The organism is Enterococcus rotai (assembly GCF_001465345.1).
GTDB lineage: Bacteria > Bacillota > Bacilli > Lactobacillales > Enterococcaceae > Enterococcus_L > Enterococcus_L rotai.
Genome location: NZ_CP013655.1, coordinates 2521287 through 2578957, shown reverse-complemented (window position 1 = coordinate 2578957; position 57671 = coordinate 2521287). Strand labels below are relative to the sequence as shown.

General features: G+C 37.0%; 47 protein-coding genes, 3 pseudogenes and 1 riboswitch (1 of these 51 only partly in view). Of the genes and pseudogenes, 4 read left to right on the top strand and 46 right to left on the bottom strand.

Annotation, left to right across the window (positions count from 1 at the left end; translation table 11 throughout):
• The 11 genes from ATZ35_RS11805 to ATZ35_RS11755 form a co-directional block, all read right to left on the bottom strand.
• On the bottom strand, window positions 1-251 hold the 5' portion of the coding sequence (locus ATZ35_RS11805) for an aldose epimerase family protein (protein ID WP_208927409.1). Its footprint begins 790 nt before the window's first position; only the first 251 of its 1041 coding nucleotides appear in the window; it begins with the start codon at window positions 249-251; the stop codon falls past the left edge of the window.
• A gap of 282 nt (window positions 252-533) precedes the next feature.
• Window positions 534-3164, bottom strand: coding sequence for an HAD-IC family P-type ATPase (locus ATZ35_RS11800; RefSeq protein ID WP_208927408.1), 2631 nt, complete (start codon window positions 3162-3164; stop codon window positions 534-536).
• A gap of 187 nt (window positions 3165-3351) precedes the next feature.
• Window positions 3352-3621, bottom strand: coding sequence for a type B 50S ribosomal protein L31 (locus ATZ35_RS11795; RefSeq protein WP_069654216.1), 270 nt, complete (start codon window positions 3619-3621; stop codon window positions 3352-3354).
• A gap of 98 nt (window positions 3622-3719) precedes the next feature.
• On the bottom strand, window positions 3720-5012 hold the full coding sequence (gene rho / locus ATZ35_RS11790; protein WP_208927407.1) for a transcription termination factor Rho: 1293 nt from the start codon (window positions 5010-5012) through the stop codon (window positions 3720-3722).
• Window positions 5009-6289, bottom strand: coding sequence for a UDP-N-acetylglucosamine 1-carboxyvinyltransferase (gene murA, locus ATZ35_RS11785; protein ID WP_208927406.1), 1281 nt, complete (start codon window positions 6287-6289; stop codon window positions 5009-5011). The genes rho and murA overlap by 4 nt, the downstream gene beginning before the upstream one ends.
• A 347-nt stretch (window positions 6290-6636) precedes the next feature.
• Window positions 6637-7503 (bottom strand): class II fructose-bisphosphate aldolase, encoded by an 867-nt coding sequence (locus ATZ35_RS11780; protein WP_086281648.1) that lies wholly within the window; start codon window positions 7501-7503, stop codon window positions 6637-6639.
• 214 nt (window positions 7504-7717) lie between these two features.
• Window positions 7718-8167: a hypothetical protein gene (locus ATZ35_RS11775; protein WP_208927405.1), complete on the bottom strand. Its 450-nt coding sequence runs from the start codon at window positions 8165-8167 to the stop codon at window positions 7718-7720.
• Window positions 8167-8940: a MurR/RpiR family transcriptional regulator gene (locus tag ATZ35_RS11770; protein ID WP_208927404.1), complete on the bottom strand. Its 774-nt coding sequence runs from the start codon at window positions 8938-8940 to the stop codon at window positions 8167-8169. The genes ATZ35_RS11775 and ATZ35_RS11770 overlap by 1 nt, the downstream gene beginning before the upstream one ends.
• A gap of 102 nt (window positions 8941-9042) precedes the next feature.
• A complete protein-coding gene (locus ATZ35_RS11765; RefSeq protein ID WP_208927403.1) occupies window positions 9043-10374 on the bottom strand; it encodes a 6-phospho-alpha-glucosidase in 1332 nt (443 codons plus the stop codon).
• A 21-nt stretch (window positions 10375-10395) separates the two neighbouring features.
• Complete coding sequence (locus ATZ35_RS11760; RefSeq protein ID WP_208927402.1) at window positions 10396-12012, bottom strand: alpha-glucoside-specific PTS transporter subunit IIBC; 1617 nt, start codon at window positions 12010-12012, stop codon at window positions 10396-10398.
• Between the two features lie 211 nt (window positions 12013-12223).
• Window positions 12224-13159 carry a YitT family protein gene (locus ATZ35_RS11755; RefSeq protein WP_086281653.1) on the bottom strand — a complete coding sequence of 312 codons (936 nt, stop codon included), beginning with the start codon at window positions 13157-13159 and terminating at the stop codon, window positions 12224-12226.
• 272 nt (window positions 13160-13431) lie between these two features.
• Here ATZ35_RS11755 and ATZ35_RS11750 point away from each other — a divergent pair, with 272 nt between their 5' ends.
• Window positions 13432-13926 carry a YajQ family cyclic di-GMP-binding protein gene (locus ATZ35_RS11750; protein ID WP_025871011.1) on the top strand — a complete coding sequence of 165 codons (495 nt, stop codon included), beginning with the start codon at window positions 13432-13434 and terminating at the stop codon, window positions 13924-13926.
• A 63-nt stretch (window positions 13927-13989) separates the two neighbouring features.
• Here ATZ35_RS11750 and ATZ35_RS11745 read toward each other — a convergent pair whose 3' ends face one another.
• The 33 genes and pseudogenes from ATZ35_RS11745 to ATZ35_RS11585 form a co-directional block, all read right to left on the bottom strand.
• Window positions 13990-14955 carry an asparaginase gene (locus tag ATZ35_RS11745; RefSeq protein ID WP_208927401.1) on the bottom strand — a complete coding sequence of 322 codons (966 nt, stop codon included), beginning with the start codon at window positions 14953-14955 and terminating at the stop codon, window positions 13990-13992.
• A gap of 144 nt (window positions 14956-15099) precedes the next feature.
• Window positions 15100-17457, bottom strand: coding sequence for an ATP-dependent DNA helicase (locus ATZ35_RS11740; protein ID WP_208927400.1), 2358 nt, complete (start codon window positions 17455-17457; stop codon window positions 15100-15102).
• A 119-nt stretch (window positions 17458-17576) separates the two neighbouring features.
• Window positions 17577-18734, bottom strand: coding sequence for a bifunctional glutamate N-acetyltransferase/amino-acid acetyltransferase ArgJ (argJ, locus tag ATZ35_RS11735; RefSeq protein ID WP_244148158.1), 1158 nt, complete (start codon window positions 18732-18734; stop codon window positions 17577-17579).
• Between the two features lie 235 nt (window positions 18735-18969).
• Complete coding sequence (locus tag ATZ35_RS11730) at window positions 18970-19653, bottom strand: Bax inhibitor-1/YccA family protein (RefSeq protein ID WP_208927398.1); 684 nt, start codon at window positions 19651-19653, stop codon at window positions 18970-18972.
• On the bottom strand, window positions 19646-20128 hold the full coding sequence (locus tag ATZ35_RS11725; RefSeq protein WP_208927397.1) for a MaoC family dehydratase: 483 nt from the start codon (window positions 20126-20128) through the stop codon (window positions 19646-19648). Before ATZ35_RS11725 ends, ATZ35_RS11730 begins: the two co-directional genes overlap by 8 nt.
• Before the next feature lie 135 nt (window positions 20129-20263).
• Window positions 20264-21601: a UDP-N-acetylmuramate--L-alanine ligase gene (murC, locus tag ATZ35_RS11720; RefSeq protein ID WP_208927396.1), complete on the bottom strand. Its 1338-nt coding sequence runs from the start codon at window positions 21599-21601 to the stop codon at window positions 20264-20266.
• Window positions 21602-21857: 256 nt separating this feature from the next.
• Entirely contained in the window at window positions 21858-22766 is a 909-nt protein-coding gene (locus ATZ35_RS11715) for a hypothetical protein (protein ID WP_425250076.1), read from the bottom strand.
• A gap of 173 nt (window positions 22767-22939) precedes the next feature.
• Window positions 22940-24238: an asparagine--tRNA ligase gene (gene asnS, locus ATZ35_RS11710; protein WP_208927394.1), complete on the bottom strand. Its 1299-nt coding sequence runs from the start codon at window positions 24236-24238 to the stop codon at window positions 22940-22942.
• A gap of 51 nt (window positions 24239-24289) precedes the next feature.
• The gene (locus ATZ35_RS11705) at window positions 24290-25480 is read right to left on the bottom strand and encodes a pyridoxal phosphate-dependent aminotransferase (RefSeq protein ID WP_208927393.1); all 1191 of its coding nucleotides are present in this window, start codon (window positions 25478-25480) and stop codon (window positions 24290-24292) included.
• A 99-nt stretch (window positions 25481-25579) separates the two neighbouring features.
• On the bottom strand, window positions 25580-26086 hold the full coding sequence (locus ATZ35_RS11700; RefSeq protein ID WP_208927392.1) for a cell wall elongation regulator TseB-like domain-containing protein: 507 nt from the start codon (window positions 26084-26086) through the stop codon (window positions 25580-25582).
• A gap of 80 nt (window positions 26087-26166) precedes the next feature.
• The gene (locus ATZ35_RS11695; RefSeq protein ID WP_208927391.1) at window positions 26167-28932 is read right to left on the bottom strand and encodes a helicase C-terminal domain-containing protein; all 2766 of its coding nucleotides are present in this window, start codon (window positions 28930-28932) and stop codon (window positions 26167-26169) included.
• 242 nt (window positions 28933-29174) lie between these two features.
• A complete protein-coding gene (locus ATZ35_RS11690; protein ID WP_208927390.1) occupies window positions 29175-30140 on the bottom strand; it encodes a DUF6287 domain-containing protein in 966 nt (321 codons plus the stop codon).
• Window positions 30094-30264, bottom strand: coding sequence for a glycine zipper domain-containing protein (locus ATZ35_RS11685; protein WP_208927389.1), 171 nt, complete (start codon window positions 30262-30264; stop codon window positions 30094-30096). Before ATZ35_RS11685 ends, ATZ35_RS11690 begins: the two co-directional genes overlap by 47 nt.
• Before the next feature lie 38 nt (window positions 30265-30302).
• Window positions 30303-30722, bottom strand: coding sequence for a VOC family protein (locus tag ATZ35_RS11680; protein ID WP_208927388.1), 420 nt, complete (start codon window positions 30720-30722; stop codon window positions 30303-30305).
• Between the two features lie 120 nt (window positions 30723-30842).
• On the bottom strand, window positions 30843-31553 hold the full coding sequence (locus ATZ35_RS11675; RefSeq protein ID WP_208927387.1) for an SDR family NAD(P)-dependent oxidoreductase: 711 nt from the start codon (window positions 31551-31553) through the stop codon (window positions 30843-30845).
• 143 nt (window positions 31554-31696) lie between these two features.
• The gene (locus tag ATZ35_RS11670) at window positions 31697-32413 is read right to left on the bottom strand and encodes a YcjF family protein (RefSeq protein WP_208927386.1); all 717 of its coding nucleotides are present in this window, start codon (window positions 32411-32413) and stop codon (window positions 31697-31699) included.
• A gap of 206 nt (window positions 32414-32619) precedes the next feature.
• A complete protein-coding gene (locus ATZ35_RS11665) occupies window positions 32620-34149 on the bottom strand; it encodes a hypothetical protein (RefSeq protein ID WP_208927385.1) in 1530 nt (509 codons plus the stop codon).
• Window positions 34150-34413: 264 nt separating this feature from the next.
• Entirely contained in the window at window positions 34414-35856 is a 1443-nt protein-coding gene (locus tag ATZ35_RS11660) for an amino acid permease (protein ID WP_208927384.1), read from the bottom strand.
• A gap of 334 nt (window positions 35857-36190) precedes the next feature.
• The gene (gene thiE, locus ATZ35_RS11655; RefSeq protein WP_208927383.1) at window positions 36191-36820 is read right to left on the bottom strand and encodes a thiamine phosphate synthase; all 630 of its coding nucleotides are present in this window, start codon (window positions 36818-36820) and stop codon (window positions 36191-36193) included.
• Window positions 36810-37628 (bottom strand): bifunctional hydroxymethylpyrimidine kinase/phosphomethylpyrimidine kinase, encoded by an 819-nt coding sequence (gene thiD / locus ATZ35_RS11650; protein ID WP_208927382.1) that lies wholly within the window; start codon window positions 37626-37628, stop codon window positions 36810-36812. Before thiD ends, thiE begins: the two co-directional genes overlap by 11 nt.
• A complete protein-coding gene (gene thiM / locus ATZ35_RS11645; protein ID WP_208927381.1) occupies window positions 37625-38434 on the bottom strand; it encodes a hydroxyethylthiazole kinase in 810 nt (269 codons plus the stop codon). Before thiM ends, thiD begins: the two co-directional genes overlap by 4 nt.
• Entirely contained in the window at window positions 38431-39099 is a 669-nt protein-coding gene (gene tenA, locus ATZ35_RS11640) for a thiaminase II (RefSeq protein WP_208927380.1), read from the bottom strand. Before tenA ends, thiM begins: the two co-directional genes overlap by 4 nt.
• A 97-nt stretch (window positions 39100-39196) precedes the next feature.
• A riboswitch (TPP riboswitch) is annotated at window positions 39197-39296 on the bottom strand.
• An 80-nt stretch (window positions 39297-39376) separates the two neighbouring features.
• Entirely contained in the window at window positions 39377-40423 is a 1047-nt protein-coding gene (locus tag ATZ35_RS11635; RefSeq protein ID WP_208927379.1) for a lysylphosphatidylglycerol synthase transmembrane domain-containing protein, read from the bottom strand.
• Window positions 40424-40452: 29 nt separating this feature from the next.
• A complete protein-coding gene (locus ATZ35_RS11630) occupies window positions 40453-40731 on the bottom strand; it encodes a DUF1294 domain-containing protein (RefSeq protein ID WP_208927378.1) in 279 nt (92 codons plus the stop codon).
• A gap of 74 nt (window positions 40732-40805) precedes the next feature.
• Complete coding sequence (locus ATZ35_RS11625; protein ID WP_208930477.1) at window positions 40806-41714, bottom strand: diacylglycerol/lipid kinase family protein; 909 nt, start codon at window positions 41712-41714, stop codon at window positions 40806-40808.
• Between the two features lie 112 nt (window positions 41715-41826).
• Window positions 41827-43056 (bottom strand): peptidase T, encoded by a 1230-nt coding sequence (pepT, locus tag ATZ35_RS11620; protein ID WP_208927377.1) that lies wholly within the window; start codon window positions 43054-43056, stop codon window positions 41827-41829.
• A gap of 22 nt (window positions 43057-43078) precedes the next feature.
• The gene (locus ATZ35_RS11615) at window positions 43079-44197 is read right to left on the bottom strand and encodes a Nif3-like dinuclear metal center hexameric protein (protein ID WP_208927376.1); all 1119 of its coding nucleotides are present in this window, start codon (window positions 44195-44197) and stop codon (window positions 43079-43081) included.
• Window positions 44187-44897, bottom strand: coding sequence for a tRNA (adenine(22)-N(1))-methyltransferase (locus ATZ35_RS11610; RefSeq protein ID WP_208927375.1), 711 nt, complete (start codon window positions 44895-44897; stop codon window positions 44187-44189). The genes ATZ35_RS11615 and ATZ35_RS11610 overlap by 11 nt, the downstream gene beginning before the upstream one ends.
• Window positions 44898-45038: 141 nt before the next feature.
• Window positions 45039-46943, bottom strand: a pseudogene (locus ATZ35_RS11605) (endonuclease MutS2).
• 383 nt (window positions 46944-47326) lie between these two features.
• Window positions 47327-47707, bottom strand: a pseudogene (locus tag ATZ35_RS11600) (glycosyltransferase); the annotation flags it as partial.
• Window positions 47708-47727: 20 nt separating this feature from the next.
• Window positions 47728-48792, bottom strand: a pseudogene (locus tag ATZ35_RS11595) (alpha-amylase family glycosyl hydrolase); the annotation flags it as partial.
• Between the two features lie 358 nt (window positions 48793-49150).
• Window positions 49151-51790, bottom strand: coding sequence for an alanine--tRNA ligase (alaS, locus tag ATZ35_RS11590; RefSeq protein ID WP_208927373.1), 2640 nt, complete (start codon window positions 51788-51790; stop codon window positions 49151-49153).
• Between the two features lie 320 nt (window positions 51791-52110).
• On the bottom strand, window positions 52111-53217 hold the full coding sequence (locus ATZ35_RS11585) for a DUF7278 family profilin-like fold-containing protein (RefSeq protein ID WP_208927372.1): 1107 nt from the start codon (window positions 53215-53217) through the stop codon (window positions 52111-52113).
• A gap of 127 nt (window positions 53218-53344) precedes the next feature.
• Here ATZ35_RS11585 and ATZ35_RS11580 point away from each other — a divergent pair, with 127 nt between their 5' ends.
• Window positions 53345-53779 (top strand): GNAT family N-acetyltransferase, encoded by a 435-nt coding sequence (locus ATZ35_RS11580; RefSeq protein ID WP_208927371.1) that lies wholly within the window; start codon window positions 53345-53347, stop codon window positions 53777-53779.
• Between the two features lie 28 nt (window positions 53780-53807).
• Here the strand turns inward: ATZ35_RS11580 and ATZ35_RS11575 are convergent, their stop codons facing one another.
• Together ATZ35_RS11575 and ATZ35_RS11570 are read right to left on the bottom strand one after the other, a co-directional pair.
• Window positions 53808-55160, bottom strand: a complete 1353-nt coding sequence (locus ATZ35_RS11575; protein ID WP_208927370.1) for a DEAD/DEAH box helicase — start codon at window positions 55158-55160, stop codon at window positions 53808-53810.
• 66 nt (window positions 55161-55226) lie between these two features.
• The gene (locus ATZ35_RS11570; protein ID WP_208927369.1) at window positions 55227-56402 is read right to left on the bottom strand and encodes a VanZ family protein; all 1176 of its coding nucleotides are present in this window, start codon (window positions 56400-56402) and stop codon (window positions 55227-55229) included.
• Window positions 56403-56590: 188 nt separating this feature from the next.
• On the opposite strand from ATZ35_RS11570, the gene ATZ35_RS11565 reads away from it, so the two are divergent.
• Both ATZ35_RS11565 and ATZ35_RS11560 read left to right on the top strand, forming a co-directional pair.
• A complete protein-coding gene (locus ATZ35_RS11565; protein ID WP_208927368.1) occupies window positions 56591-56914 on the top strand; it encodes a hypothetical protein in 324 nt (107 codons plus the stop codon).
• A gap of 135 nt (window positions 56915-57049) precedes the next feature.
• Window positions 57050-57472 carry a cytidine deaminase family protein gene (locus ATZ35_RS11560; RefSeq protein WP_069638665.1) on the top strand — a complete coding sequence of 141 codons (423 nt, stop codon included), beginning with the start codon at window positions 57050-57052 and terminating at the stop codon, window positions 57470-57472.
• Window positions 57473-57671: the final 199 nt, after the last annotated feature.

Genomic DNA, 57671 nt, shown 5'->3' with positions numbered 1-57671 from the left:
AACGAGCCATGCTTGATTCTTCCCGCAACCCGCCCGATCGTTGCGCCAAAATACATATCTTTCGCCACATATTCTTCCGCAGAATCAAAGCCTAAAATAATATTGCGTTGCTCTCCCTTAACTGGTACGATCAACTCAACGATTCTAGCACCTAAGTTCGTGACTTGCATCGTCAAACCATTATCATTCGTAAGCGAATACAAAATAGCGTTTTCTCCAAATTTTTGATTACTGATTTCCAATATTTTCATCTCTCTTTCGTTTGAAATCAATTTTTCAATTGCGTAACTAAAACTATTTTATCATCTTTCACAGCATTATTTTCTTTAAACTTCATTTTAAATGACTTTTGTTTAGATTTACAATTTTTTTGTCACGTTGCACTTATAGCAACTAATAACTTCCCTCCCCTGAACCCAAATATGAGGCTAGGCTATAACTTGTTGGGTTATAGCCTAGCCTCATAGAATCCAACTAAATAATAGGTACAGTTTTTTGGACGCTGAACACGTTTGGGCCAGCTTCGTTAATTGCTATGATTTTTTTAATTTTCGTGTAATCAATTTTTCAAGCTCAACAACTATAAACACAATAACTCCAGAAAGTAAGGCTAATTTTATATACGGCCAACCGATCGTTGCTGTCCCGAGCGCCAGATGCATGATCGGTGTATAGATCAATAAAGCTTGCAAAATGACTAGAATTAGTAAGGACAACCACAACACTTTATTTGCCAATATACTTTTATTGATCGAAAATCGATAAATTTCCCGACAATTAATCATATAGAAAACTTGGCCAAACACGATTGTAGTAATCAATGTCGTCTGCATAACTGCTTCAGATGCATGGCTACCTTCTAAAAATCCATTGACTAAAAAGCCTAAAGCAGCTAATAAAAGTGAGACGTAAACGATGCGAAAAACAGCATATCGATCTAAAATATTTTCCTTTGGATCACGAGGTGGCTGATTCATGGCATTTTTTGCTAACGGTTCAAACCCTAAAGCAAAGGACAACGTGATCGTAGTCACCATATTCAGCCATAAAATTTGGACAGAGGTCAACGGTAGTGGTCTATCTAATAACAAGGAAACAACTACTAACAAACCTTGCGCAAAAGCTGTTGGTAAAGAAAAATAAATTGTTTTTTTCAAATTCTCGTAAACGCGTCGACCTTCTTTAATCGCAACAGTGATCGTTGCGAAGTTATCATCTGCTAAAACCATATCAGCCGCATCTTTCGTTACCTCTGTTCCTTTGATTCCCATAGCGATACCAATATCTGCTTGTTTAAGAGCTGGAGCGTCATTGACGCCATCTCCAGTCATCCCGACAATCTGTCCATTACGTTGAATGGCATTAACTAAACGTAGTTTATGCTCTGGTGTTGTTCTCGCATATACATCATTCGTTAAGACAACATTTGCAAGTTCATCATCACTAAGTTGCTCTATGTCTTTACCTACTAAAGCATTTTGGTAGTTTTCAAGACCAATTTCTTTGGCTATGGCAACTGCAGTATCTTTGTGATCGCCTGTAATCATTTTTACTGAAATACCTGCTTTACGACTGATACGAACTGCTTCAATTGCTTCTTTTTTCGGTGGATCGATGATTCCAAACAAACCAGCAAGGATCATCCCACTGTGTAGATCTTCGTGAGCAAGTGTCGTTTGAGCTTCTGTTACTTCTTTAAAAGCTGCAGCTAATATTCGCTGTCCTTTGGTAGCTTGTTGACTAATTTTTTGCTGCCAATATTCTTCTTCAAACGTTTCGGTTCTTTTATCAACTAACTGAAAATCAACCATATTCAATAGAACATCTGGTGCACCTTTCAAATAAATATAACGTTTATCTTGAATCTCGACTAGTGTCGCCATGTACTTGTATGATGAATCGAATGGGATTTTGCTAATATCGTGTTCTTCTTCAACAAGAGCAGTATGATTAGCCCAGTCTAGCAAAGCACCTTCTGTCGGATTACCAATCACTTCTCTTACACCGTTTTTATAGGTGATTTTGGTATCGTTACAATAAGAAGCGATTTCTGCCATTTTTCTAACAGACTCATCTTGTTCCACCTGCCGAATAGAAGCTGCTTCTACTTCTTCTAAAGTCGTATCAATTGTTTCTTTCGCGGTAACGAGTGCCACAACTGCCATTTCATTTTTAGTTAGCGTTCCTGTTTTATCAGAACAGATAACCCCCATGCTACCTAATGTTTCTACTGCTGGCATTTTCTTGATAATCGCATGCTGGCGTGCCATTCGTGTGACACCAACAGATAAAATAATTGATAAAACAGCTGGCAACCCTTCTGGCACCGCCGAAACAGCTAAAGCAATCATGGAAGATAGCAATTCACTTGCCGATAAGTCACGGAAAAATAAACTAAACAAGACAAGAAAAAGAATTAAGCCCATTAAAAACAGAAAAATTTGTTTATTTAATTGTTTCATTTTTCTGATCAATGGCGTTTCATTGCTGCCTACGCTTTTCAAATGTTGATTGATCTTACCAATCTCAGTTTGGTCACCGATTTGAACAACGATTCCTTTACCTGTTCCACTATTGACTAATGTGCCGGAATAGGCCATATTTACATGATCACCCAAATCAGCATCTTCTTCAAGCGTGTGATTATTTTTCTCAACTGGAGTTGATTCACCTGTCAAAATGGCTTCATCGATCACTAGATTATAGGCTTCGATCACACGTAGGTCCGCTGGGACGATATCACCAGGACTTAAATAAACAATATCTCCAGCCACTAAAGATTCAGCCTTCACTGTTTCTTTTTCTCCATCTACTAAAATAACCGCTTCCGAACTCATCATAGAGGTCAGGCTATCCAAAGAGTCAGTCGCTTTTGCTTCTTGTACATAGCCGATAACTGCATTGATGATAACTACTAATAAAATAATCGTCATATCAATAAAATCACCGCTGATTCCTTTTAATACAGCTGATACTAGCAATACATAGATCAGTAAATCATGAAAATGATGGAGGAACTTTTGCAGTTTACTTGCCTCTTTTTCTTTAGAAAGAGTATTGCTTCCTTCTTCTTGCTTCACCTTTCTTAGTGCCTTGTCGAGTCCATTACGCCCAGATTCTAAAGCTGTTAGTACTTGCTCAGTTGTCATTTTGTACCATGTCATAAAGACTCCTCCTCAATAATTAGTCCATACTTTATTAAAGTGTACAAAACTAGAAGAAGAATTCATAATAAAAACCCCTTACCTTAAGAAAAAAACCAGCATTTGATTCTTTCTATTTTTTTCACCTAGCAAAAAAATAAGACCCCACTCATAAATGAGTTGAGTCTTATCAACATTGCTGTTTGAATTAACCTTCTGGGTTGGCGTTGGCATCTTTGATACCATACTTTTTGTTGAAACGGTCCACACGTCCGTCTGCTTGTGTAAATTTTTGACGTCCAGTATAGAATGGATGAGAGTCAGATGTAACTTCGACACGGATTACTGGATAAGTGTTTCCGTCTTCCCACTCAGCTGTTTCATCAGAGTGCTTAGTAGAACCTGATAAAAACTTAAAGCCTGTAGTTGAATCCATAAAAATTACTGGGTGATATTCTGGATGGATATCTTGTTTCATAGTCTTTTCGCTCCTTTGCCCTGATCCATTTGCTGTATCAGAGTTTATTTGTCGATATACAACAGTACTATAATAGCATGATTCGTTTATGGTTGCAATTATCTTTTAGTATTTTTTTTGGCTTGTCTCCCAAAGGAAACATCATGAAACTCTTCAAAGAATTTCTGGTTGTTTTTTGTTTTGCGTAAGAATTTAACGAATTGCTCGGTATATTCTAAAGAATCCCCCGTCATATGGTTGCGTAATTTCCATGTTTCTTCTAACTGTTCAGCGGACATCAATAAATCTTCTTTGCGTGTACCTGATTTTTTGATGTCGATTGCAGGGAAAATACGACGATCTGCTAAGTCACGAGACAAGTGCAACTCCATATTACCGGTTCCTTTAAATTCTTCGAAAATGACATCATCCATACGACTTCCTGTATCCACTAAAGCTGTAGCAAGAATCGTTAAACTGCCGCCCTCTTCGATATTTCTAGCAGCACCGAAGAAACGTTTTGGTTTGTAAAACGCTGCTGGATCGATTCCGCCGCTAAGTGTACGTCCACTCGCTGGGATCACTAAGTTATACGCACGCGCTAAACGCGTAATACTATCCATCAAAATCACCACATCGCGTTTGTCTTCAACCAAACGCATCGCTCGTTCTAAAACCAATTCGGAAACGCGTGTATGATTTTGTGGTTGCTGATCAAAAGTTGAAGAAACCACGTCACCATTTACGCTACGTTCTAAATCTGTCACTTCTTCTGGTCGTTCATCGATCAAAAGAAGGATCAATTCTACATCAGGATAATTTTCTGAAATACCATTGGCAATTTCTTTCAAGACACTTGTCTTCCCTGCTTTAGGTGGTGCTACGATCAAACCACGTTGGCCAAACCCAACAGGAGAAAAAATATCGATCATACGTGTTGATAATCTACCAGGAGTTGTTTCTAATTTGATTTGTTTTTCGGGGTAAAGCGGTGTTAAGGCTGGAAAATGTGGGCGTTCTTTGGCTTCTTCTGGGTCTTTCCCATTGACGCTTTCAACATGCATCAAGCCATAATAACGTTCTGATTCTTTTGGTGGTCTTGCTTTTCCAGCAACTTTATCACCATTACGTAAACCAAAACGACGAATTTGAGAAGATGAGATATAGATATCTTCTGCACTCGGTCCGTAATTGATTGGTCGTAAAAAACCATAGCCATCCTGAGAAACAATATCAAGGATTCCTTCCATGAAGAAAAATCCTTGTTTCTCCGCTTGTGCGCGAATAACAGCTAGAGAGAGTTCTTTTTTATTCATTTGACTATAATAAGGGATCTTGAATTCTTTAGCATAAGAATAGATATCTTTCAATGTACTATTTTCAAGCTCCGCCATCGTTAAATAGTCACTCATTTAGCCACCTCGATTTCTTCTTCTGTTTCGATCATTTGAATATCTGCACCAAGCGCCGTTAATTTTTCAATAATGTGGTCATAACCACGTAAAATGTATTCTACATTATAAATTGTTGTAGTCCCTGTAGCCATCAAGCCAGCAATCACTAAACAAGCACCTGCTCTAAGATCTGAAGCTACTACTTCGGCACCATGGAGCTGCGTTGGTCCATTGATGACGATCATATTACCTTCGATCGACGCATCTGCACCCATCCGCACAAGTTCAGGAATATGTTTTGTTCGTTGTGCATAGATACTATCAATCACTTCACCAGTCCCTTTAGCTTTCATCATCAAAGGTGTGATCGGTTGTTGTAAATCTGTTGCAAAACCTGGATAAGGATAGGTTTTAACGGTTGTCATTTTCAAATCATGAGATGGATGAACTTCGATCATATCTTCTTCGATCGTCATCTTAACGCCCATTTCTTGTAATTTAGCAATAAAACTTTCTAGATGTTCATAGATGACATTCCGGACTTTTACGCCTTCACCCATTGCCGCAGCAAGAGCTAAATAAGTCCCCGCTTCGATACGATCTGGAATAATTGAATGGCGGCAGCCATGTAGCGTCTCAACACCTTCGATACGGATAATATCGGTTCCAGCACCACGGATATTGGCACCCATATTATTTAACAACGTTGCAACATCGATGATTTCTGGTTCACGAGCAGCATTTTCAATGATCGTTTTGCCCTCTGCCTTAACAGCTGCTAGCATCACATTGATTGTTGCGCCAATTGAAACCATATCCATGAAAATTCTTGTTCCCTGAAGTCCCTCTTCAGATCTTAAGTACATCGCACCATGTTCATTCGTTACTTTTGCACCAAGAGCTTCAAAGCCTTTGATATGAAGATCAATTGGACGAGGCCCTAAATAACAGCCACCAGGTAAGCCAACAACCCCTTCACCAAACTTTCCTAATAATGATCCCATAAAGTAATATGAAGCACGTAAGCTATTGATTTTGCCTTTTGGCATTGGAACAGAAACGATTTCGGTTGGATCGATAACGAGTGTATTGTCAGTAAAGGTTGTTTTAGCACCCATGATTTCTAAAATTTCAATTAATGAATGAACATCTTGAATATCAGGTACACCATCTAATGTTACTGGTGAATCAGCTAAGATCGCTGCGGGGATCAATGCTACTGCACTGTTTTTTGCTCCGCTGATAGATACTTCTCCTGTTAATGGACGATTACCATTGATTACGATTTTTTTCATTTATTATTCTCACCTATCTATGTAAAACAAAAAGTTTTATTTTTTTTGTAATATACCCAAACTATTCTAACATATTAAGGAACAATAAAAAAGCCAACAGCCATTCGCTTTTGCTTGTTTTTCATCTTTTATTTGCTTTTATATCATTTTAGCGGTAAATAAAAGGAAACTTGCCTATAAAAATCGCTGAGCAACAAAAATCTTAAAACAAAAAAAGAGAGCGGACAAAACTAAAGATCAGTTTTGTTTCACTCTCTAAATCCGAATAAACGGCGAGAAAAAAGCAGCTTATTTCTCGGAGCTAAACGCTTTTATCTCGGCCTCTTTTTTACTAGTCTAGAACTAAATTATGCTTTGTTAGCAGAACCGAACCATTCGATACGTTGTTCAACTAATTCAGTAACAGCTTTTGTTCCTGGTGCTAATAATTTACGAGGGTCAAATCCTTTACCTTCAAGATCTTTGCCTTCTTCGATGTATTTACGAGTTGCAGCTGCAAATACTTCTTGACACTCAGTGTTAACGTTGATTTTAGAAACGCCCATTGAGATTGCTTTTTGAACTTGTTCTAAAGGAATACCTGATCCACCGTGTAATACTAATGGAATATCACCAACAGCGTCAGCGATTTCTTGTAAATGGTCAAATGCTAAACCAGTCCAGTTATCTGGGTATGAACCGTGTATATTACCGATTCCGCATGCTAGGTAATCAATACCTGTAGCAACCATTTGTACACATTCTTGAACGTCAGCTAATTCGCCAGAACCAATGATTCCGTCTTCTTCGCCGCCGATTGAACCAACTTCACATTCTACAGAAACACCTTTAGCGTGTGCTTTGGCAACAACATCTTTTGCTTTTTCGATGTTTTCTTCAAATGGTAAGTGAGATCCGTCAAACATAACAGAAGTGTAGCCAATTTCGATACATTCTAATGCATCTTTGTATTCACCGTGATCTAAATGAAGCGCTACTGGTACAGTAATGCCCATTGAATCGATCAAGTCTTTTACTAAATCGTAACATACTTGGTATCCGCCCATGTATTTAGCCGCACCCATAGAAGTTTGGATCAAAACTGGCGCTTTTTTAGCTTCTGCAGCTTCAAGAATCGCTTTTGTCCATTCTAGGTTGTTTGTGTTGAATCCTCCGACACCGTAGCCGCCTTTGCGAGCTGCTTTAAGAAATTCTGTTCCTGATACTAATGGCATAATAAAATTCCTCCTAAGTTTTAAAAAAACTTTATTTGTTAAGGACATCCTTAACCAACAGTTACATTTTAGCAGACTTTTTAGTACTTTTCTACTAAAATTGACTTTTTCAGAAAACTTTTGTCCAGACTTTCACAAAACTGTAGACACTTGCTGCTTTTTGTCCAAAAAAAGAGTGAAACAGTTGATTCAACTAACTCCACTCTTTGTAACATTATAATGATAACCGAATCCAAACGAGTAAAATAGTAATGAAACCGATAAACCCCATCAACATATAAACTGCCCATTGAACTTGTTTTGACACGCTCACTTTCTCTTTTGCATCTAGGAGACTTCGATAAACAAATAGACACAAAATCAATCCTGGGATATTCAATGAAAATAATTGCTGAACCATACTGAATTTTAAATAGCCCCCTAACAAAGAGTGACGACAATCACTTGTGTTTCCAACTATGAATAACCCAAATAGTTGAAAAAAAAGTAAAAAAACCACAATGCTTGTTAAAGTCAAACTAGGAATACTTGTAAAAACGCTAGACACTGAAACATTTTTGACTGCTGCTAAAATCGAGATGTAAAGACCAAACACTAGTGGAATCATTAACCAATAGCCAAATAATACTCGCTTCATTTTAGTTGGATGCAAAAAGATTGCCATCAGGTTTCCTCCTCAAATTGTTTATTCAAAAATGTCACATATTTTCTATAAATCAAATCAACCAACACACTTAAACCAACTAAGGACTGGGCAATATGCTCTTTTCCAGAAACAGTAAAGGGAGTTGAGTAATAAAAATAGGCATATTGAGCGTGTTCGGCAAAAAAATTATGGGAAAAAGCTGTGATTGCCGCTATTGGAATGTTTCTCGCATTTAATGAAAGAATATTCTCTTTGACGTCATCTGTTTCCCCACTTAACGATACAAACAAAACAATATCTTCTTTCGTAATCATTGACATACTAATATCAAGTTCGGTTTTAACAGGAATAATGATCGAACGTTTGTCACAAATCATCAGCATCTTAGAAAATTCTTCGACCACTTTTCGTTGGGAGTAACCCGTTGCATAGCAATAGACAGTGTTTGCTTGTTGAATTGCTTTGCTCAAAGAAGTAAAATCTGTCTGTTGTGCTAGTTTAACTGTATTTTCGATATCTTTGGTCTGCAAATCGATCAAATCCGTGTCTGTCGTCCCAATGTTGTTTTGTTTCGATTGCCGCATAAAGTACTTAAACTCTGAATAACCAGAAAAACCTAATTTTTTAGTCAAACGTAAAATAGATGATTTGGAACTGTGGACTTTTTCTCCTAATTCAACAATACTAAGCTGCATAACCTGTTGCTCATTTTCTAAAATATACCCTAAAATAGCCCAATCTAGCTCACTTAAACTTTTTTGATGTTTTTGCATCAATGTTTCTAAATTCATACCTGATCCCTCTTTTCCTTAGTTCTCTTCCCTTAGTATAAAGGATGAAAAAACAAAACGATACTAAGGGAATTTTCTAAGGAAAACGATACTAATCGATTGCTACGACAACTTAGGCCAAAACGCTTGATTGGCTTCAATTAAATCATCTAAAATTTCTTGAGCAATTCGAGCGTTTGGCACGATTCTTGATAACATTAACGCTTGCCATAATTTTTGGTACGAGCCTTCTGTCCAAGCCTCAACAACTAGTTTTTCGACCGCCACTTGTTGTTCCATCAACCCTTTTTGGAAACGAGGAATCTTTCCTTGAACAATCGGTTCTGGTCCGTTACTGCCAACAATACACGGAACTTCTACCATAGCTGTTTCATCAAAATTGACGACAGCACCTTGGTTTTCAACGATCAACAACATTCTTTCATGGGTATTATAGGCGATTGCTCTGGCTAGATCGACAATATAAGAAGCATGTTCATCCACTTCCAAGGTCGTTCCTTTGGCAGTACCTGCTTTGGTGATCCGATTACATTCACCAAAAACATGTTTTTCACGTCCAGCCATTACTTCATTTGCTCGTGTATATTCTGGATTTGCGTGTGCTACTTCATCTTGTGGGTAAAAGTAATACTTCAAGTACGTATTGGGTAAAGTGGTTGGATCAACAGCATAGACTTCTTTGGCTTTGGCAAATGTATGCATCCAGCTGGCATCGGTATGTTGTGATTCTTCCACTTCCTCTTTTAAAGAGTAACCATACTCTTTGACATGGGCTTTGATTTGCGGCATTAGGTCATTGCCCTTTTGATCTCTAATATCTGTCCACCAACCAAAGTGATTCAAACCATAATAACGTACAACCATCTCTTTTCTAGAACTCAGCCCAACCGATTTCGCCATGCGTTCTTCGATACCGACAGGCATGTCACAAATATTGATGATCTTACTTTCTGGACGTAACTTCCGCGTTGCTTCTGCCACGATCGCTGCTGGATTTGAGTAATTCAACATCCAGGCATCTGGTGAATATTTTTCCATGTAGTCGATCAACTCTAATACTCCACCAATCGAACGCATACCATAAGCAATTCCGCCAGGTCCACAGGTTTCTTGACCGATTACACCATATTTCAGTGGAATCTTCTCATCTTTTTCCCGCATAGCATAAAGTCCAACACGAATATGAGCCATTACAAAATCAACATCGGTAAACGCCGTTTTAGGATCTGTTGTCGCCAAAAATTCAATGTCTGGCGCTTGTTCCTTAATGATAATTTCGCAGGCATCTGCAATTTGCTTTTGTCTTTCTGGATTATTGTCATAAAATTTGATTTGTCTAATGGGTAACTTTTCTAAATTATCTAATAACATTAACACGATTCCTGGGGTAAATGTACTTCCCCCACCTGCAATTACGATCGAAAATTTCTTCATTTCTTATCCAGCTCCTTCATTCTATTCATTTAGTTTGTTTTGATTGCCTAATGCTAATAAATTTTCAAATTGCTCTCTCACCTGAGGAACATCTAAGCCGACAATGACTTGAAAAGCCGTACCATTACGAACCACTCCATGGGCTCCACCTTCTTTAAAGGCACCATCGGGTAAAACGATCCCTGCGTCTTTTACTGTAATCCTCAAACGGGTAGCACAATTATTCACTTTTTCGATATTATCACTCCCACCAAACGCCTCTAAATAAACAGCAGCTTGTTCTGTATATTGATTCGTGCCAGCAATGGACATGTCACCTAGAGCACCTGTTTTTTTCGCTTCTTTGTACTCTTTCTTACTATATAGTTTCACTTCTTGATCTTCTGCTTCTCTTCCTGGTGTGGCAAAATTAAACTTCAAGATCAATGCCCGAAAGACAACGAAATAAATCAGTGTAAAGGACAAGCCAATCAGTAGCTGAGTGAAAATCATCCCTTTGTGATTCGCAAATAGTGGAATCCAATTTTTTGCCAATAAGTCGATGAAACCACCACCCATATCACCTACAACACCAAAGAAATACATCGTCGCAGCCATTGTTGCTGCTAACACCGCATGTAGCACAAACAATGGTGGCGCTACAAATAGGAAGGTAAACTCTAACGGTTCCGTGATTCCCGCTAAAACAGCTGTTAAGGTAACCGGAATTAAAATCGCTAAGACTTTTTTCCGTTTATCAGGTTTAGCTGTGAAATAAAATGCTGCCGCAATCCCAGGTGAGGCAAAGATTTTTGAGTTGCCATGTAAAGCAAAACCACCTTGTGGGAATAGCTGTTTGATTGGTGTTGTTGTTTGCGCATATTCATTTAAATGGGCCATCCAATATTTCGTGATCCCATTTTCAACCACTGCTGGTCCAAAGACGAACGGTGTATAGATAAAATGATGTAACCCTGTAGGAATCAAAATTCTTTCTAAAAACGTATACAACCAAACACCAAAAGTACCAGCACTTGCTAAAAATGTTTGCATTGAACCAATACCCATTTGAATTTTCGGCCAAATCAGACAAATTAAAAAGGCTATAGGCAACATGGCGAAAAAGCCTAAAATTGCGATCAAAGAAGATCCTTGGAAAATCCCTAAAAAATCTGGTAATTTTGTGTCAAAATAGCGATTATGCAACCAAACCACGATTGCTGAAATAAAAATTGCCCCAATAATTCCTGTATCCAATGTTTTGATGCCTGCAATCAACTTCATGCCACTATCACCGCCAACTTCTTGGGTAAAGTCAACACCAAAGAATGAACCAAAATACTCCAACATACTGCTGATAAAATAATTACAGGTCAGATAGATGACAAAAGCTTCCATTGCCGCTCGAGCATTCGCTTTTTTAGCTAAGCCAATTGGCAACCCGATCACAAATAATAATTCCATTTGATTAAAGACTGTCCAGGCCCCACTTTCCAAAACAGACCAAATCCCATACCAAACTGTTCCTTCATTGGCAATACTCCCAACGATCATCGGATTTTTAAAGATAATCGCAAGCGCTACCATAATTCCTGAAAATGAAAATAGTAACACTGGGGTAAACATGGCTCCTCCAAACCGCTGCACTTTTTCCATCACTAGTGAAACACCTTCTTTCTATTTAGTTGTTTACAGGTTATTTATACCATCTGATGAATGCGCTATCAATAGATTGAAGCATTTCAGGGAAGTCAGTTTATAACCAGAGAAAAAGTGTCAATGTTTGGGAAATTTACCACGTTTTTTCAACACAAAAAATCACCAAACACTCTAATCGAATTTAGACTGTCAGTGATTTTGCTTGATTATTCTATTTCTGTTTCATCTTATGTTTCTTCATTTCTGGAAAACTGCCTGTGCTTTTAAAAATCCGCTGCTCATCTTCATTTGCAAAGCGTCCCAAGACAGAATGTGTAGGAATAATATTCATAAAGGCATTTTCATCTACTTCATAAACAATTTGTTCTAGATCATATAACTCGTAACGTGTGATGACCATCATGATCATTCGCCCTTCAACACCAGAATAGCCACCCATAGATGGCAACAATGTCATTCCTCGAATCATCTGTTTTGAAATCGCTTGTGTCACAACTTCTGGTTGAACAGTCACGATCATCGCTGTGATTTTTTGATGACTAGTATGGATCGTATCAACTACTTGAGTCATACAATAAATCGAAATAATCGTGTACAACGCACTTTCCCAGTCAAATACAAAACCTGCAATCGCAACAATGATTCCATTCAGCATAAACATATAATTGCCTACTGTCTTACCCGTTGTTTTGGATAGAACAAGTGAAATTACATCCATCCCGCCTGTTGTAAAGCCCATTTTAAGCGACAGTCCTGCCCCGATACCAATCAAGACACCACCAGCGATCGCATTCATCAGTGGATTTGTGGTTATCACTTCGATGGGAATCAAGATAGTCGTTAAGGAAACCCATGCTACATTTAAAAAACTGTAAATCGTTGATTCTTTGCCTAATTTCATAAATCCTAAAATAAAAATTGGAATATTTAATAACAAAATAAAAAGACCAGTATCGATCGTGATCCCTAGATGCGTATGCAACAGTGTTGCGATAATTTGTGCAACCCCATTCATTCCAGCAGAAAAGACTTTTGCCGGAATTAAAAAAAAGTTCAAACTGATTGCTACTAAAATCCCGGTAACAAAAATCACAGCAAACTTTTTCAATGTCTCACTTCGTTTATAGGTGATAACCCATTTACTCATTCAGAACCTCCCCATCTTCTGAAAAGCTAAAATACTCTTTCCAGCTCCTATACTTTACTTACTAACATAAAATCCCTCGAATTAGGATAACAGTTCACTCAAAAAAAGAAAAGAAAAAAAGCAGAAAATGAGGATTATTTTATTCTTTTTCATTGCTATTTTGATCAATTTTTGTTTCTTACGCTGTTTTTACATCAAACGATGATTTAGACTTGTTTCTTACCTATTTAATGGTACTATAAAAGTAAGAAATAATGAGAGGAGTTTTGCATATGGCAGCAAAAGAAGCAAGCTTTGATGTAACATCTGAAATGAACATGGAAGAAGTCAAAAACTCGATCCAGATCGCACTAAAAGAGATCAAAAACCGATTTGACTTTAAAGGTTCGATCGCAGATATCAAGTTAGAAAACAATAAATTAGTAGTGGTTGCAGAAGATGACTATAAAATAGAACAAGTAAAAGATGTCTTATTCAGCAAATTAGTCAAAAGAGCCGTTCCGATCAAAAACATTCACTTCTCGACAAGCGAAAAAGCTCTTGGTGGTTCTGCACGTCAATATGGTGATTTGATCAGTGGAATCGATAAAGATAACGCAAAAAAAATCAATGTGGCGATCAAAAATTCAGGTATCAAAGTGAAATCACAAATCCAAGAAGATCAAATCAGAGTCACTGGAAAAAGCCGTGATGATTTACAAAAAGTAATTACTTTACTTAGAAATCTAGATTTACCAGTAGAACTACAATTTACCAATTTCCGTTAATGTAAAGAGTATAACGAGCTGAAGCGATTCTCTTCCCAGTTCGTTATACTCTTTTGATTTAGTTTATTCGCTTAAAAAATCAAATAACTCGTGCAGATCTTTCCCACTGTTTAAGCCAACAATCAAACGAATCCGAGCTTTGGGTCCATTTAATCCTCTAGAAAAAACAATCCCCATTTTCTTTAAGTTAACACCGCCGCCTTCATAATCATAAAGATCTTCAGCGATTCCATTGGAACAGCGTGAAACTAAAACAATCGGAATTTTTCTTGCTAGCAATCTTTCTAGTGCTGGTAATGTTTCTGGTGGAAGATTGCCAGCTCCTAACGCTTCGATCACAATACCATCCGTTTGGTCATTGTCTACCAAGTCAAATAAACTGCCATCCATACCAGCGTATGCTTTGATCACATAAACTTCACCCGATACTTTTTGAATATCACACACTTCTTGTCGACGCACTTCACTTGCAAAAAACGTTCGTTCTTTGGCAATCATACCGATTGGACCAAAAGTCGGCGTCCGAAATGTCGCAACATTGGTCGTATGGGTTTTCGTTACATAACGAGCCGTATGGATTTCATCATTCATCACAACGAGCACGCCTTTACCGTATGACTCATCGGAACACGCTGTCCAAACAGCGCTAATAAAGTTATACAAACCATCTGTGCCAATTTCATTGCTTGAACGCATCGCACCTGTTAAAACAATGGGAATTTTATTTTCCAACGTAATATCTAAAAAGTAGGCAGTCTCTTCCAATGTATCTGTTCCATGAGTGATTACCACACCATCAATATTTTCAGTATATGCTTTTTGAATTCGTTGCTTTAACTCTAACATTCGTTCTAATGTCATGTGAGGAGAAGGAATGTTGAAGATCGGTTCAACGACTAAATTTACTTTTCCAGCTAATAATTCTTCTTGGTCAAGCAATGGATTCATGCTGTTTGTTGTCACATTTCCATCTGCTTCTTTTGACATCGAAATCGTGCCACCTGTATGTATTACTAGGATTGTTTTCATTTTTCGTCTCCCTATCATGTTTTCTTATTTCCGCTCAAAAAAGAGCCGACAATCAACACTTCGGCTTTTTTTAATCATACTATTTACAGTTCAATACTTGTTCTAGTATACCAGTAAGAGCTATTTTTTCCTATCATCATCTGTTCAATTCGATTGCCAAAATTGTTGTAACAGTTGCTTTGTTCGTTCCGTTGAAAAGGAGGTCTGCACCTGATTCCAATGTGGCGGAAAAAAACGCTGAACAGCCGCGGTTGAAAAACGTTGATCCAAAAGCAAAACGATCCCTTGGTCAGCGGTATCTCTAATCACTCGACCTGCAGCTTGTAAGACTTTGTTCATCCCAGGAATTTGGTAAGCAAATTGAAATCCCTGGTTCTTTTCCTGATCATAGTAGCCTTTGATCAATTCCTGCTCATGATTGATCTGTGGCAGGCCGACTCCAACAATCGCAGTTCCGATCAAGCGGTTCCCTTTTAGATCAATTCCTTCAGAAAAAATACCTCCTAAGACACAAAAACCAACTAACGTTTCTTCAGGATCTATCACAAAATCAGCTAGAAAGGCTTCTCGTTCGCTTTCATTCATCATACTTGCTTGAATTTTTGTCTTAATATGAGGATTCTTTTGACGGAACAATTCATAAATGATATCCATGTAGGAATAGGATGGAAAAAACACAAAATAATTCCCCGCTTTTTGTTGAATCATATTAGTCAAACTTGTAACGATTTTTTCATAGCTATTTTCACGTTCTTTATAGGTTGTTTGAATATAGTTTTCAATTACTAATAGTTGATTTTCTTTCGGAAAAGGACTAGGAATCCGATAACGTAAGCTATCCTCTCTTCCACCTAGTATTTCTTGGTAATAATCCAATGGCGTCAAACTGGCCGAAAATAAAATACTTGCTTTGCCTTTATCAAGTTTTTGCTGCAAAAGATAACTTGGGTCGATACAAAATTGTTTAACTGTAATATCATATTTCTGACAATTGACATAGGTGCAATAATGATCATCGTATCCTTCACTGATTTTAGTATAATTCAGTACATCAAAATAAACAGACAAGATTTGATCTACATTCGTATGCTCTTGATTTTCTGGAAGCCACTCTTTGATTTTTTCCGCTAAAGAATACGCGACTTTAACTAGAGAATCAATTGGCCCATTTTGATGGATAAACTCTTTGCCTTCTTCCTCACAGACCTGTTTTATTTTGTCAAATTCTTTTTCTACTTTGTTAAGTACTCGGATTAGCTTGCTCTGTTTTTTATCAAGGGTTTCTTTCAAGGCGGAAATCTTACTTTTTGATAAAACGGCTGAATACATTTCCCGCGACCGATTGACTAGATTATGAACCTCATCCACTAGAAAAATATTCTCTTTCACTTCTGATTGCTCTTCAAAGAAACGCCTTAAATAGACAACAGGATCAAATAAATAATTATAATCGCAAATAACTAAATCACACCATAAACTGACATCTAACGACAGTTCAAAGGGACATAACGTGTGTTTACGTGCATAGTCTTCGATCACATCCCGCGTAAACTGACTCTCATGATTCAGCAAATCCCATAGGCCTTCATTCAAACGATCATAATAACCGTTGGCAAATGGACAAGCTTCTGGTGTACAATTTCTTTCTGTTAAAAAACAAATTTTATCTTTCGCGGTTAATGTCACACTTTTTAACTGGAGCTCTTTTTGTTTCATCGCTTCTACTGCATCTTCGGCCACTTGACGAGTGATGGTTTTAGCGGTCAAATAAAAGACTCTTTCCGCTTGTTCTTCTCCAATTGCCTTCAGCGTCGGAAACAAAGTCGAAATTGTCTTGCCTGTTCCAGTTGGCGCCTCAACGAAGAGTCGCTGATCACTTAAAATCGTTTTATAAACGGCAACAGCTAGCTCTCTTTGACCTGCTCGATACTCTCCATAAGGAAAAGTCAACTGTTGAAGTGAGTCATTTCGTAGTTTACGCCAATTGGTTTTAAAAATCAGCCATTGTTCATATTTTTGCGTTAGGTCGTCAAAAAAATCTTTTAACTCTGCTTTGGTAAAGTCTTTTTCTTGCCTCGTAATTTCTTTCGTCGTCGTTTGATAATACGTCAACTGTAAAGTGATTGCTGTTAAATGCTCTTGTTGGCAGTATATATGTCCATAGCACATCACTTGATACCAATACATCTCAATCTGTTCTTCCGGTAATTCAGAAAATGCTGGCTCTGATGTTTTGATTTCATCGATAACGGTTCTATTGTCAGCATCTATAAAAATACCATCGGCCCGGCCTTCAATTATGTACGTTTGTTGGTTTAATTCTATGTCGATCGCCAGTTTGACTTCTTTTTGATAATTCTCACTGGCAGCTTTCTGAAGCTTACGATGGATCTTAGCTCCTTCTAATGCTGTATGTTCACTTGTGTGTCTAGCATCAATACTACCTCTGCGTAAAATAAATTCCACTAATCTGCGGACTGCGATTCTTTGCGTATTCTGCATATTCAACCCCACCTATCATTCCTTATTATAGAACATACATTCGCAAATTAAAAGTGGAATGAGCTATTTTCCCATTCCACTTTTATGCTATAAGACTATACGATTGAAACAGACATCGGTTAAGACGAATAATCACTATTTATTTTGACATACTCATAGCTTAAATCACAGCCAATCACTTCAAACTGCTCAGTTCCTTGATGTAAATCAACTGTTAAATAAATATCTTCGTTTTGTTCAATATACGCTAATATTTGACTAATATTTTGTTTTTCCTCATTACTATTTGAAAAAATCGGATATTGTCCATAATAGACAGTGACTTTATTCTGATCAAAAATCAACCCTTCCGTTTTTCCAAGAGCCATTGCAATTCTGCCCCAGTTTGGATCATTTCCAAATAGTGCTGTCTTAACTAATGGTGAATTAATGATCGACTTTCCAGCGCTTTTCGCTTGCTCCTGACTTACAGCATTTTTCACAGTAACAAACATTGTCTTTGTAGCACCTTCAGCATCCTTGACAACCGCTAGGGCCAAATCCTTACAGAGTTGATTTAGACCCGTTTGAAATGCTGTTTGGTCCACTTCATAGTGATTGCTAGCCAATAAAGCAACTGTATCACTAGTACTAGTATCTGAATCGATGCTGATTGTATTAAAGGATTGATCCACAGCCGTTTTCAGCATAGGATAAATTGCTTCTTTCGCTATTTTGGCATCAGTCAAAACATAGGCTAACATCGTCGCCATATTGGGTTCAATCATCCCTGAGCCTTTGACGATCCCTAAAATCGTTGCATCGCCAACTTTTAGACTACGAACTTTCATCTGTTGATCCGTTGTCAAAATTGCCTGAGCAAAATCTTCATAGTTCTCCTTCATCTCGATTGACTCTGTTTTCAAAAAATCTTCAATTAAATCGATTGGCAACTGTGGTCCAATCAACCCTGTCGAAGAAGGTAGAATATTTTCCTTTTCGACCTGTAATTTATTGGCTAAGCACTCCAGGATTCTATATTCATTTTTTCTGCCCACTTTGCCAGTGGCAACATTAGCAATACCGCTAGTTACTACAACGGCTTGTAGTTCAGCATTGCTTACATGTTCTTTTCCGATCGGGATACACTCACCGCAAAATGTATTTTTGGTAAAAACTGCTGCAGCATGACAAACCTTATCTGCAATAATCAAACCAAAATCTTTTCTTTTTTTCTTTATACCAACATGTGTCCCGTAAAATTTAAAGCCTTTCGGTACCTTTATCTCATTTCCCATAACTAACACCTTCCCGTACATACTCAATCAATACTGATTTAAGCGAAGTATTTCTCTAATTTCATAAAAGTATAAATCAAAGCGATCAGATAGTCAATGGATTTTATATCACAAAATAAAGTTTTTCGGAATTTTTATGCACAATATCTTTTTGTATCCACTTAAAAATGCATTTATATACTATCCAGACAAAAAAGCATCCAGATTTCTCTGGATGCTTAAATAGTATTAAAAATTAATTGTTTTTACCAAAAATACGTAAAAACGCCAAGAATAAATTGATGAAATCAAGATATAATTGTAAAGCCATGAAAACAGCAATACCAGTTCCTGGTTGTCCACCCGTTTGAGTATATAATGTACGGATTTTTTGGTTATCATACGCTGTAATACCAGCAAAGATAATCACCATCAAAATTGAGATCAAGTAATCAACGGGTCCACTTTTCAGGATAAATGCATTTAGGAAGATCGCGATGATCAAGCCAATCAAAGCACTATAGGCCGCGTGACCCATTGCTGATAGATCTCTTTTAGTAAAGATTCCGATCAACGACATACCGCCAAATGTAGCAGCCGCACTAACAAACGCCGTTACAACAGTTCCTTCTGTATACATTGCTAAAGTAACCGCTAATGTAATCCCATTTAAAACGGAATACAGGATAAACCCACTAATTGCCAGTGTCGGATTTTTCATTGCTTTAACACCTAAAACGACAACTAAAACAAGTTCCGCGATCCAAATTCCATAAAATGCAAAGGGATACTGATATAAAAACATAACGATTTCAAAGAAAAACACGTTTAGTACTAAATAAGATACGATTGCGCTAATCCCGATTCCCATTGCTAAAAATGCATAAATTTTCGAATAAAACTTATTTAAACCAACATTTTCTATTACGCCATTATTCATTTATTTCTCCTTCTTTCTGCTCTAAATCTGCTAACGTTACTTGAGGGGGCTGCACCATTACGACTGCATCAAGCACGCGATTTTCTTCTTCATTAACAGCTTCAATCGAAATCGTTACAACATCTTTCATCTTATCTACCTTGATCACTTCAAACTGAAACGTCAATGTTTCATAATGAAAAACTGGCTCTACAAAGTTCACTGAAAAATTGACGACATGAGAACCTGGTCCGGGTAAATGCTTTGAAATAGCACTAGTAATGATTCCCATCAACATGATTGATGGTACGATTGGTTTGCCATATTCTGTTTTTTGGGCATAATCATGTTGGATATATAAGGGATTGGCATCGTTTGTTAAGCCCAAATAAAGAAGTAAATCTTTATCTTCGATCGATTCGGTTAAAGACAGCGAATCGCCTTCCTCAATATCTTCGATGGTTTTGCCTAATTTTCTCGGTTTTCCGATATTCAAATTAGTACACCTCCACTAATGATAAGATAATTGTACCAAAATGACGATAAAAGGCAAGTTAAAAAGAAGGAGCTTCAACAAATCATCATAATGAGCTGTTGAAACTCCTTCTTCACATTTTATTGATTTTATTTTTTATAACACATTTCTAGTTGTATTACTTAGTAACGTTTCATATGCTTGTTCAAATTTTTGAACATCCCCGGCACCCATGAAGACCATTACAGCATTTTCATGGTCTAATAATGGCGACACGTTTTCTTCTTTAATCACTTGTCCACCTTTTTGGATTTTATTGCCTAGATCTTCAATTTTGACATCGCCTTGTTGTTCTCTAGCTGAACCAAAAATATCGCAAAGATAAACCGCATCGGCTAAATCTAAGGCTTCAGCAAACTCATCCATCAACGCAATTGTCCGTGTAAATGTATGAGGTTGAAAAACTGCAATGATTTCTTTTTCAGGATATTTTTGACGAGCACCATCGATAGTTGCTGTGATTTCTGTTGGGTGATGTGCATAGTCATCCACAATGATCATATCAGAAACTTTTTTCTCAGTAAAACGGCGTTTAACCCCTTCAAAGGTCAACATTTCTTCTGCAACTTTTTTCATATCTAATTTTTCAAAGTATGCTACAGCAATCACACCTAAAGCATTCATAATATTATGTTGACCAAATGCAGGCAACACAAAGTGTCCAATTAAGTCTTCATTATGATACACATCAAAAGAAGAGCCTTCTGTTGTGCGTTGGATATTTTTCGCTTGGATGTCATCATCTGCTGCTAAGCCATAATAATAAACGGGTACATCTGTTTTCAATTGACGTAAATATTTGTCCTCGCCATAAGCAAATATCCCTTTTTTGACTTGTTCAGCCATTATTTGAAACGCAGAGAAAACATCTTCAATGCTCTTAAAATAATCTGGATGATCAAAATCAATATTTGTCATGATCGCATAATCCGGCGAATAAGCTAGAAAATGACGGCGGTATTCACATGCTTCAAAAGCAAAAAATTCAGCGTTAGGGTCGCCATGTCCAGTTCCGTCACCAATCAAATAGCTCGTTGGTGCAAGCCCTGTTAAGATATGAGAAAGTAAACCAGTTGTACTTGTTTTTCCGTGAGAACCAGTTACAGCAATACTTGTATACGGTTGAATAAAGCGGCTAATAAAATCATGATAACGAATGATTTCAGCCCCTAATTCTTTGGCACGAACTAGTTCTTCGTGCGAGTCTGGGAAAGCATTTCCCGCAATGACGATCATATCTTTGCTTATATTATCTGCATTAAAAGGCAAAATGGTAATGCCAGCTTTTTCTAAGTCACGTTGGGTAAAGAAGTACTCTTCTACATCTGAGCCTTGCACTTGGTAGCCTTTTTCAAATAACACAAGGGCCAATGAACTCATGCCTGAACCTTTGATCCCAACAAAATGATGTAATTTATGTTCTTGATTGCTCATTTTAATCCTCTTCTCTTAAACTCTATATAAAACGTAGCTTTTTTAAATTTTTTTTAAGCGTATGCTATCCATTATCGTACATAATTGTGAAATAATCAACTAAAAAACCACTAAACAGATACTTTCCCTTTGAAAAATAACAGTCCTTTTTCGTTCTGGACTTGCATGACCATAGCTAACTCAGCCGTTTTAAAAGCTGTGATTCACAGTAAAAAGCTGAGACAAAACCAGAATTCGTTTTGTCTCAGAGTTTGTTTTAATTAAAGTACTTACTATTTTCAAGCTCCATACTTGAATCTTCAATTATACCACTTAAGGATTTGTCTAAAATCCCTTTCTTTTTTTCCTGCTCTGCTTCGGCTACTTTTTGACCATATGCTGTCTGACTTTTCGCATTCTCTTTTGCGGTTTTTAGCTCTTTTCTTGAACGCGGCAATGCATGACTAAGGTCCTCTTCTTTACCAAATCGTTCCATATCAGGCTTGATTTGTTGATATTGGCGTCTTGTCACAGGAATTTCTGGTGTGCCTTTAGGAATATTGAATTTTTGAACCGTTGGATCTTCATTGCCTATTGCTTGAAATGCTACTGGTTCATCATCGAAAAGCAAATAAGAATTTTTATCTTTTTTCATCGCTTCCGCTAATTCTTGCTCTGTCAAAACAGGCGCTTTTTCTTCTGGAATTACAGAAGCCGGAATATACTTGGGTACAAAATAAGAACGAGTATCATAAGTGAAATCTTTTGAAAAGGCCGCCTTATTTTTATTCGGTGCTTGTTGAGAACCAAAACCAAAAGAGCTTCTTTTTGGCATATTGCCAAATAGATTTGTTTTTTGTTTTGGAGATGTTGGTTTATTATGCGTCATCATATAATTCGGCAAGTTGGATTTATGGCGTGCTAATTCTGCGACTTGTTCTTGGCTATGTGAAACATGCTGATTATTCGTTTGTGTTGGTTGTTTCTGTAATACTGGTTGAACGGTGATTGGATCAATCACTGGTGCACTTTGTTGTACTTTTGTTGATTGTTTAGCAAGCATTGGTTCTTCTTGAAACAATGTTCGTTTATTTTCAGAAACTAGTTTTACACCTAATTCATCATCATAGGCTGGAAAACGAAAATGTTTTCTTTTAACTTGTGTTGGGTTTTCCATTCGAGTCATTCCTTTAATCTACTTTCTGTCAATTCTACCATAAAAAAACAGAATTCTAAACAATTTGCCTTATTTTTTTCCTGTTTTCTTGGGGTTATTTTTTTCGACATGGTATTTTTCATAAAATTAGTCGCTGGAGTAAAGCAGAATGCTTCTTCCAACGACTAACTGAATGACTATTTTTATGGATAAATACGGTTTAACAAACGTGGGAATGGGCTTGCTTCACGAACATGTTCGATTCCAGCTAACCAAGTTACTGTGCGTTCTAAGCCTAAACCAAACCCAGAATGAGGCACTGAACCATAACGGCGTAAATCTAAATACCATGAGTATTCTTTTTCATCTAGATTATGGTTACGGATTTGTTCTAATAAGTAATCATGATCGATCGCTCTTTCAGAACCGCCGATGATTTCACCGTATCCTTCTGGTGCGATCATGTCCGCACAAATCACAACATCATCACGCGTAGGATGTGGTTTCATGTAGAAGGCCTTGATTGCTTTTGGATAATTTAAGATAAAGACTGGACGATCAAATGAGTTTGCGATAAACGTTTCATGCGGTGAACCAAAATCATCGCCCCACTCAATATCATCAAAGCCATTTTTCTTCAATAATTCAACTGCTTCATCATATGAAATACGTGGGAATGGCAATTGTGTATATTTTTTCAAGACTTCTCTATCACGTTCTAAAACATCCAAAGCATGATCACAATTGTCTAATACACTTTGAACAAGGAACGCTACGTATTGTTCTTGCACTTCTAAACTCTCTTCTTGATGCATGAAAGCCATCTCTGGTTCAATCATCCAAAACTCAATCAAGTGACGACGAGTCTTTGATTTTTCCGCTCTAAAAGTCGGTCCAAAGGAGAAGACTTTACCGAAAGCTAAAGCTGCTGCTTCCATGTATAATTGTCCACTTTGAGACAGGTACGCTTTTTGATCAAAATAATTTGTTTCAAACAAGTCGGTCGTACCCTCTGCTGTGCTAGCTGTTAAAATCGGCGGATCGATTTTAACAAAGTTATTGTTATTGAAAAATTCGTAGGTTGCCCGAATGATCTCGTTACGGATTTGCATGATCGCATGCTGACGTGAAGAGCGTAACCATAAATGACGGTGATCCATCAAAAAGTCGGTTCCGTGTTCTTTAGGCGTGATTGGGTAATCATGACTTTCGCCGATCACTTCGATCCCTTTTACACCGATTTCATAACCAAATTTTGAACGGCTGTCTTCTCTAATTTCTCCAGTGATCCAGACAGATGTTTCTTGTGTCAAGCCTTTCGCTAACTGGAAAACTTCTTCTGGAACCTCACTTTTCACAACAATTCCTTGAAAATAAGCTGTTCCATCACGTAATTGTAGAAAAGCAATTTTTCCGCTTGAACGTTTGTTAGCGATCCAAGCCCCTATTTTTACTGTTTCTCCCACATGATTTTTTGAATCGATAATTTGAATTTGTTCCACGATCGTCTCTCCATTCATTTAGTCTTTTACCTATCCCGAATTAAGTAGTGTTTATTTTGCTGTTTTTTTCTCAATAAATGCTCTGATACGTTTCGCTGCTTCTTTTAATGTTTCTAAATCTGTTGCGTAACTGATCCGAACATTTTCTGGAGCACCAAAACCAGCCCCTGTGACAAGTGCGACTTCCCCTTCTGCTAACAAGTCATCGACCCATTTTGTAACATCGCTATAGCCACACATCGTTAACGTTTCTTTGATATTTGGAAACAGATAAAATGCGCCGTGTGGTTTTTCTAATTTAAAGCCTGGCAATGTAGCAAATATCGGATAAATTTCATTTAAACGTGCTTCAAATGCTTGTCTCATAGTTTCTACTGTATCCTGTTCACCCGTTAAGGCTTCAAGTGCTGCATATTGACTAACAGCAGTAGGATTACTAGTAGATTGCGAGGCAATATCGTTCATTGCTGAAATAATTGTTTCATCACCTACCGCGTAACCAATACGCCAGCCAGTCATGGCGTAGCTTTTAGAGACACCATTAATAATGATGGTTTGTTTTTGGATCGCAGGTGACAAAGAAGCCATTGGGGTAAAGACTGCTCCATTATAGACGAGTCTACCATAAATATCATCTGATACAATCAACACATCATTTGCTACAGCCCACTCACCAATGCTACGCAATTCAGCTTCAGAATAAATCATTCCAGTTGGATTAGAAGGAGAATTTAAAATCAATAACTTGGTTTTTGCCGTTTTAGCTGCTTCTAATTGTGCTACAGTGACTTTGAATTCATTTTCCTGTGCACAAGTAATAAAAACAGGAACTCCTTCTGCAAGTTTAACTTGTTCCCCATAACTTACCCAATAAGGAACCGGAATGATCACTTCGTCTTTTGGATTCAAGACCGCTTGAAAAAGAAGATATAAAGCAAATTTTGCGCCATCTGTTATGATTACGTTGTTTGCTTGATAATTCAACTGATAGTAAGTCTCAATGTGCTGTACAACCGCTTCTCTTAATTCTTTGATTCCGGCTGACGGTGTATAATAACTGGCTTTGCCACTTTCGATGGCTTGGATTGCTGCCTGTTGTATATTTTTAGGCGTAGTGAAATCAGGTTCTCCTACCGTTAAACTTAAAATATCTTTGCCACAAGCTTTTAGCGCATTCGCTTTCGCTGCTGCCGCTAATGTAACAGAAGGTTCTAATTTTTGTGCGCGTTTTGATATATCCATACTTCCACTCCATTCATTTTTTAGCCTTGTTTCATCAAGGATTTAAAATAGTTATTCGTGGCTGAATTCTGGTCAAATAATTCTCATAAGCTTGTCTCGTCAGACATTTTTAATAATCATGACTTCTTCAGCATTTGCAAACGATAGGAGATAATAACTTAATAGTCCATCATCGTTTTTTGTAACGATCTCCCAAGTTGGCTGATCATTGTATAACCCTAAACTAATTTTTTGAATATTTTTTTCTTTATACTTTGTTTCAATAATTTGGCGGATCTGACTTTCGTCCTGGCCGTCTTTTTGATTTAAAACGGTGACTTTCTCTCCTGATTTAGGAATGATCACCACTAGTTCTTCCCCTTTATCATCTTTACCAGTTACACTGAAATACGTTTCTTTTCTGGTAAACCAATAAAAGTTGTCAACTGTGTTTAAATGTGCATACTCTTTTGCGATTTCAGTTGCTTCTCTTTTCGCTTGTGTTCTTGGATGTGTTGAGCGAACATAAAAAATAGCAATCATTACGATAATCGCTAATAAAATTGCGATTATACTTAAAAGAATCTTAGTTTTTCTTGTTTCATTTCGTTCTTCTTGTTCTTGCAATCGTCTCGCCCTTTCCAAACTTACTGGCTACTATTATAGCAGAAAATCAGTTCATTTTAATAGTATAGTTGCTAAATTTATTATTTTAAAAATTCATTTAGCTCTGAAATGATGTCGCTTAGAGCAGCTTCTTTTACCGGTAGATTTTTGGGTAAGGCTTTTAACATACGTTTTCCATATTTAGCCGTTATCAATCGTCTATCCAACACGACTAAAGCACCTTTATCACCGTCAGATCGAATTAAACGCCCCAAAGCCTGACGCAAACGCAAAGCAGCTTTCGGCAACGCTTCATGGGAAAAGGGATTAATACCTTTTTCTTCAAGATAATCATAACGCGCTTTAACAAAAGGCCGCTTAGGATTTTCAAATGGCAAACGAGTTACGATCAAAAGTGACAATGCTTCACCTGGTAGATCCACCCCTTCCCAAAAACTGTCAGCGCCTAATAAAACACTATTTTTTGAATGAGCAAAACGTTTCAGAATTTTTTCTCGGCTACCGCTGATTCCTTGAGCTAAAAGTTCTCTACCAGCATTCAGAAATTGTGGATGTAAACGATAATACACACTAGATAAAATTTCATGTGACGTAAACAAAACCAATACAGAGCGGTCTTGTTGCTGTGATGATGCTTCGATCACTTCAGCAATATATTCTGAAAACTCTGCCGTATTCGCCTGACTGATTGCAATTGCTTCTGTTGGAATATACAAGCGGGCATTTTCTTCATAATTATAAGGATCAGGCAATGTTTTAAATAAGACATCTGCCAACCCTAATTTATGCGGCAAATATTTTTTATCATGCCCAAATTTTAAGGTTCCACCTGTATATAGAATTCGTTCATAACGACTATACCAAGTCGTCTCTGGCAAAATACTAGCGTCTAAATCATTGATCGAAAGTACCCCATAGCCTTGTGGGGTAGTACTATATTCTTTGATCCAGCGTGGCTGCCATTCGTTAACATAGATATCAAAACAGTCATAAAGAAACACAATCCGCTCAAAGAACTGCAGTAAACTAACAAATATAATGCGTTGAGAGGTAGTAAATTTTTCCAATTGATTTACGATCGACTGCTGCAATTGCGCTTGAATTTCTTGCATCTCGGTCAAAAGAATGTCAATTTTTTGAATTGAAGTCTCGCCATTTAACGATAAATGATCGAATATAGGCTTAGTCAACAGGTTGGACTCTTGATGCTGCTGCTTTGCTTTTGGAAATAACTGATTTATTTCGTAAAACAAATCACTAAATTCTTCTACTAAATCATTCAAGGCTTTCGTATAAATACGCAATAATCGTTGTTCTTGCGTTTGCTTTTCAAAAATTTGGTTAACTTGATCAAACAACTGCTCTTCCTCTAAATATAAGCTTGCTTGTTTTTTAAACGAAGTATAATTAAATTGACGATTCGCAATCTTCCCAGCAATATCGGGCAAGTGATGTGCTTCATCAATAATCAAATAGGCACTTTTAGGTAAAAGCGGAACGTCCCTTAGGGTTTCTTGTGCCAAAAAGGCATGATTGACAATCAATACATTGCTTTGTCTGACCTTCTTATAAAGAAAATGAACAAAGTCTTCCTGATACAAGGGATCTTGATTCGATAAAAAATCAATCCCACGATGGGCAACGTCCCGCCAAAAAACATGATTAAAATTCGTTAATTGCAACTCATCAAGGTCACCCGTTTCTGTATCCACCAACCAAACTAAAACGCCCATTTGATATAGCGCATATTGCTTTTGCTGCAAGGGATTTTTCAAGGTATCCTTAAACCGCTGTAAATCTAGATAATGACGATGACTTTTAATGATCGTAGCATTGAGCGGTTTAGGACAAATTTGATTTGCTAAGGGAATATCTTTTTCTATCAATTGATTTTGCAGTACGATCGAAACCGTACTGATAATAACTGGATTATCTGGTGTAGCCAGATAGCTTAATGGAAATAAAAAACCCAGCGTTTTTCCCGTTCCCGTCGCTGCTTCAATAAATAAATTTTTATTTTCAGCAGTTGTAAAATGCTCATAGACTAAGTTCATCATACGACTTTGTTCTGAACGATAAACGATCTTATCTTTAAAAAGTTTTTCTTTGGCTTTTTTCTTATGAGGAAAAACGGCATGTTCATATAATTTTTCTTCATAAAGTTGAACTTCTTTTCTTCTTAACGCAATGCCAGAAACAACATGTTGCTCTTTTGCCAAAGGTTGAATATCTTGTTTCATTTCTTCATATATATGATGGATATAAGAACTAGTATCCATACCTGTTTGTTGACTTAAGCGGTCGATTACTTCCATTGTAATTAATGGTAAGCGGCGCATTTTCGCTTCGATCAATAGTAATAGTTCAGCCGTTACTTGTGCATCACTATCCGCTTGATGAGGATTATCATGTACTAAACCTAAACTCTCAGACAAATCCCCTAAACGAAAACTCTTTTCCGTTGGTAAAAAAATCTGAGCTAACTCCACCGTATCAATACCCGGAATCTGCAATTTTGGTGTACCACAACGGGTCAATTCTTGCGCTAAAAAAGAATAATCAAAAAAGATATTATGTGCAACAAATACCGTATCAGCTAATAAGTTATAGATCGTTAGTGCCACATCCTCAAAATAAGGTGCCTTTTGTACACGGCTATTACTAATACCTGTCAACTGCTGAATCTGTTTGGAAATGGCCTGATTGGGATTGATGTCAGTAGCAAAACGGGAAATGATTTTTCCATCTTGGATCAACACACAGCCAAACTGGATGATCCGGTCTACCTTTGGATCGGTTCCCGTCGTCTCTAGATCCACTACTGCGTATGTTTGTTTCTTTCTCATTGACTTCCCCGCCTTTCCTCTATCCTTGAAAATTATACTACAAAACAGAAGTTTTTTTTAGTCTTAGTTTGAAAGGTTTGAAAGTAAAGGGATTTTAGCTGCTTTTTTGTATGTATTTATTGTATCTAGTGTTTAGATTTGAGTGCTTTTTATTCAAAAAAAATAATCATTCCCTATTAATTCAGCAGAATGATTACTTTATTTTTCTATAATCAGCTCTTTTTTACATCGATCCTATCTAATTATTGTCTGTAATAATAACTATCTGAAGAATAATTTCCGCCTTGCTGCGTAATTATTAACCTAGGTTTCGTACTATCTGAACTATCACCATCAGGATTTTTGAACCCTATTTTATACAGACCAAGTGCTGCACCACCAGGACCACCTGCGCTTAAGCTTGCAAAAGGAACCTTACTTGTTTTACCAGATTCAGGTACCCCATGAACTACAAACGCCATATTGGTTGTACCGTCAGTATTTATGATTAAAACATCATTCTTACCGTTTTTCCAGGTTCCTATTAACGAAGTGAAATCACCATTGTTTATCGCTTCAATATTCAAATCATTATCAGAGATATTCGTTTGGTTTTCTAACAGAGCTAAAGCGATATCGTCATAATCAGTTTTCAAATAAACCTTCGCTGGTGATGTAGTAGGGGAAGAGGGATATTTTTTCATGCCATAATGTTCTATGAAACCCTCTCCTAAAGGCAAATAATAGATATATCTATCTTCAGTACCTCGTTCTTGAATACGTATGCTTTTATACTCATCTGATACCGATGTATTAAATGTTATTTGATTGCTTCTAACCCTCTCGGTCGTGTATCCTATTTTGTTCTCAACGCCTAGATTAGCAATTACTCGAGCGTACTCTATTTGTGCATCTTCATAATTTAATTCTAATTGTGCGGTAGCTTCACTTTTTATTCCTGCTTCTTGCTTTGAATTACTATCGAATGTTGAACTTGATGTAGAAATCTTTGCTGTATCTTTTAGACTAGTATCAGTACTAGTCCCATTAATTGCTCTCTCATTTTTATTGTTTCCACAACCGCTAAAAATGGAAATTACAACTAATACTATAGAAAGACTTAGAAAATTTCTACGTTTTCTAAAAAAGGTCAGTATCTTTTTAAAATGTAGTTTTTTCATTTCAATCCCTTTTGGCTCCTTTATTTTTTGCTTTTTTCTTACTATCAAAAACCCCAGCAGCTCCTATTGCTACACCTAAGGCTATTCCTAAAGCTAAATTATCGAAAATCAAACCAAATGCTACACCCAAACAAATACCAATTGCTATAGAATCACCATTATTTTTAATCATCTTTTCCTCCTTATAAAGAAATAAACTTAGCTATTATTTTATAGTCGTTCATTCATAGGATGGTCTTCATTAAACTGGACTAAATCCCATAAATTGCCATAAAGGTCTTTAAACACTGCCACGATTCCATAGTCAGCCTCTTTCGGTTCTCTAACAAACTCGATTTGGTTTGCAACCATGTGAGTATAGTCTCTATAAAAATCATCCGTAGCTAAAAATAGAAATACTCGGCCACCTGCTTGATTGCCAATAAACTCACGCTGAATCGGTTTCGATGCTTTTGCTAATAAAATAGTTGTCCCTTTTGAATTTGGTGGTGCTATTACCACCCATCTTTTTGCTTGGTCTGGTTGATAGGTGTCCTCAATCAAAGTAAAGTGAAGTTTTTCAGTATAAAAAGCAATTGCTTCATCATAATCATCAACGACTAAAGCGATGTGAACGATCGATTGTTTCATAAAAAAAGCTCCTTTTCCGTTTTGGCCTTTCTGAATTCGTCATTTTGAACTCAATTTTTTTATGCGAATCAATGAGATCTTTCTCCTTCTTGAGAAGTTAAAATCACTATCCAATTTTATTCATCTTAAATAACCTCCATTATTCAAATCAAAAGTAGCTCCAGTATAATGATTACTCTCATCTGATAGTAAGAAATTCACAGTATTTGCCACATCATTTGCTGATACTGCTTCTTTAATCAGATGATGAGCATAATATTCTTCTTTTCGCCATGTAGGAATTTTTTCCATCATTTTTGTCTCGATCATCGTTGGCGCAACAGTATTGACCAAAACAGTTTCAAAAAAACGTAGTGCTAAACTCTTCGTTAACCCGATAATCGCTGCTTTGGATAAACCGTATAGTGCATCTGAACTGCCTTCTTGTCCCGAAATAGAAGATATATTGATGATCTTCCCCTTTTGATTATTCAATTGCAGATTTTCTATAAAAAATTTTGAGCAGATCGTTGGTCCCTTAATATTAACATTTAAAACGGTATCCATCATTGCTTCATTATAATCCAGAAGACTTTCCCCTTTGTAAATACCTGCATTATTCACTAGTCCAATTATAGTAGGGTCATCTTTTAACTGATTAAAAAATTGTTGTGTATCATTATAATGACTAATATCAAGGATACTCGTTTGACAATTTGGCAACTGTTCAATTTCCTTGAGAGAGGCGGCATTTATGTCTACGGCAATTACACCCAAACCTTCATTGACACTTCGCTCACAGATGGCCTTGCCAAGTCCACCTCCAGCACCGGTCACAATTATCTTTTTCAAGTTCAAATTCCTCCATTTTTCATACGTCTATATTTACTTTATCTCTTACTCGTTGCCTTTACAAGCTCGTTTAGGATAATGAATCAAAAAGTAGCGTAGACAAATAGAAGAATCATTTTTCTGCTTCTATTTACAATTATTTTTTATTTTGTTTTTTTGCCCGAATTTTGTACGGCTTTAAACAATGTTTGAAATTGCCCTTTAAATGTCATTGTCTGCTCAAAAATATCTTCACCATCATTCAACATTTTTACCGTTACCCAGCCTAAAGTTTCAGTAATTGTGCTTGCAACTGTTGCATTGATTGCGGCCCCTGCAACAGTTCCCACTGCTGGAATAAATTTGAGTATATTACCAACAGCACTTTTTCCTAATCCCACAACGATGATTTCTTTACCGATACTTTTCCCCATACTTTCTGACCATGATTGGCCAAATAATTTATGCAAACGAGCCATCATAGTTAATTGAACAGGGACAAGTAACACTGCATCTGAAAAAGGGATCGGTGAACACCCGATGATTGCAGCGGTCAAGGATGCTGCATGAACAGTTTTATGACATTTTTTTCGAGTCTCCGCGTCCACACCTTGCAAAAATTCATCAAAAATACCATCGAATTGATTTTTGCTTTTAGCTAGAATTTTTTCAGCACGTTCTTTCGATTTTCCGTAACTATTCAAAATGATCGTAGCTGTTTTTTGAGGGAATTTTTTGATTACTTCAGCGAAAAAGGATTCAAATTCTTTTTCTTCTTTGTCCTCTACCACTGACGTTTCTTTTTGCTTAGGATTCGGTTTCACTTTCTTAAAAAATGATTTTTTTCCTTCTGTAGGTTTTTTTTCGCCATTTTTCTTCATAGTATTTACCTCCGTTATGATCGATTACTATACAATATCTTATAAGCTAATCATACAGTAGAAAACTTTTTTCACCAATCAAGATCACTTTTAGCTTGTTCACAGCTTATTTTACAAGAATATAAAAAAAGAACGAAACAAAAGTAGCCTTTTAAAACTAAGCTTTTGTCTCGCTCTTAAAATTTATTCATTTTTTATCCTGACAACTATTTTTCAACTGGCATCAGGCTTAGATTTTGCATATACTGATCCATTAAAATATAGCCTTCTAAACGGCGTAATAAATCAACTGAACAGCGAACTTTTTTGCCAAATAACGAACGGCTATAGGCAATCTCACGCATTTCTTTTAGGAAATCATCTAAAGAAGAGACCAAACCTCCACAACTCAAGCGACCACAAATCAAGACATCTTCTTTACGTTGTCGCAATACTTGTCCCCAAGAATAATTCAAATATTCAGCTTGGCTGATTTGTGCAAGTAAGTCAGATCGTAAAACGCTCTTCTTTTGAGTAGCGTTTTTCTTTGTCCCTAAGCGCATCCGTTTATTCATAAAACATAGATAAATTTCATCTTCTAAATTTTCCATTTCACTCTTAGAAAAATTAGGGATTTTAGCTGGAGATTCAATACGTTTACTTGCTTTCAATTGTTTAGAAAAACGCGGCCAATTACTTGGTGTTGCTTTTTTAGTTTTTCTTTTTTTGAATACAAGCAATCGAAGATCCAACGGTGCTAACTCAGTGGTTTCTTGCTGTGTTGCATCTGTTGTCTCAGTTTCAGCACTTTCGTTGGATTGCGCCATTTGTTTATGTTTCAACTTGATTGCTGTGCGTTCTTTTTTCAGTGGTTGATTACCTTCGGATTCTTGCATTTGTGAAGCTGTAGGTTTTTCTTCTGCTGGGGAATCTTCTTGAATTGGTTTTTTCGCCAATTCGTTCTCCAACTTTTTTTCTGGTTGCGCTCCTGCTGCTTCCTTGGGTTCTGCTGATGGCTTTATAGTATCCGCTATAATTTCTGCTTCAACGACTGCTTCTTCAACAAGCTCGAGATCCACATCTACAGCAACTGTTTCATTCGGATCAGCGATTTTTGTTTCTTCCACTTTATCTTCTTCGATCACTAAAGGTTGCGCTCGTTTAAGATGGATCGTTTGAATACTTCTTGAAATAATGGGGTCATGTTTAGCTGCAGATAGCTCCGTTTTTCCGTGATTGATCGTCTCAGTTAAATCCGTAATCATTTTACGTAAACGGAAAATCTCATTTGACGTTTCAAGCATCTGCTTCATCATTCCCTGTACTTCTCCAGAATTTAATGTAGGTTCACCTTTATAAGCTAGAGATCGCTCTTGTTTTTCAAGCGTAATTTCTTCGAACCACTGCTTTAAGTTCATCCGAAGCTCTCTTCTGGTAGGTTCAAAACTTCCCATCAATAATGTATAATACATAATTTCAGTTTCAACATACATATAAATCTTTTTGACGACCAGTTCTTCAAACTCTTCGGTTTCGTCCCAGCTATCGCAGATTGCTTCAAAAAAAGCTTCACCTTCAGCTAAATTTTGGTAATCTTTTGCCAAATTTAGTTTTCGCACTAAATAAAATGAATACGGCGTATCAACATTATCGGCGTAAATCTCACGACCTAAATAATCGGGATCAACTTCTTTGCAAAGATACGTTGATCTTTCTTCTTTTTCTGATTGACGTTGTCGCTTACTAATCGTTCTCACTTCCTCAATTTTTTTCCTTTATAAATCGTATCATTTTTTTAGAAAAAAAAACAGTCTTCCTCTCTATTATACCGATAAAAAGGAAAAAATGTTCTCATTTTTTTACAAATATATGGAATTAAAAGAAAATAATGATGAAAACATCATTTTAAATATGATTACCCAGTTGATTAAAAACAATTATATTCAAACTAACGTCTGTTTATCTCTAATAAAAAAGAAGAGGGAAAAACACTCTTATTGAGTCTCTTTCCCCTCTTCTTTTTAATTAACTTGCGCTTTCTTTTTATCACGACGAGCTAAAGCTGGTAAAATCATCCCTAATAAAATCAACACGACAGGTGTAATAATATTAGAAGCTAATTGGAAGAACCATGCTTTCGGGTCTGCCGCAAAATCAACCTTTGGTACCATTCCTAAAATACAAGCGAATGCTGTGAATAGGAAACACCACAAGCCAAATCCAAAAGCGATTTTAGGATTTTTAATAAATTTGTATTCAGATTGATAATTTTTATACGCTTTATTTAGCATCATATAAGCAAAGAACACCCATAGGTAACGCATCGGCATCACGACAGAATTTAAGTTAGTCAACCATTTGACTAATTCTTTGATATTCTCGATTCCAAACATTGGTAAGACAATAATAATACTGACTAAGATACCTGTTAACAAATAGCCATTGACTAAGGTACCTTTTTTACTTCTTTTACGTAATGCTGCTGGAACGTAGTCAGGATCTGCATCAGCCAAAAGAATTTGTAATGGAGCATCGATTGAAAAGGCTAAAGCAGATATTTGTCCAATTCCATTAGTGATTGCATAGATGATCATTAATAAATTCCCTACACCATAATACTCACCTAATAATTGGAAAGCAGTGTAAGCACCATTGGCCATCAAGTCTTCTGGAATATTGTTACTTGCAAATAACATCCCCATCGCAAATGAACCTAAGACAGCTGAAACACCAACCATTGCCGCTAAGAAAATCATTCCTTTAGGAAATTCTTTCGCTGGATTTCTCATTGAGTTTACATAAGGCGAAATTTTTTCAGCCCCACCAACAGCAAATACCAACATGGAAACTGTCGTAAAGTAACTAAAATCAAATTTAGGAATATACGTACTGATTTTATCCATGTGAGGTGTCGCAAATTCAACACTAGAATTCATCATTGGTGCACCAATTGCTAGTAGGATAAATAGCATAGACATGACAAAAATTGCCGTTCCGGCCATTCCCCCAATTACTTTTAAGGTCATTAATCCCTTAGTAGACAATAGTAAAAAGATCAAGAAAATCGCTAACGAAATCAATGAAATCCCTACAACGGAGAAATTATTCACAATATCACCATTGCCTTGCACTGCCCAACCAAAAGCAATCAAGACTAGCTGAGGCTTTTGAGCTAAATACGGAATATGTACGACCCAGTATGTCCAAGCAGCATAATAAGCTAAACGCTTCGTACTCGTATTTTGGACCCAAGAACTAACTCCGCCACTACTGTCCTTAAAAGTTGACCCAAGTTGTCCGACGATCAACGCATAGGGAATAAAATATAAGACCAAAATCAATACCCATGACGTTACAACGGAAATCCCTTGTTGTGCATAGTTATTCACTACATTCCCTAAGCCCCAAACCATGTTGAAGGCAATTAGGCCAACGGTAAACCATCGCATTTGCTTTTGTTCCATCAAAACACTCCTATTCATAATCAAGTATAAAATATCTTTTTAATCATAATCATTTTTAAGAGTTTAGACAAGCTTTCACATGCATAAATATTGATTTTATCAGCAATTTATTAGTTTGAAATCCTGAATTTCCACCTTCTCTAATAAACTGTTTTTCTTCTTACGAAAAAAAAGACCGAAACCTTGATACCGCAAAGTTTCGGACGTTATTATTTTTCTTGCACACTATCTGTATTTTCTCATTAAAATTAAAATATGGCAATTAACACCAAAAAAAACAAAAATTATGGTTTTATTTGCTCTTTGGAAAATCTTGCGTATGCATCACCCCCAGTTACCTTAAGCGTTTAACGGCTTCGTGAATATCTTTGGCCTGTGTGATTGCGGAGATCACTGAGACACCAGCAACACCTGTTTCTATTATATACTCAATAGTTCCAGTATTGATACCGCCTATTGCCACAACAGGCTTTTCTGCTAGCTCTGTCAATTTTTGTAGTTTTACTAAACCGATCGGTTGTTTAGCATCTTTTTTCGATAGCGTACCGTAAACAGGTCCAATACCATAATACGTGATAGCGGGCACTTTATTAGCGGCTTGGACTTCCTTTTCATCATAGCAAGATAAACCAACGATTTTATCAGAGAACAAAACTAATACATCTTGGATTGCTTGGTCTGTTTGCCCAACATGAATTCCGTCAGCCTCTATTTCTAAGGCTAACGTTACATCATCATTGATCAAAAATGGCACTCGATATTCTTTACATAGTTGTTGGCATCTTTTTGCCATCAGCTTTTTGTCGTTAGGATCGGTCAGACTCTCTTCACCTTTTTCTCGATATTGAAAACATGTGATTCCAGCTTTTAAAGCCTGTTCTAACACTTCCGGTAAAGTTCTATCCTTTATATCTTGTGTTCCGGCAATAAAATAAATGGCGAACATTTCTTGACTAGTTTTCATTGCGTTCTACCTTTCTAAAAGCCCAATGATTGGTTGGTCCATTGCCACAGCCCACTTGAATACCATCTGCAATCGCTGCTTGAATAAATCCTTTTGCAGTATGAACGGCCGCCCTTACATCATTTCCCTTGGCTAATTCCGCTGCAATACAAGCCGAAAAAGTACAGCCTGTACCATGTGTATTTTTCGTCTCGATCCTTGTTGCTGAAAACCATTCTTGTTGGCCATCTTCGAGTAACAATAAATCAGAGGATTCTGTTCCTTCAAGATGATGACCACCTTTTACAACGACATTTTTCACACCTAGCAATTGGATTTTTTTTGCAGCGATTACCATATCCTCTTTCGTTGTGATGGTCATGTTTGTGATCACCTCAGCTTCAGGAATATTTGGCGTAATAACAAAAGCTTGCGGCAACAGCTCTTCGATTAAAGCTTTAACAGCGGAATCTTTTAGTAAAGCATGACCACTTTTAGCAATCATTACAGGATCCACAACTAAAGGACCAAAATCAACCGTCTTTAAAAAGGCTGAAACAAGCTGCGTGATACTAGCTGTAAACAACATACCTGTTTTTACGGCTGAGATTTTAAAATCTTCATCGATAGCGTCTAACTGATCTTGAATTGCTTCTAGGGAAATATCATACACTTTTTTAACTCCTTGTGTATTTTGAATCGGTAACGCCGTTAAAACAGAGGTCCCAAATACAAATCGCTCTTGAAAGGTCTTTAAATCAGCTTGCATTCCCGCACCGCCGCCACTGTCAAATCCTGCAATCGTTAACGCTTGGATCGTTTCATTCATTTTTCAGCCATCCTTTCGATTCTTGCTTTTGCTTGCACTAACGTACTATCTAATCCTGATAGTTGATCTAATAAGTACGTTCTAAATGACCCGACAGAAACACTTGTTAACTGATCTGCTACAAGTTCGCCTGCTAAAGCATACATTGCACTTGCAACAACGACACTTTCTAAAGTAGACTCCTGAGCAACTGCTAAGAAAGCCCCACAAACACATCCATGTAAACAACCTGCTCCTGTCATCTTCGTAAAGTATGGTGTTCCATTTTTAACAAAATAAGTTTGCTTGCCATCTGTTATCGTATCTGTTTCACCACTTACTGCAATAAAACAATTCACATCAAGTGCTAACTTTTCGGCAATTTCAGTAATATCTACTGATCCAGTTCCAGCATCTACTCCTTTAGCAGCCCAAGCCGTTCCACTCAGCGCTGCAATTTCTCCAGCATTTCCCCGAATCAATGTTGGTTTGACTTGGTTCAATAATTGCTCAACCGCCTGTTTACGATAATTTGTCGCGCCAGCACCAACAGGATCTAAGACAACTGGTTTTCCTAATTCGTTCGCTTTTTTACCAGCAAGAATCATTGCAGCTAAATGCTCGTCATTCAAAGTCCCCATATTTAACACTATAACATCAGCAATCGCCGCCACTTCTTCCATTTCAGCAAGTGTACTTGACATAAATGGGGATGCTCCGATTGCCAGTAACCCATTAGCCGAATCATTTGCAACCACAATATTGGTAATAGTATGAACTAGCGGATTTTTTGTGCGTAAGGTATCAATCAATTGATAGTTGATCATCTCTTTAACCCCCATTTTTGTTTTGTATAAGCCATTTCCCAAAAATTCAATTCTTCATAACTACTAATAATAAAGGCTTGTTTCATAAGTAATTGCTCATCCAAAGAAGCTTGGTTGGCTAGCTGATCCGTCAGTTGAATTTGCCTACGAACCGCATTCTGGTAGCTTTCACGATCATAGGTTTCGATCCACCTTTGATACAACGGATCTGGTGAACCATTTGCGATTAATTCTTCGCCGATTTCTTGATATAACCAATAGCAGGGCAACAAGGCTGCTGCAATTCTAGCTATATTTTTACTTTCAACTTCTCGATACATATGTGAGGTATAATGATAGGCTGCTGGTGCAATCGGTGTTTGACTGATTTCCTCTTTTGAGACTTTCAATTCTTTGAAAAAGGTTTTTCTAACGGATATTTCTGCGGCTTCTAAATTTTTTACACCATCTAAAAAACAGCTTCTGACTTTTTTATCTATTGCTAATTCTGCAGCCTTTAAATGGATTTTACTAAATTGCTCCAAATAATACCGATCTTGGATCAGATAAAATCGGAAAATTTCTGGTGGTAATGTTCCAGCTTTTAACTCTAAGATAAATGGATGGTCCTTACTTTCCTGCCAAATTATATCAGCAGATTTTCTTATTTCTTCAGTAAATGTCATACAATTCCTCCTCGATATTTTTGAGAAGAATCTTAAAAACAGAAAAAAACGCCATAAAATGTTAAAGAACCATTTCATAGAGTTTAGCCGTGTTATTCTATTTCTTAGACTACTTCCCTACGCGAGTCTCAACTCACAGGTTCAAAGGGTCCGTTCAAGCGAACATCTCAGTCAAAATGACTCCCCTAGTACTTATCTAAAGTATACCATAGTATTTTGCAAAATCGATAAAAAACAAGCGTTAAAAATCTTTCGATTCTCAAAGCTTGTCTACACATTATTCTTCTAACGTTTCCTTTTTCTCTTTTCTTGCTGCGGAAAGATCCGTTTTAATATCTCTTCTCTTTTGAATCAATACATAAATAAATCCAATCAGAAAAGGCAAAACAAAACTACCAAAACGATACAATAACAACGAAGATACTGCATCGACCGTTCCAACTAGCGGTTTGAATAGCAATAAATAAACGAATTCAAACGGTCCAATACCTGCTGGGGTTGGAAACACCCCGGATAAAATAACCGAAAAACTTGTAAAAGAAAGAACCAAAAGAAAATCAATATTCGGATGATTCTCAACAAGCACAACATAAGGGATCACGTACCAGAAAAGCAACTTTGCTACATTCCAGCCAAAAATCCGAATCATCGCTGAACGGTCTTTCGTGATGGTTTGAACCGTTTCTCTTAATGAGTAAATTTGAAGATTACACTTATCCACCCAGTCACGTAATCTTTTACGTTTAAAATGTTTATTTGTCCACTTGATCAAAATCACTTGAAGATTGATGCTACTTGATAGAATCAATAATGAAAATATAATAACAAAGGTCAGCCCAACACCAACTAAGATAAAGGGAATCATTTTTGGTGCACGTTCATAAAATAAAGAAAACTGAAAAATCAACCCGAGAACAGATAGAAAAATCACTGCTACTTTATACATGATCATATGCAAGGCCGTCACACCAACGCCTTGGGAAACAGCTAGCCCTTTTTTCTTGTAAAAATAAATTTCAGAAAGCAATGTACCCGTCCCAAAAGAAATTACGCGATAAAAAGCCACATAACAAGAGGTGAAAAAACCATCTTTTGTCGTAAAATCCTTCTGAAAATAGGCAGCAATCTCTTTGATCGAGCGTCCTTCCACTATCTGGTAAACGACTCCTAGTAAGATAACTAGGGCAACAACGATCCAACTTGTCTTCATTAATTGCGCAAAGATATCACTGAGTGAATTATCCATCACATAGATGATCACTCCAATAAAAATAGCTAACAAGCTGATATTTAGAAAAACTTTTGTCTTGGAATTGCTTTTCATAGTTTCTCCCCACTAATTTGTATTCACAATTATCTTTTATAACGATAATAAATAATTGCAATAGTCACAAGTGTACCAAAAATAAAAGCAAAATAAAAGCGTAACTTTCTCGTCTTGTGATGAAAGAGTTGCTGGGCAAGTAGACCGCCAATTCCTCCGCCAATCAAGCCAATAAATAAAAGTTCAGACTCTGGGACTCGCCATTTTCCTCTTTTTGCTCTTTGTTTATCAAGGTACATTGTAAAAAACTCAACCAAATTTACAATGAGTAAATACACCCATGGTAAATGCTTCAACAAACCTGTCATCCTTCTTCCTCCAAAATCATTGTATTAATAGAATACCTTGAAAGAGTGTAGGATGTAAAGTTATTTCGACAAGATTACTTTTTTTGCTCTGGTACGAAAACAGTTAGACCATGTTTGATGACGGTCATTTCAACAGGTAGATCCTCACTTGGATCACCATCAACACGAGTACCAATTTTCTTTTCGTTCGAACTTTTAATCGATATTTCAGCTGCAGTCATATATTTCACATCTGGAATTTCATAGACTTTACCTAAAATAATTTTTGGCAGATAAAAGGCTAATTTGAAAAAATTCAATTTAGGTAAAATTGTTAGATGGAATAATCCATCATCTGGAGAGGCTGAATCATCAAAATTTGTATATCCTCCAACAGAATTTGTCATTGTCACTGTCACTAATTGTGTCTTCCCTTGCCATTGTTCTTTTTCAGTTTTGATCTCTAAGCGATAACGTTTTTTCTTAGCCAATAATTTGAAAAAATTTTTCACAAAAATTAATTTCCCATATTTTTGTTTTTCTTTTTGACTGATACGTGCCGCCGTGTCAGCTAAAATCCCAATAGTCATTGTACTGACAATTACTTTTTGGTTGATCATTCCATAGTCTATTTTTCTGGTAACTCCACCTAAAATAACATCAGCAGCTGCTTCAAATTTTAACGGAATTTCTAAAACTCTTGCCATATTATTGACTGTCCCACCAGGCAGTAAGCCAACTTTTAGATGTGGTAATTCCTCTTTAAAGTCTGCCACATTATGATTGATCGTACCATCTCCACCAATAAAAATCAGTGTGTCAATCTTTTCAAGCTTGGATTTCTCAACGATTTTTTGACTATCGCAATCTGGTCCTACTTGTTCTAATAGAAAACGCGTGTCTGCTTGGCCATGATTTTTTGCATAATCCACAAACTGTTCTGCTAATTCTTTGCCTTTGTCTTTCCCTGATGTTTCATTAAAAAGAATCATTACATTTTCCATTATCATCACGTTTCCTTCCGATTAAATTGTGGAGCGAACATTCAACCTTGACAGAAAAATAGGAAGTAAGTCACTACTTGTAACTTTACTCCCTCTTTTCAGTTTTTACGAATTATTTAGCGTTATTTTCTGCAATTTTCACAATAACATCTGTCGCTTTTTCCATTGCTTGTAATGAAACAAACTCAAAACGACCATGCATGTTTTCGCCGCCAGCAAAAATATTAGGCGTAGGAATACCTAGATAAGAGATCTTAGAACCGTCTGTTCCGCCACGAACAGGTTCAATCAATGGTGTAATACCAAGTTCGATCATAGCATTTTTCGCTAATTCAATAATACTCATATCTTTTTCAATTACTTCACCCATGTTGTAGTATTGATCAACTAAATCAATTTGTACCCGTTCTTGATCAAAAGACTGATTGATGATTTCTTGAACTTTTGTAATCAGTGCTTTACGAGCTTCAAATTTTTCACGATCATGATCACGAATGATATAGGTCATTTTCGCTTCTTCTGGTGTGCCACTCAATTGCGCTAAGTGGAAGAATCCTTCATAGCCATCCGTTTTTTCGGGCACTTCATTTTGCGGTAACTGATTATGAAAATCAATTGCCAACTGTAATGCATTGATCATCGTATTTTTAGCTGTTCCTGGGTGGACATTTTTTCCTTGGATCGTTACTTCAGCTTGAGCTGCATTGAACGTTTCATATTGTAATTCTCCCACTGGGCCGCCGTCCATCGTATAGGCAAAATCCACATTAAATTGATCGACATCAAATTTATCAGCCCCCACACCGATTTCTTCATCTGGACCAAATGCAACACGAATCGTACCATGTTTGATCGATGGATCTTTGATCAAAATTTCCATGGCTGTCATGATTTCAGCGATCCCTGACTTATCATCAGCGCCTAAAAGTGTCGTTCCATCGGTTGTGATCAACGTTTGATCAGCATAATTTTTTAAGTTAGGAAAATCTTTTGTATTTAAAGTGAATTTGCCTTCGCTATCTAATTTGATCGTTGACTCGCCATCATACTTTTCGATGATTTGTGGATTCACATTAACCGCATTAAAATCTGCTGTATCCATATGTGCAATAAAGCCGATCGAACGAACGTCTTTCTCTATATTACTTGGTAACGTAGCAATCACAAAACCATTTTTTTCATTGTATAGTACATCACTCATACCAAGTTCTTCTAACTCTTTTTTTAACGTTTGAGCGAAAGCTACTTGCGTTTGTGTTGAAGGTGTTGTTTGGCTAGCTGGATTAGAGCGTGTTTCTGTTTTTACATAGCGTAAAAAACGTGGCAATAAATTTTCATACATCGTTTCGTTCCCTCTTTCTACTTTATCTAAATTTAAAAGGATTCGTATTTACCTCAGATTCGATAAATGTTATATCCCAATTATAGTCTTTTTTCCATTGATTGAATAGTTCAACCAACTTTGGTTTGCATAATTGCTCGATATAATGTCCTGGATCGATCACTGGTAAGCCTTCTGTCAGCATGTCATGTCCAGTATGATAATAGACATCGCCTGTGATATAAACATCCGCTTGATTTTTGAGCGCATCACGAAAAAATTTTTCACCACTACCACCGCAAATCGCAATACGCTGGACTAATTTTGTCTCATCTTCTGCTACGATCCGTACGCCATCTAAATCAAATTTTTCTTTAACAAAAGCGATAAATTCTTTTAGCGGTACAGCCTTAGCTAAATTCCCTACTCGTCCTAACCCATATTCTTTGGTAATGTTTTCTATCGGGTAAAGATCATAAGCTGGTTCTTCATATGGGTGAGCTGCCACCATTGCTTGAATCACGTTTGCTTGAATTGTTTCTGGAAAAATCACTTCGACTTTAGCCTCCTGAACAGCCGCCTCTTCACCCACTGTACCAATTGTTGGATTAGCAGTAGTAGCTGGTGTAAAGCGTCCTGTGCCAATCATTGAGTAACTAGTGTTGGTATAATCCCCCTGCGTACCTGCACCCGCTTCACCAAGAACTTTTCGCATCTTGGCAGCATGATCGACTGGTACAAAAACCGCTAATTTCTTATAGCCGACGGTGTGCGTTTTGGTTAAATAGGTTGTATCTTCAATTCCTAATAAATCGCAAAACCAGTCATTTAAGCCATTTTCAATAATATCCATATTCGTATGTGCAGCAAAAACAGCAATATCATGTTTCAATAAATCTGCATACATTTTTGTCTGAAAATCATCTGTATCTAATCGCTTGACTGGTCTAAAAATCGGTGGATGCTTGGCAATGATCAAATCAACGTTTTTTTCGATCGCTTCAGCCACGACTTCTGGCCGAACATCTAACGTAACCATTACTCGGTCTAGCTTTTTATTTAAAGTGCCAATATGCAACCCCACAGGATCATCTGCTTCGGCTAACCACTGAGGACAATAGGCTTCAAAGTGTTCAATAAATAACGTCCCATCAAGACTCATCTGACAAAACCTCCTTGATTTCAGCAATTTCTTTTTCTATTTGGTGGATCCTAACCGTTTGGTCACCAGATGCTTTGGCCAATTGCGCTAGAATCGTTTCACGCTGATTTAGTTCCCCTAGCCATTTTTTACGAAAAACAGTGGACTGCTTTTGCAGTAAAAGTGGACCGAAGAGTCGTTCTTTTTCTGAATAAGCCACTCTAGTTTCAAGTCTTGACGCCACAATGATTTCATAAATCTTATTATTTTCTTCTAAAATATCTTCTTCAAGTATTGTAAAACCGTGTACTGTCAACCAATCACGTAACGGCTTTTCACCAATGTTTGGTTGTAAAACGAGGCATTCATTTCCTTGAAGCCGTTGGTTGTTCCAGCCAGCCTCTAAAATATCTCGGATCAAAACACCACCCATTCCGCAAATCGTCACGGCAGTAATCCCGTCTGTCTGTTCCACAGCATCTAAGCCGTCAGCCAAACGGACAATAATTTGATCGTTCAAGCCATTTTTTTGTACTTGTTTTTTAGCCGCTTCAAAAGGGCCGCTTACAACTTCTCCTGCCACCGCAAAATCAAGTTTGTTTTGTAAAACTAATGCTACAGGTAAATACGCATGGTCAGAACCAATGTCTGCTAAACGGCTTTGTTCTGGAACTAATTCTCCCACACGCGCTAAACGTTTTGATAATTGATTTTCATTCATTTGATATATTCCTCCGTGGTTATTATACCATTGAAAAACCACCTTGAAAACTTGTAAGATGAGGTTGTGAAAGAAGCATTGACTGGCAAAAAAGAGCAAGACTTTTGTCTTCCTCTCATTTACTTAAAATCGCTAGTACAGTTATTCTTCTCTTTGAATTGTTCTAGCTTGCATCTCTTTTCTTAATTTCTTATGGGCTTTTTTAGATCCTCGCTCTAGATCACGAATCTTTTTACGCTCATGGTAATCTTCAAATAAAGAGTCTAAATCTTAGTTTGGTGGATATAATTCTTTTGCGCTACGATCCAATTTCAATTGGCGTTTAGGTACTCTTACTTTTTGGTTTTCGACAAAAATGATGACCTCATCTGATAGTTCGATTAATTCAAAAATTAAGCCGATTGTCTTTTTCTCTGTCCAAAATACACGATCCCCTTTTTCGTAAGTCGGAAAAATCGGTTGTTTTTTTGGCTTTCTTACTTTTTGCAATGAATGTTCTTTTTCGGTCGAGTAATTGCGATTGTGTAAATAGTTTTGCGCTTGTTTTACGACGTGTTCATCCAAATTCATTTTGTTTGCGATCCAAAAGGCGTTACTCTCTCCAGTCTCCCCTAAAATCAACTGGTATTTCGGCATTAAATTTTCAGAATCAAAGGCCATCGCTGCGGTTAAAAAGTCTTCATGTTGTTCTGAAAATCGTTTAATTTCACCATAATGGGTCGTTGTAATCAAGATACTTCCTTTTTTATAAAAAGCTTCCATGATTGCGATCGCCAAAGCGGCTCCTTCATTTGGTTCGGTTCCACTCCCAATTTCATCTAATAAAATCAAACTGTTTCGTTTTGTTTTAGCAAGAATTTCAGAGATATTCTGCATATGACCTGAAAAGGTACTTAAGGCGTTTTCTATACTTTGCTGATCCCCAATATCTACAAAAATCTGATCAAAAATCCCAACATTTGTCCCAGCATCCGCGATGATTTGTACACCGATCATCGTTTGTAAGGTAATCAGTCCAACTGTTTTGAGCACAACCGTCTTGCCACCTGCATTCGGACCTGTGATCGTTAATCCTCGATATTCTTGTCCTAGTGTTACATTTAATGGAACAGCGTTTTCTCCTAGCAAAGTGTGTTTTACATTTACAAACTCAATGATGCCGTCTTGGTTAATCTCTGGTTCTATTCCATTGATCTCTCTACTATATTTGGCCTTCGCAAAGATCATGTCATATTGTGCCACTACTTCTAGATTTGACTGGATAGCAACCATTTGTTCGGCAATCAGACCAGTCAGTGTCGATAAAATTTGATAGACTTCTGTCGCTTCTTCCATTTTCAGTTGATAGAGTTTGTCATTTAACTTCGTTACCGTTTTTGGCTCTACAAAAACCGTTGTTCCTTTAGAGGACGCATCCACGATGGTTCCAGAGATTTGATTTTTATAGGTAGCTTTGATCGGTATGGTATAACGTTCATTTTTCTTGACCACGATCGCTTCTTGAATTTTAGGCTTATTTTGTGCATTTCTAAGAAATGACGTTAGTTTCGCTTCAATTTCTTTTTCACACTCTTGAATGGCCCGACGAACTTTACGTAGTTCACGACTAGCATCATTTTCCACTTGATTGTTCCGAATGACTTGATAGATTTCATCCTCGATCATTGAAAATAGTTGTAATGAATCACTATATCTGGCTAAAAGCGGTGCGATAAATTCATTTTTCTGCATAAAGGCTTGGATCAAACGACTACTCCTAAGAAAATCTGCATAGCTAAGTAATTCAGTTGGTTCTAAAATAAAGCCTTTTTCAACTTGATTGGTCAAATGCTCAATGTTGTTTAATCCCATAAATGGGACATGCAAATTGGCCATAAGCAGTGCTTTCGCTTCGGAGGTTTCTTGTAATCGTTTTTTCACTACCTCTAAATGACTGTTTGGTTGCAGTCGTTTGATTAGCTCTTTTCCATAGGAACTGATGGTATAGGTCATTAATTTTTCTTTGATTTGATTAAATTGTGTTTTATTATAGGTTTCTTGATTCATCTGTATCTCTCCTTTTAATTAAGAGATACCTACCTTCTTTTGAATAGGACAAAGAATTTACTTTTTAGCTACAGCAATGATCTTGATTGAAAAATAGAAAAAGGGATGAAGTGTTCCCTTCATCCCTCAATAATCACTAAATAAAAACAGTCATCCTGCAGTCTATCTAGTATTTTTGTATGAGTTAAGATAGGTATCAACGTAAGTACACTAAAGAAGCCATCTAAAAATGGTCGTTTATTCTTCAGCTATTCATTTCCTTAGATTAGATACTTACACTCACAAAAACACCTCATAGTTTTCTTTGGCTATTCATTTCTCGCTAAAAGTATACCTTGGTTTTATGCTGTCGTCAATACTTAAAAACGAAAAACAGCATTACTTCATCCCACTTGAATGATCTCTTTATATAAATCCAGATAGACTTGACTCGATTTTTCCCAGCTAAAATCTTTTTCCATTGCGTTTTTGATTAACTGTTGCCATGTCTGCTGATCCTTTCTATAAAGATCAATGGCGGTTAGTGTACTATACATCAAGGAATACGAGCTAAATTCAGAAAAACCAAAGCCTGTTCCCGTTTTTGTGGTAGGATCATACGGGAGAACCGTGTCTTTTAACCCGCCTACTTCGTGGACGATCGGCAACGTTCCATAACGCATAGCAATCATTTGAGATAAGCCGCATGGTTCAGTTGCAGAGGGCATCCAGAACAAATCAGCACCAGCGTAGATAAATTGTGCTAACGACACATCAAATTTTATATTTACGAGGAACTTTCTTACGCGATCATGATCACACCTGGATGTGCTTGTTTGATTACCGCATTCAGTTTTTCTAAAAAGTAAAAACCAGGCCAATTACGATTACTGCCGTCATCATTTAATGAAAATGGTCCTTCATCATAATCTAAATACAACATATTCGAAACTGCATCAACCCGAATTCCATCAATATGAACCATTTCGATCCAATACAAGGCACTTGAAATCAAAAAACTTTGAACTTGAGGTTTACTTAGATCAAAATTTAGCGAACCCCAGCGAATATTTTTGGCTTTAACAGGATCTTGATATTCAAATTGTGGCGATCCATCATATTTGGCAAGTCCATCATCATTAATACAAAAATGTCCTGGCACCCAATCAACTAAAACACCAATACCATTTAAATGACAGGTCTCCACGAACTGTTGGAACCCATCAAGTGTTCCAGACGCTGAGCAAAGAGCAAAATAGCCAGTCAACTGATAGCCCCAAGACTCAGCCAGAGGATGCTCCATTAACGGCATAAATTCAATATGTGTAAAACCTAGCTCTTTCACATAAGGAATCAAAGTTTCTTGAAGTTGTTTAAAAGTATATGGCGTACCCTCTTCATCACATGCCCAAGAACTGGCATGAACTTCATAAATTGTTAACGGTTGGTCAAGCTGACCGGATTGTTTAGCACTGTTTTGCCATGCTTTGTCACGCCATTTTCTTTCAGGGACCGTTTGGATTACAGCCGCATTATTCGGACGCTTTTCAAATGTAGTCGCAAAAAGATCGATTTTGTAGACCTCTCTGCCATCTGCTTGTTTGACCAAAAATTTATAAAAATCCCCCACTTTTGGTAATGGTGTAAAAATTTCCCAGACACCAAAATGTGCATCCTTTCGTAGTGGTAATGATCGCTTCCACTCATTAAAGTCTCCAACTAGCCAAAGTGCTTGAGCATTTGGTGCCCAAACCCTAAAAATAAAACCAGTTTGTTCTCCCTGCTGCACTTGATGAACGCCAAAATAATGTTGGCTATAGAAATTTTCACCTGTTTCAAAAAGCTCTATCGGACTTTTAGGTTTAGCCATCCAATTCTCTCCTCTCTTAAAGTGAAGAATTCAATTTCATGGGAAGTGAAAAAAGGTTGATTCATAAGCTTCTAGTCAGCTCTTATTTCCTAAGCCTTCAATTCTTTGGGCATTAGTTCTTAGATAGGTCCTAATCACGCTATTTTTTTCAAAAGAAAGCCCAATGATTTTCTAAAGCTATGCTCGTTTCATTAAATATTTCTGAGTGATACTAATTTAAATCTAACAACAAAATGAAAAAAAGAAAGAATTAGCACTTCAAGACACAAAAATAGAGTCCAAAATAAAACGAGCTATCCGTTTCATCATGAACTCTATTGTTATATACTTTTCTGTAGGTTAAGGCTCTTTTTGTCTGCTATTTTGCTAACCAATTGGCAACTTCTGTTAAAGCATCATTGATTCCCGCTGGATTTTTACCGCCAGCTTGTGCCATATCGGGACGACCGCCGCCGCCGCCGCCAACTTTTGGTGCAATTGTTTTGATCAAATCGCCTGCTTTTAAGCCTTTCTCATTAGCTGCTTTTGACATCGCTGCTAACAAGCTAACTTTTTCCTCTTGCGCTGTTGCTAAAACCAACACATCAGAAAGTTCTTTTTGTTTCCATTGATCCGCTAATTGACGTAATTGATTCATATCTTTTACATTGACTTGTGCAGCAATGTACGTTGTCCCATTAATTTCTTTGATCTCTTTGAAAATGTCTCCTGCTTGTTGATTCGCTAATTTTCCTGCAAGTTGTTCATTTTCTTTTTGTAAATCACGCAATTGTTGCTGTAATTGTTCTGTTTTTGAAACAACTTCTTTCAGTTGAGGTGATTTGACGATTCCTGCAATTGTTTTTAGTTGTTGCTCTTCTTCGTGCATTAACTCATACGCTTCTTTGCTTGTCACGGCTTCGATCCGACGGACACCTGCACCGATTCCAGATTCAGACACAATTTTGAAAATACCAATATCTTCTGTATTTTTCACATGGGTTCCACCACAAAGCTCGATTGAATAACCACCGATATTCACAACACGAACTTCTTTCCCATATTTCTCACCAAACAACGCCATGGCCCCCATGTTCTTCGCTGTATCGATATCTGTTTCAACCGTCTCAACTGGAATGGCTTCCCAGATTTTTTCATTGACGATTGCTTCCATTTGAACTAATTCTTCTGCTGTAACTTGACCAAAATGAGTAAAGTCAAAACGTAAATGTCCAGGAGCTACTAATGAACCTGCTTGATTGGCATGATCCCCTAAAATATCCTTTAAGGCACGGTGCAATAAATGAGTTGCTGTATGGTTTTTCAAAATGCGATTGCGCATTTTTTCATCCACATGCAATTCATAGACAGCCCCTTCTGTTAATGTGCCCATCACTTGAACCGTGTGTAAGAATTGACCATTTGGTGCTTTTAACACATTTTCTACATGAGCGACAATCGTTCCATTTTGATCCTTGATTGTTCCATGATCCGCTACTTGTCCACCCATTTCAGCATAAAAAGGTGTTTCAGCAAAAATCAATTGTGCAGTACCTTCTGAAAGTTCACTTAGAATTTCTTCGTCTTTTAAAATAATCAATAGTTTGCTGCTTGCCTCTAACTGACTATAACCAACAAATTTACTTTCAACTTTGATATCTGTCAAGACTGCAGATTGTACACCCATCGAAGTGGCTTTGCTACGAGCCGAACGAGCACGTTCTCTTTGAGCTTCCATTTCTTTTTCAAAGCCAGCATGATCGACTTTCAAGTCTGAATCTTCTGCTACTTCTTCTGTCAATTCAACTGGGAAACCATAGGTATCATATAGTTTGAAGATGTCTTTCCCGTTTAAAGTGTCTTGATTGTCTGCTTTTACTTTACCAATCAGTTCATTTAAAATATCTAGTCCTTCGTTGATTGTTTCATGGAAACGTTCTTCTTCTGTCCGAACAACTTTTTCAATAAATTCTTTTTGCTGTAAGACTTCTGGGTAATAACTAACCATCACGTTTCCTACAACTGGCACTAATTTGTATAAAAAGGCTTCATTGATCCCTAATTTTTTCCCATGCATAACAGCACGGCGCAATAAACGACGTAACACATAGCCACGACCTTCATTTGAAGGTAACGCTCCATCCCCGATTGCAAATGATAAAGCACGAATATGGTCAGCGATCACTTTAAATGAAATATCTGTTTGTGGTGATTGACCATAAGTAACTTGCCCACTTAATTTTTCAACAGCGTGAATAATTGGCATAAATAAATCTGTTTCAAAGTTCGTTGGTGCATTTTGAACGATCGAAACCATTCGTTCTAAGCCCATCCCCGTATCAATGTTTTTATGTGGTAATGGTTCATAGCTGTCGTCTGCTTGATGGTTGAATTCAGAAAATACTAAGTTCCAAATTTCTAAATAACGCTCATTTTCTCCACCAGGATAGTTTTCTGGATCATCTTCAGCAACATCATTGAAAGACTCCCCGCGATCATAAAAAATCTCTGAATCCGGACCACATGGACCCGCGCCAATATCCCAGAAGTTATCTTCAATATCAATGATGTGATCCATCGTTAAACCAACTTCTTCATGCCAAATACGTTTTGCTTCTGTATCTTTTGGATAAACTGTTACGTATAATTTTTCAGGGTCAAAAGCCATCCAGTCAGGTGAAGTCAAAAATTCCCAAGCCCAGTGGATTGCTTCCTTTTTAAAATAATCACCGATCGAAAAATTCCCTAACATTTCAAACATGGTATGGTGACGAGCCGTTTTCCCAACGTTTTCTATATCGTTGGTACGGATTGATTTTTGAGCATTGGTAATTCTTGGGTTTTCAGGAACGACTGACCCATCAAAATATTTCTTCAATGTGGCAACACCTGAGTTGATCCATAACAACGTTGGATCATTGACTGGTACTAAAGATGCACTTGGCTCAATAGAGTGTCCTTTTGATTTGAAAAAGTCTAAATACATTTGACGAACTTGGCTACTTGATAGTTGTTTCATGGTTTTATTCCTACTTTCTTCACTAATTAGTTGATCTTGTGCAACAAAAAAAGCGGCCTTCACTGCAATACAAGGACGAAAAATCGCGGTACCACCTTGTTTGCAATGAAGTCGCTTGAAACATTCATTACCTCTTAAACTCGCTAACGCTGAGTGGCGTTGGTATTTCTACCAAAATGACTGAAAGGGAGCAATTCCATTTTTGTGTTATCCTTCTTTCAGCAATGAAGAACTTTCTGTAAACACGAAAAAATAAATCATATCCTTTAGTTTCCTTATAAAGTATAAGGAATCTTCAAAAAAATGTCAATGTTTTCTATTTAATTTTCAATCCGAATGACTTTTCGATATAAATAATCAGTAGGACTTAGCTTTTGTTCAGGTAAGATCGCATGATTTGGACTAAAATAAGTCGATAACGGTAACATTTCTTCAATCAACGTATTGCGTGGTGAAGTTTGTTTCACTAATTTTGATGCAGTTGGATCAGTTGTTAGCTCATAGCGATTTTTTTGTGTATCAACGACTAGACCAAACATATTTCCCCCGTCCATCTTACTTTTGATTTGACGGCCAGATTCATTTTCCTGAATCAATAACTCATTTCCCCAACGAAATAAGCGACGAGTTCCTGCACCAACAGCAAACTCCCATTGATCTTCTGATAGTAAACCGAAACCCGTTCTTTTTAGTGATAACGCTAATTCATCATGAGTATAGTCAGAGTGGCTATATACAAAATAGTAATCAGATTCAGGCAAAAACTCTAAATAGAATTTATTTTTTTCTAAAAGGGATTGAGGAAATGTCCAGCTCAGACTTTCAGCAGCCGACAATGTCGGAAACAGCTTTTCACAAATCTGATTTTCAAAGGAAACAAATTGTTCGATCTCACCTTCAAATGTCCCTGTAACAGTATCAAAAATGCCTAGAAATTCAGTGCAAGCAGGTAGTGCATATTTTTGAACAAACATCGCTGGTATTTTGACTTTCCTCAACTCTGTTGTCTGTTGGTTTATGTATTCAGAAATTCCTTCTAAAGATGTTAAATCATAGGACGTTTCTGCTTCAACCCACTCAGTAGCAGAATCGATCACTTCGTTTGTCAGTGTTGTTTTAAACGTGTTTTTCTCTAAACTTTCCACATCAAATCCCAGTAATTCATGAGCACGTAACCCTTCTGCCCCTAAATCCCAGCCAAGGATTGCCTCACTATTTCCTGGAATAAAGACAAACAGTTCACCATCCAACTCTAATTCAAACGTACGACATTTGATGCCATATAATTCAAAATTGACTAATTCAATCGTACTGACTTCAATTGTTGGTGGTACAAAATACATCAATAATTGCTGTAATAAAGCGATTTTTTCATTATCATTTAAATTCTTCCAATTTGCCCATTCACTTTGTTCAAATAGGTCCAAACCAAACCCTCCTCGTATTTTAAAAGTCAAGCTAGCCAATAACCCTAGATGACCTTTAAACTATTTGCTATGATTAAGTATACCACTGAATGAACCTTTCACTAAGAAAATTATCTGGAGGACTGATATGCATACTCATTTTGGCAATGAAATTTGGCACCAAGCAGCAGCATTTGCTTTGCGTTATGAGGTTTTTGTTTTAGAACAAGGAATTGCCTTACAAGATGAATTTGACGAGCTTGACACAAATGATCGCAATTATTTTGTTGTGTATGAAAACTCACTAGCCGTCGCTACGATTCGTTATCAGAAAAAAGACGAACAGACCATTCAACCTGATCGCTTTTGTGTAAGAAAAGAGTATCGAGGACAAGGAATTGGAAAACAGTTACTTTTATTATTAGAAGAAACGGCTGTAAAAGAGGGTTATCTATTCAGTACGCTCTCCGCAGAAAAGACGGCATTGACTTTTTATGAAGCGTTGAATTACTCTGTAAATTCTGAGGAATATTTAGAAGATGGCCTATTATGTGTTGAAATGATCAAAAAAATAAGCAGCTAAAATGTCTCTGACATCTAGCTGTTTATTTTTATTTATAACTATTTTTCTTCGATTTTTTAGCTGTCCGTGTTTGTTGACGACGTTCGACTTTACGTTTTTGTTTATTACTTGCTGAAATCGCCCACTCGATTTTTTTCTTGTAACCTGGTTTGATTTTTTTCTTTTTCTTTTTAACCAAACCAATCAAAGTTGGATCTTCTAAAGCATCTTTGGTTTTTTCACGTTTTGTACGACGATTTCGGTCATAAGTGTCGACCAATTCACCATTTTTGATTTCCTTAGGCTGAAACTTGATACCGATTTGCTCAACTTCGGAAATTGCTTCCTCATCAGCTGGAGAATACAATGTGATCGCAGTACCATCTAACCCATTTCTACCTGTTCGACCAACACGGTGAATAAAGAAATCCAAATCACTTGGTACTTCCGCATTGATCACATGAGAAACGCCTTCAATATCGATTCCTCGTGCAGCCAAATCAGTTGCTACGACATATTGAAATTCAAGATCTTGCACTTGACGCATTACACGTTTACGTTCTCTTGGAGAGATATCGCCATGAATTTTTGCTACTTTCAGCCCTTGATCTTTTAAATAATCCGTAATTTCATCTACGCGTTGTTTGGTATTAGCAAACACGATCACTAGATACGGATGACCAATCGTCAATAATTGGTAAATTAGACGATTTTTGTCTTTCCCTTTAGTTGAAATCAACCAATTATCAATCGTTTCAGAAATAATATTCTTTGGTTGAATATGCTCTATAACTGGATTCTCCATATACTTCTTCAAGAATGGTTTTAATTTTTCAGGAATTGTCGCAGAGAAAACCAACATTTGCAGCTTATCAGGCAAACGTCCAGCAATCTGATCGACTTCTTCTAAAAAGCCCATGTCGAGTGTCATATCCGCTTCATCGACAACAAACGCAAAAGCAGTGTGCGCTTTTAATGCTTGTTCATTCATCAAATCTAAAATACGACCTGGCGTTCCAATCACCACATGAGGTTGTTGATTCTTTAATTTTGCGATTTGACGTTGTTTGTCTGTACCGCCAACAAAATTTGTCACACGCATTTCAGGTTGACTGAATTTTGCGATTTGAATCGCTTCTTGATAAATTTGATTCGCTAACTCACGACTTGGTGCCGTGATCAAGATTTGTACCTCATCTAATTGAGGGTTAACTTTATTCATCAATGGTAATAAAAATGTATGGGTCTTGCCGCTTCCTGTTTGGGATTGACCGATAACACTTTTGCCTTTTTTAATCACTGGGATCAATTTTTCTTGTACTTCTGTTGGTTGTTCAAACCCTTTATCTGCTAGTGCTTCCATGATAAAATCGTTGAACTGAAATTGTTTAAATGAACTCATTTACCTCACCTCTTTCAAACTTGTTGTGTAAGTCCTCATGCATTATACCACAAAAACTGCGATTCCTTATTGATTTTCTACATTTTCCTCTCTTTTTATCGTGCTGATCGTATAGGTATGGCTCGCCTTTTCATAAAATAATCGACGCTTCTTTCTAACCAATACATACAGAACATTAATGAAAAATAGCAATAATAGAAACGAGCAAAATAGAAACAACATAAGACTCACTAACTGTAACATCCGATTACTAGAATTGAGTAAATCAGCTGAACTCGTCATGTAAGAACTGATCAAACCATAAACAACATACAAATAACCATACCGGATAAATAACGCTCTGAAACGAATTTTTTCATGCCCTTCTTCTACAACTTGAATACGCACAACTTTCTTGCCGATTGTTTCCCCATTCGTAAGCTTAGGTAGCAACATAAACACTATAAACACCATAGCGAAAAACCAGACTCGTCCTTCTAATGCAGGATATCCCACAAACCATTGTTTGTATTCTGGGATTAAATTGAGCGTAAACATCCCAATCGCTTGCACAATCGAAATCACAAACCAATCGATCAAAAAAGCCACAAAACGCCGAAATAAACTAACGGATTGCCCTTTTTCATAGGCGGCTTCATCCAACTCGTCTCTTGTTGGAAATAAAAAGGTCAACATCGGTGTAATCGTATAACCGACAATTCCACCAAACGTATTATTGATCAAATCATTCACGTCCGCTAACCGATAAGGTCTAGGATAAATAAAATACAACCCGCTCAACTGCGTTAACTCAAAAAACAGCGACAAGAGAAAACTAGCGAGAACTACTTTTTTGAATGAAAGTTTGTAATAATAACGTAAATACACCCCAAAAGGAACGAGCAACAGAACGTTGAAAACCGGCTCCAACACGACGCCTTGCCTTAACGCTGGGATAAAGGTACTTGGATCATGAATATTCAAGACCGTCTCTTGCATAAAACGGTTAACAAAATAAAACGGCCGCAGTTCTAACATTTGGCTCGTATATTGCGCTACCTCAGCTCGAGGCGGCAGTGGTAAAATAATTAAAAAATAAGCGCATAGTAAATAGAAAACAAATGAATAAAGTATTAGTGCTCTTCTGAATAAAAATGTTCCGTATTTCCGGTATTCACGAATCACAAGCACAAATGAAATCGCAAAGGCTAAAAAAGGAAAAACGATTATCGCAGTTTTGATTGGTGCTGCATAAGCTGACATTTAGAACTCACTCCTTCTTCTTTAGTTTAGTAGAAAATAAACACTTTGTCATTTGTAATAACTATAGCTTTAACAAAAAATATATTTTGCAAATTGAAAAAATTGCAGTATGATTGAGTCATGGAGCAACGGATAGTTGTATTTCTAACAAATTATATTATTCAATTTTTACATACGGAGGCTTTTCTATGTTAAATCCATACTTTGCTTTTGGCGTCCCCATCTTTCTACTTTTTTTATATGTTGTATTTGCTATTATTAGAAAAAAAAGCAAGCTGCATTATATCGGATTCGTTCTTTTACTGATCTCATCCTTTATGATGGCGTTTAGTTTTCAGGTGCTACAAGGGTTATGGACTTTGGAAGACAGTCATGCTACTGAACAACTAGAAACATTAGGCTATGCAACAGAAATACTGTGGCTTCCACTCATTTTAGGTGCAATATTGGCACTTCTCAACCTTTGGAGAGGTGTAAAAAGAGTGAAATCTTTTCGGGAAGAATCCAATTAAAAAGCAAATAAAGAGCATGTAGCTGGAATGAGGATACTTCTTCACTCCAGCATTTTTTAATTACAAACGTTCATTGTCTTTTACAGTAGCCACTTGCTATAATTAAGACCATCACTAAATAACGGAGGTACATTTATGGATATCTGGGAAACCTTGTATGAAAAAGCGAAAAAAGTATATTATCCCACAGAAGTCACGCCATTTATTTATGCACACCATGTAGTCAGTGCTTTAGAAAGTGAAAACGGCGAAATTTACACTGGTTTTTGTATTGAAAGTTGCAGTGGCGTAATGGATTTATGTGCTGAACGGACAGCCGCTTTAAATATGTATATGAATAGTGGTCAAACCGTTATAAAACGTATCATCACTTTTCGAAGTGAAGCACCTGAAGGTCTGGGCGGAATGCCCTGCGGTGCTTGTAGAGAATTATTGCTACAGTTTTCTCAAAAAAATAAAGATACAGAAATTATGGTTGATTATCAGAAACGAGAAACGATTCCCCTTGAAGAGCTAGTTCCAAATTGGTGGGGTTGGTCGAGGTATGAAAATCAATAGGTTCTAACATTTGCGAAAAAGGGCTAAAAAAACGTGAAACAATACGCTCTCACTTTCTCTTATTAATTACACACTATTTACGTTTTTTCATGAAAATAAAGTTCAAAAAATTTCTTCTGTTCCCGTTGAGCTAGCGTATTCAATTCGGTATACTTAAGTCGTAGAATAGAAATGAAACGAAGGAAACTTTTCCTAGTTT

What these genes read in the sequence shown, in the direction of transcription:
- ATZ35_RS11800 (WP_208927408.1), bottom strand. Translation starts at nt 3,164, where the DNA reads ATGACATGGTACAAAATGACAACTGAGCAAGTACTAACAGCTTTAGAA.
- ATZ35_RS11795 (WP_069654216.1), bottom strand. Translation starts at nt 3,621, where the DNA reads ATGAAACAAGATATCCATCCAGAATATCACCCAGTAATTTTTATGGAT.
- rho (WP_208927407.1), bottom strand. Translation starts at nt 5,012, where the DNA reads ATGAGTGACTATTTAACGATGGCGGAGCTTGAAAATAGTACATTGAAA.
- murA (WP_208927406.1), bottom strand. Translation starts at nt 6,289, where the DNA reads ATGAAAAAAATCGTAATCAATGGTAATCGTCCATTAACAGGAGAAGTA.
- ATZ35_RS11780 (WP_086281648.1), bottom strand. Translation starts at nt 7,503, where the DNA reads ATGCCATTAGTATCAGGAACAGAATTTCTTAAAGCAGCTCGCAAAGGC.
- ATZ35_RS11775 (WP_208927405.1), bottom strand. Translation starts at nt 8,167, where the DNA reads ATGGCAATCTTTTTGCATCCAACTAAAATGAAGCGAGTATTATTTGGC.
- ATZ35_RS11770 (WP_208927404.1), bottom strand. Translation starts at nt 8,940, where the DNA reads ATGAATTTAGAAACATTGATGCAAAAACATCAAAAAAGTTTAAGTGAG.
- ATZ35_RS11765 (WP_208927403.1), bottom strand. Translation starts at nt 10,374, where the DNA reads ATGAAGAAATTTTCGATCGTAATTGCAGGTGGGGGAAGTACATTTACC.
- ATZ35_RS11755 (WP_086281653.1), bottom strand. Translation starts at nt 13,159, where the DNA reads ATGAGTAAATGGGTTATCACCTATAAACGAAGTGAGACATTGAAAAAG.
- ATZ35_RS11750 (WP_025871011.1), top strand. Translation starts at nt 13,432, where the DNA reads ATGGCAGCAAAAGAAGCAAGCTTTGATGTAACATCTGAAATGAACATG.
- ATZ35_RS11745 (WP_208927401.1), bottom strand. Translation starts at nt 14,955, where the DNA reads ATGAAAACAATCCTAGTAATACATACAGGTGGCACGATTTCGATGTCA.
- ATZ35_RS11740 (WP_208927400.1), bottom strand. Translation starts at nt 17,457, where the DNA reads ATGCAGAATACGCAAAGAATCGCAGTCCGCAGATTAGTGGAATTTATT.
- argJ (WP_244148158.1), bottom strand. Translation starts at nt 18,734, where the DNA reads ATGGGAAATGAGATAAAGGTACCGAAAGGCTTTAAATTTTACGGGACA.
- ATZ35_RS11730 (WP_208927398.1), bottom strand. Translation starts at nt 19,653, where the DNA reads ATGAATAATGGCGTAATAGAAAATGTTGGTTTAAATAAGTTTTATTCG.
- murC (WP_208927396.1), bottom strand. Translation starts at nt 21,601, where the DNA reads ATGAGCAATCAAGAACATAAATTACATCATTTTGTTGGGATCAAAGGT.
- ATZ35_RS11715 (WP_425250076.1), bottom strand. Translation starts at nt 22,766, where the DNA reads ATGACTCGAATGGAAAACCCAACACAAGTTAAAAGAAAACATTTTCGT.
- ATZ35_RS11705 (WP_208927393.1), bottom strand. Translation starts at nt 25,480, where the DNA reads ATGGATATATCAAAACGCGCACAAAAATTAGAACCTTCTGTTACATTA.
- ATZ35_RS11695 (WP_208927391.1), bottom strand. Translation starts at nt 28,932, where the DNA reads ATGAGAAAGAAACAAACATACGCAGTAGTGGATCTAGAGACGACGGGA.
- ATZ35_RS11685 (WP_208927389.1), bottom strand. Translation starts at nt 30,264, where the DNA reads ATGATTAAAAATAATGGTGATTCTATAGCAATTGGTATTTGTTTGGGT.
- ATZ35_RS11680 (WP_208927388.1), bottom strand. Translation starts at nt 30,722, where the DNA reads ATGAAACAATCGATCGTTCACATCGCTTTAGTCGTTGATGATTATGAT.
- ATZ35_RS11670 (WP_208927386.1), bottom strand. Translation starts at nt 32,413, where the DNA reads ATGAAGAAAAATGGCGAAAAAAAACCTACAGAAGGAAAAAAATCATTT.
- ATZ35_RS11660 (WP_208927384.1), bottom strand. Translation starts at nt 35,856, where the DNA reads ATGGAACAAAAGCAAATGCGATGGTTTACCGTTGGCCTAATTGCCTTC.
- thiE (WP_208927383.1), bottom strand. Translation starts at nt 36,820, where the DNA reads ATGAAAACTAGTCAAGAAATGTTCGCCATTTATTTTATTGCCGGAACA.
- thiD (WP_208927382.1), bottom strand. Translation starts at nt 37,628, where the DNA reads ATGAATGAAACGATCCAAGCGTTAACGATTGCAGGATTTGACAGTGGC.
- thiM (WP_208927381.1), bottom strand. Translation starts at nt 38,434, where the DNA reads ATGATCAACTATCAATTGATTGATACCTTACGCACAAAAAATCCGCTA.
- tenA (WP_208927380.1), bottom strand. Translation starts at nt 39,099, where the DNA reads ATGACATTTACTGAAGAAATAAGAAAATCTGCTGATATAATTTGGCAG.
- ATZ35_RS11635 (WP_208927379.1), bottom strand. Translation starts at nt 40,423, where the DNA reads ATGAAAAGCAATTCCAAGACAAAAGTTTTTCTAAATATCAGCTTGTTA.
- ATZ35_RS11630 (WP_208927378.1), bottom strand. Translation starts at nt 40,731, where the DNA reads ATGACAGGTTTGTTGAAGCATTTACCATGGGTGTATTTACTCATTGTA.
- ATZ35_RS11625 (WP_208930477.1), bottom strand. Translation starts at nt 41,714, where the DNA reads ATGGAAAATGTAATGATTCTTTTTAATGAAACATCAGGGAAAGACAAA.
- pepT (WP_208927377.1), bottom strand. Translation starts at nt 43,056, where the DNA reads ATGTATGAAAATTTATTGCCACGTTTTTTACGCTATGTAAAAACAGAA.
- ATZ35_RS11615 (WP_208927376.1), bottom strand. Translation starts at nt 44,197, where the DNA reads ATGAGTCTTGATGGGACGTTATTTATTGAACACTTTGAAGCCTATTGT.
- ATZ35_RS11610 (WP_208927375.1), bottom strand. Translation starts at nt 44,897, where the DNA reads ATGAATGAAAATCAATTATCAAAACGTTTAGCGCGTGTGGGAGAATTA.
- alaS (WP_208927373.1), bottom strand. Translation starts at nt 51,790, where the DNA reads ATGAAACAACTATCAAGTAGCCAAGTTCGTCAAATGTATTTAGACTTT.
- ATZ35_RS11580 (WP_208927371.1), top strand. Translation starts at nt 53,345, where the DNA reads ATGCATACTCATTTTGGCAATGAAATTTGGCACCAAGCAGCAGCATTT.
- ATZ35_RS11575 (WP_208927370.1), bottom strand. Translation starts at nt 55,160, where the DNA reads ATGAGTTCATTTAAACAATTTCAGTTCAACGATTTTATCATGGAAGCA.
- ATZ35_RS11570 (WP_208927369.1), bottom strand. Translation starts at nt 56,402, where the DNA reads ATGTCAGCTTATGCAGCACCAATCAAAACTGCGATAATCGTTTTTCCT.
- ATZ35_RS11565 (WP_208927368.1), top strand. Translation starts at nt 56,591, where the DNA reads ATGTTAAATCCATACTTTGCTTTTGGCGTCCCCATCTTTCTACTTTTT.
- ATZ35_RS11560 (WP_069638665.1), top strand. Translation starts at nt 57,050, where the DNA reads ATGGATATCTGGGAAACCTTGTATGAAAAAGCGAAAAAAGTATATTAT.